Below are 55,724 nucleotides of genomic sequence, written 5' to 3'. Positions count from 1 at the left end.
GCGCGAAGGAGGGGACATTACCCTGCCCAAGCGCCTCCATGATCTGGATTTGCGTGGCGGTGTTGGTCACATGGTCCGAGCCGCGCACCACATGGGTCACGCCCATCTCGGTGTCGTCCACAACGCTCGCCAATGTATAAAGGATCTGCCCGTCGCCGCGGATGAGCACCGGGTCACTGACCGAGGCCGCGTCGATGGAGATATCGCCAAGAATGCCGTCATCCCATTCGATCCGCGCGTGATCCAGCTTGAAGCGCCAGACCCCATCGCCGCGTTCGGCCCGAAGGGCGGCTTTCTCTTCGTCCGACAGGCTCAGCGCGGCGCGGTCATAGACCGGCGGCTTGCCCATGTTGAGCTGTTTCTTGCGCTTGAGGTCCAACTCCGTCGGCGTCTCGAAAGCCTCGTAGAAACGGCCCTTCTCGCGCAGGTCATCGGCGGCGGCGTGGTAGCGGTCCAGCCGCTCGGACTGACGCTCGACCCGGTCCCACTCCAGACCCAGCCATTCGAGGTCTTGCTTGATGCCATCGACATATTCTTCCTTGCTGCGCTCGGGATCAGTGTCATCGATGCGCAGGATGAAAGTACCGCCCGCCTTGCGCGCGATGAGGTAGTTCATCAGCGCGGTGCGCAGGTTGCCCACATGGATATAGCCAGTGGGGGACGGGGCGAAACGGGTGATTGTGGGGTTGGACATCTGGCGTACTCCTGTTGCGCGCGGGCTTGCCACAGGGCGCGGGCGTTGTCCAGCAAAGGCGGGGGTCAGCCCCCGTCTGCTGCGGTGCCGGTCTGCGCGGGCGTGGCCTCTGACGTATCCGCGCCGGTGCTGTCCTCGGGCGCGGGTGTTTCGGTGGCCGCGTCCTCACCGCCAGCCTCTTCCGAAGCCGCCTCCGCCGCTTCCGAGGCTTCGGCCTCGCTAGCCCCATCACTCAGCGCGCCGTTCTCCCATTGGCCTGAGGCTTCCTCGCCGCTGGCATAGCGCATGGTGCCGCTGCCCTGCCGCTTGCCCGCTTTGAATGTGCCCTCATAGACATCGCCATTGGCATAGGTCGCAACACCCTGCCCTTCGATCTCACCCTCGGTCCACTCGCCCTCATAGACGAAACCGCTGGCCATGGTGATCTTGCCCTGACCGTGGCGCTGGCCGTCCCTAAAGGCCCCCTCGTAAACGGTGCCATCGGGATAGGTCGCCTTGCCCTGCCCATGCCGCTGGCCGTCTTGCCAGCCGCCCTCATAGCGGTAGCCATCGGCATAGGTCATCACGCCTTGGCCGTGGTTACGGGCGTCCTTGAACGCGCCTTCATAGACCACGCCGTTGGTATAGGTGGCGATGCCCTCGCCCTCGATCACCCCGGCGACCCATTCGCCCTCATAGGTGGAGCCATCGGGATAGGTGATCTTGCCCGTACCATCGGCCAGATCATTGCGGAAGGTGCCGACATAGACCGACCCGTCAGGATAGGTCACCTGACCCTCGCCTTCGATCTGCCCCGCCACCCAAGAGCCGGTATAGACATAGCCATCGGTGCCGGTGAAGGTACCCTGCCCATCGCGGCGGTCATCCTTGAAGTCGCCCTCATAGGTGTCACCGTTTTCATAGGTGACCTTGCCCTTGCCCTCACGCCGCCCCGCGACCAGCGTGCCTTCGTAGACGTCGCCATTGGGTTGGGTCAGTGTGCCGGTGCCGTCGATCTGGCCGTCTTTCCATTTGCCCACATAGACCAGCCCGTCGGGCATGGTCAGCGTGCCTTCGCCGCTGCGTTTGCCGGCTTCGATCTCACCTTCATAGACCGCGCCATCGGGATAGGTGATCGTGCCGACGCCCTGTTTGACGCCATCGACCCAATCGCCCTTGTATTCATAGCCACCGGGGCTTTGCATCACGCCTTTGCCGTGGTGTTTGGCGTTGCGGAACGCGCCCTCATAGCGCACGCCATTGGCGTAGATCGCCACGCCCTGCCCCATGATCGCGCCCGCTTCCCATTCGCCCTCATAGGTGCCGCCATCGGCAAAGGTGATCTTGCCCAGACCGTCAGGCTTGCCCTTGGCGAAATTGCCTTCATAGACCGACCCATTGGGGAAACGCGCGACGCCTTCGCCCTTGATCTCCCCCTCGACCCATTCGCCGGAGTATTCATAGCCATTGGGCAGCTTATAGGTGCCGGTGCCATGCTGAAGACCGCCTTGAAAGGTGCCCTCATAGATGCCGCCGTCGTCATATTCCTTGGTCAGCACCTGCCCGTCCTGCGCCGCAAGCGGCGTGGCCAGAAGGGCGATCAGACAGAGGGGCAGGCTGCGGTGCAACATGGGCGGAAATTCCCGATCTCGTTAAGTGGCATTCGGCCCGAGGTTACGGGTGATAGAGGGCAGAGGCAACGTGTTTGCAAGAGGGGCACGCCGGTTTGGGCGGATCCCGCGCACCCGGTGCTGCGGGTCAGCTCTGCGCACGGGGGTTTCGCCCCCGGTCCGATCTGCTAGACCCACCCGGTGCCAGCCAGCCCGGAGCCTTGCCATGTCAGACCGTTTCCGCCTCACCCTCGGGCAGTTGAACCCCACCGCCGGTGATCTGACCGGCAACGCGGCATTGGCCCGCAACGCATGGCAGGCCGGGCGCGACGCAGGCGCGCAGATGGTCGCCCTGCCCGAACTCTTCCTGACCGGGCATGACGCGCAAGGGCTGTCGCAAAACCCTGCCTTTCAGCACGATGTCTTGGCGCAGCTTGAAGCGTTGGCCGCGCATTGTGCTGATGGCCCCGCCTTGGCACTTGGCGCGCCGTGGGTCGCGGCGGGCAAGCTCCACAACGCTTACCTTATTCTGCAAGGCGGAAAGATCGCGCACAGGGTGCTGCAACACGCGCCCCGACCGCGCGCGCCCTTCGATCCCGTGCCGATCAGCGGCCCCTATGCGGTGGCGGGGCTGCGCATCGGCTCTCCCATCGGCGCGGATGGTGAGACGGGCGACGTGGCCGAAACGCAGGCCGAGACGGGGGCCGAACTGCTGCTGATCCCCCATGCCGCGCCCCATTTGCGCGGCGCGATGGAGCGGCGCCTCAACCACATGGTCGCGCGGGTGATCGAAACGGAATTGCCGGTGATCCACCTCAACATGACCGGCGGCGAGGGTGAGACGGTTTTCGACGGCGCCACATTCGCGCTGAACCCCGGCGGCAAGCTGGCATTGCAGATGCCCGCCTTCGACACAGCGTTTGCCCATGTCGATCTAGAGCGCGGTCCCGAGGGCTGGAGCATCGCCGAAAGCGCCTTCGCGCCGCAGCCAGATGCGCTGGAACGGGACTATCTGGCCTTGGTCGTGGGGCTGCGGGACTATGTTGCCAAAACCGGCGCTTCCAAAGTGCTGATCGAACAGGCCGAGGGGAACGATACCGCACTCGCGGCGGCAATCGCGCGGGATGCCTTGGGGGCCGAGAATGTCCGCCAGATTGCCCTGCCGCTGTCGGACAATCTGCACGCCGCGCTGCGGGATGAACTGGCCGCGCTCGGGGCAGAAGTCAGCACCGAGACGCTCACCCCTCCCCTGCGCGGCCTGATGCTGCACGCCTTGGCCGATGACGCGGGGGAGATGCTGCTGACGGCACAGAACAAATCCGCCGCCGCCATGGGGACTGTGGCCCTGCCGGGGGATTTCAACCCGGTCAAAGACCTGTACCAAACCGAGGTGCGGGCACTTTGCGACTGGCGCAGCAAGACGGCGCGGGCATGGATGCAGGGGCCGGCGCCCAGCCCGGCCTCCTCCCCCGACACGGAAAAGGCCCGTGCAGAGGACGCCATCCTGCGCATCCTGCTGGAGGACGGCGGCAACGTTGATGACTGCGTGGCGGCGGGCCACGCGCCGCAGAGCGCGCAGAGGCTTGCAGGGCGGATCGCAGCGGCGAAGGCGCGCAACGGGCCAACCGTTCCCGGCCCGCGTTTGAAAGCAGCGACGGCCTAGACCGTCTCGCCCGCGTCCAACCGCTGCAACCATTTATCCGCATCGCGCAGGACCGCTTCGCGCCGGTCGTCGTCCATACGGTCCCAAGTGGCATAGATGTTTTTCATCCGCATGTTGCCCTGAAACCGCTCGCGGTGGCGGTAAAGGAAATGCCAGTAGAGCAGGTTGAAGGGGCAGGCCTTCGGGCCCGCCTTGGTGCTGACGCTATAGCTGCACCCTTTGCAGTAATCCGACATGCGGTTGATATAGGCTCCGGACGACACATAGGGTTTCGAGGCGATCACCCCGCCATCGGCGAATTGGCTCATGCCCACCGTGTTGGGCGCTTCGACCCATTCATAGGCGTCGGCGTAGACCTCCAGATACCACTCATGCACCTGATGCGGGTCGATCCCGGCCAGCAGGGCGAAATTGCCCGTCACCATCAGCCGTTGGATATGGTGGGCATAGGCGTGTTTCTGGGTCTGGCCAATCGCCTGACGCAGGCAATTCATCTGGGTATCGGCGCCCCAGTAAAAGGCAGGCAAGTCCCGGTCGTGGCGCAGCACGTTGCGCTCAACATAGTCCGGCCCTTCGAGGAAATAGATGCCGCGCACATATTCCCGCCAACCGAGGATCTGGCGGATAAACCCTTCGGCGGCGTTGATCGGCACGTCTCCCGCCTGCCAGGCTTCCTCAGCAGCGCGGCAGACCTCTAACGGGTCCAGCAGCCCGAGGTTGAGATAGGGCGAGATCAGCGCGTGAAAGAGATAGGGCTGCCCCTCTAGCATCGCGTCCTGATAGTCGCCGAAACGCGGCAGGGCGTGGGCGATGAAATGCGCCAACACTTGCAAGGCTTCCGCGCGCGTCGTGGCAAAGTCAAAGGGGTGCAGATCGCCGAAGTTGTCGCCATAGCGCGCCGTCACCAGTTCCAGCACCGCCTCCACCTCCGCATCGGGGGCGAAGGTCAGCGGGTCGGGGATATCCAGCCCTTCTTTCGGAGGTTTGCGGTTGTCGTGGTCGAAATTCCACTTGCCGCCTGCGGGGTCATCGCCCTCCATCAACAACCCCGTCTCGCGGCGCATCTCGCGGTAGAAGTATTCCATCCTGAGCGCCTTGCGCCCCTCGGCCCAATCCTCGAACCGTTTGCGGCTGGCGATGAAGCGGTCATCCGGCACAAGCCGTGTGGGGATCGGCGCGTGGGTCAGCGCGTTGATCAGCCGCCACTCCCCCGGCTCGGTCACGATCACCTCACCCGCGCCCGCCTCTTCCGCACGGCGGAGCAATTCGCCCACGATTGAGCCCGCATTCTCGGGATCGTCCAAGGGGGTATAGCGCAGCGTCCAGCCGTCTTTCTCCAACGCACGCGCGAACTTGCGCATCGCGGCAAAGACCAGCGCGATCTTCTTAGGGTGGTGGCGGACATATTCCGCCTCTTGCGCCACTTCGGCCATGACCACCACATCGCGCGCCTTATCCGCTTCGCGCAGGGACGACAGGTTTAGCGAGAGTTGATCGCCCAAGACCAAGATCAAACGGCTCACCACGGCACCGCCTCTCCGGCCCAGTCGAAGAACCCGCCGCTATCGTCCGGGGTCAGCCCATCGATCACCCGCAGTAGATTGCCCGCCGCTTGGGGAGCCGGAACAGCCGGATGGCGGCCAAGGTATTTCTCGGTGAATGGTGTCTCCACAGTGCCGGGATGCAGCGCCACGCAGATGCTTTGCGGATGGCTGCGGCTCAGCTCGATCGCGGCGGTATGCACGATCTGGTTCACCGCCGCCTTGGCGCTGCGATAGCTGATCCACCCGCCCAGACGGTTGTCCCCGATGGAGCCGACCCGCGCCGAGAGCACGGCGAACACCGCACGCCTGTCGCGGGGCAAAAGCCTTGCTGCGTGGCGCAGCACCAGCGCCGGGCCGACCGCGTTCAGCGCGAACTGATCCAGCATCGCCTTTTGCGTGACGGCACGCAGCGATTTCTCTGGTGTGGCCCCGTCGATCTCCAACGCGCCGGTGGCGACGATCACCGCGTCGAAAGGGCCACTCAGCCCCTCCAGCGCGGCATTGACCGATGCCTCATCCGTCAGGTCCAGCCCATCGCCCGTGCGGGACAGGGCCGTCACCGTATCGCCGCGCGCACGCAGAGCCGCACTTAGCGCCGCGCCGATCCCGCCGCTGGCCCCAATTACCAGCACCCGCGCGCTCATGCCGCCACCCATGGTATCACTTGTCGCTGCATCCTGATCTCCCTTGCTTATTGGCAGATAGGCGGCGCTGACGCAGGGGCAAACAAAAGCCGCAACACCCCCTTTTCATTTGAAAAGACGGGCGTATAACTACTCCCATGACACAGGCCGTCCATATCCCGACCCTGCCGCGCAACTGCGCGGGCCTGCTGCGCGCCAACTTGCTGCACCTAATCCGCCTCTGAGCGTGCCCTTCGGCGCGCCCGCTCAGAGGGATGTGTTGCGCGCCAAGGATACCAGCAAAGAAAGAACCCAGGATGACAGATATGACGAAACAGGACCGTGTGCTGATTTTTGACACCACCTTGCGGGATGGCGAACAATCCCCCGGGGCGACGATGACCCATGCCGAGAAGCTTGAGATCGCCTCGCTCTTGGACGAGATGGGCGTCGACATTATCGAGGCCGGCTTTCCCATCGCCTCAGAGGGCGACTTCAAAGCGGTGTCCGAGATCGCGCGGCAGAGCCAGAATTCCGTGATCTGCGGCCTTGCCCGGGCGCAACTGGGCGATATCGACCGTTGCTGGGAAGCGGTGAAACACGCAGCCCAGCCGCGCATTCACACGTTCATCGGCACCTCGCCCCTGCACCGCGCCATTCCGAACCTCACCAAGGACGAGATGGCCGACCGCATCCATGAGACGGTGAGCCACGCGCGCAACCTCTGCGACAACGTGCAATGGTCGCCGATGGATGCCACGCGGACCGAGCTTGACTACCTCTACCGGGTGGTGGAGATCGCCATCAAGGCGGGTGCCACCACGATCAACATCCCCGACACCGTGGGCTACACCGCCCCTCGCGAGAGCGCCGATCTGATCGCGAAGCTTCTGGAAAACGTGCCCGGTGCGGATGAGATCGTCTTTGCCACCCATTGTCACAACGACCTCGGCATGGCGACGGCCAACAGCCTCGCTGCCGTCGAGGCTGGCGCGCGGCAGATCGAATGCACCATCAATGGCTTGGGCGAACGCGCGGGCAATACCGCGCTGGAAGAGGTCGTCATGGCGCTCAAGGTGCGCAATGACATCATGCCCTATGAGACCCGCATCGACAGCCGCAAGATCATGAACATCTCGCGCCGTGTCGCCGCCGTGTCGGGCTTTGCCGTGCAATTCAACAAGGCCATTGTCGGCAAGAACGCCTTCGCGCACGAAAGCGGCATCCACCAAGACGGCATGCTGAAGAACGCCGAGACTTTCGAGATCATGCGCCCCGAGGACGTGGGCCTGACCGAGACCAATATCGTCATGGGCAAGCATTCGGGCCGCGCCGCGTTGCGGTCCAAGCTCGAAGAGCTCGGGTTTGAACTGGGCGACAACCAGCTCAAGGATGTCTTTGTGCGGTTCAAGGAATTGGCCGACCGCAAGAAGGAAATCTACGAAGACGACCTCATCGCGCTGATGCGGACCGCGACGGACCCCGAGGAAGACCGCATTCGCCTGAAATCGCTCAAGGTCGTTTGCGGCACCGATGGCCCGCAGACCGCCGACATGATGCTTGAGATCGACGGCGCAGAGCAGACCACCAACCAAACCGGCGACGGCCCCGTCGATGCGGCGTTCAACTGCATCAAGGCGCTGGTGCCGCATTCCGCGCGGTTGCAGCTTTATCAGGTGCATGCGGTGACCGAGGGCACCGACGCGCAGGCGACGGTTTCCGTGCGGATGGAGGAAGAGGGCCGCATCGTGACCGGCCAGTCGGCGGATACCGATACCGTGGTGGCGAGCGTGCGAGCCTATATCCACGCGCTGAACCGCCTGTTGGTGCGGCGCGAGAAGGGTGGCACGGACAAGCGCGAGATTAATTATAAAGATGTGAGTTGAATTATGGGGCGGGGGTGACCCCGCCTTTTTACGTATACAGTATGGAAGTAGGGCATCGCCTGCCCGCGGGGTGGCGAACCAAACCTTAGTTCATACCACTTTATTGATCTGCCATGGCGCACCCTCAAAATGGCATACCCAGCCTCACTAAATCGCCCCCCCGTCCGGGCGGGCAGGCGATGCCCGGCGCCTGCGGCTTGATTCCGGGCCCGGTGGCATTCGTCAACCGAGGGGCACCGCCTGCCCGCGGGTTGGCGATCCAGCGGGTGCCCCGTGTCACTTTATGGCTCAACCATGATGTGCGCTGGCAAGGTCGCACCCAGCCTCACCAAATCGCCTACCCGGTCGCACCAAAGGTGCGCCAGTGTATATCGGCACGCCTTTGGCGTGACGGGCGGGCAGGCGATGGCCCGGCGCCTGCGGCTTGATTCCGGGCCCGGTGGCAACTTCAATACGGATTCTTCGCCCCACGATCGTCACTCAGCGACGCCTGCCCCCGCTCTACGATCTTCACCACTGCATCCGCGAGATGCTGGCGCTGGATATGATCATCCCCCGCCGCCACGCGCAGCTTGTGGGCCTCCAGCATCACCTCGGCATGGCTCGACCCGCGCGGTGGGATGAAAGTGTAGCAAGCCAGTTCGATCAACAGCCCCAGCGGATCCTTGAAATAGATCGAATGCATGAAGCCGCGGTCCTTCACGCCGGAATGCCCGATGCCCCGCGCCTCCAACCGCGCGGGCACCTGATCAAACATCGCGCGGTCCACCTCGAAGGCCAGATGATGCACGCAGCCCGGGTCCATCGGCGTGCGGTTGTGCACCCGCTTGCGGTTCTCATTGGTGAAGATCGTGATCAGCCGACCATCGCCGGGATCGAAATACAAATGCCCCTCGTCCGGGTCATCCAGATTGGGCTGGTCAAAGATGAAAGGCATCCCCAACACCCCCTCCCAAAAGTCGATGGAGCTTTGCCGGTCCGCCCCGGTGAGGGTAATGTGATGCACCCCAAGTGTCTGTAACTTCTGCATGGTATCGCCGTCCTCTGCCTGTGCTGCGCCCTAAATATTCCGCTCTATGATAGCGCGGCGGCAATATCGCGCCACCTTTGCGGTCTTGCCCCTTTCACCCTGACCCCGTGCGCCCTATAAGAGCCAATAGCCCGCGCGTGGACCCATGCAGGCGGGCCTGTCCGAATAGTTGCAAGGCTCCGCTACTCTATGTCCATCCTCGATCAATTCCGCGGCCTGTTCTCCTCTGATATGGCGATCGACCTCGGCACCGCGAACACGCTGGTTTACGTCAAGGGCAAGGGCATCGTGTTGAGCGAACCTTCGGTTGTGGCCTATCACGTCAAGGACGGTGTCAAGAAAGTGCTCGCCGTGGGTGAGGATGCGAAACTCATGCTGGGCCGCACCCCGGGCAGCATCGAGGCGATCCGCCCGATGCGCGAAGGGGTCATCGCGGATTTCGACACCGCCGAGGAGATGATCAAGCACTTCATCCGCAAGGTGCACAAGCGCTCGACCTTCTCGAAACCCAAGATCATCGTCTGCGTGCCGCATGGCGCCACCCCGGTTGAGAAACGCGCGATCCGCCAGTCGGTGCTGTCGGCAGGCGCGCGCCGCGCCGGCCTGATTGCAGAGCCTATCGCTGCGGCCATCGGCGCGGGGATGCCGATCACCGACCCCACCGGCAATATGGTCGTCGACATCGGCGGCGGCACGACCGAAGTCGCGGTGCTGTCGCTGGGTGACATCGTCTATGCCCGCTCGGTCCGTGTCGGCGGTGACCGGATGGACGAGGGCATCATCAGCTACCTGCGCCGCCAGCAGAACTTGTTGATCGGGGAGACGACGGCCGAGCGGGTGAAGACCTCCATCGGCACGGCGCGGATGCCCGACGACGGGCGCGGCACCTCGATGCAGATCCGCGGCCGCGACCTGTTGAACGGCGTGCCGAAAGAGATCGAAGTCACCCAAGCCCAGATCGCCGAGGCGCTGGCCGAACCGGTGCAGCAGATCTGTGAGGCAGTGATGACCGCGCTGGAGACCACCCCGCCCGACCTGGCCGCCGACATCGTTGACCGCGGCGTGATGCTCACGGGCGGCGGCGCGCTTTTGGGCGACCTCGATCTGGCGCTGCGCGAACAGACCGGGCTTGCGATCTCAGTCGCGGATGAGCCGCTCAACTGCGTGGCCCTCGGCACCGGCAAGGCGCTGGAATACGAGAAGCAGCTGCGCCACGCGATCGACTACGACAGTTAACACTGGCAAGTTAGCCAGACCCGGCACGTGGCGAAGACGCCCCGCCTGACCGGGTGGGAGTTTCGGCACAGATGGCCAAGGACCGTTCCAGTTCCAGCGATTTCACCGGCCCGCTGCGGCGGCTGCTGCTGGTCGTGTTGGTATTGGCGCTGACCGGCATCTTCCTACTTTGGCGCATTGACAGCCCCCGCGTTGAACGCTTTCGCGCGCAGGTGACGGATCGTTTCGTGCCCAATCTCGACTGGGCCATGGCCCCGGTCACCGGCACCATCAACCTCTTGCGCGACTTCCAAAGCTACCAGCGCCTGAGCGAGCAGAACCGCGAGCTGCGCTCGGAACTGCGGCAGATGCAGGCGTGGAAAGAGGCCGCGCTGCAACTTGAGCAAGAGAACGCCCGGCTGCTGGACCTCAACAACGTGCGGCTCGACCCACGGCTGACCTTCATCACCGGCACGGTGCTGGCCGACAGCGGCTCGCCCTATCGCCAATCGGTGCTTCTGAACGTCGGCGCGCGCGACGGGCTGGTCGAAGGCTGGGCCACGATGGACGGCATCGGCCTTGTGGGCCGCATCGCGGGCGTGGGCAAGAACACCGCGCGGGTGATCCTGCTGACCGATGCCTCAAGCCGCATCCCGGCGACGATCCAGCCTTCGGGACAACGGGCCATCGTGGCGGGCGACAACAGCGCCGCGCCGCCCTTGGATTTCATCGAGAACCGCGAGCTGGTCCGCCCCGGCGACCGGGTGATCAGCTCGGGCGATGGCGGCGTGTTCCCCGCGGGCATCCTGATTGGACAGGTCGCCGCCGATCCGGGCGGGCGGCTGCGCGTGCGGCTGGCGGCGGATTACGAACGGTTGGAATTCCTGCGCGTGCTGCGCCACCACGGCAATGAAACCGTGCCGGACACCGCCCATGTCATCACCTCCGACGGCCCCTTGGCCGATCCGGCAGCGCCGGTCGGGGTGCAGCCATGACCGATCTGTCGCGCAGCCGCCTTTGGGTCATGCGCCTGAGCTTTGTCGCGCTGGCGCTGGTGATCCTGTTCTTCCACCTCCTCCCGCTTGAGACGACCCCGCGGGCTTGGGCCGGGCCGGACCTGCTGCTGGGCTTTGCCTGTGCTTGGGGGCTCCGACGGCCTGAATACGTGCCCTCGCTTTTTCTGGCGCTGGTCTTTCTGCTGGCGGACCTGTTGCTGCAACGCCCGCCCGGCCTTTGGGCGGTTCTGGCCTTGATCGGGGTCGAGAACCTCAAATCGCGGGGGCGGCACCTGCGGGACGCGAGCTTTGCCGCCGAATGGCTGACCGTGGCGGTGATCCTGACCATGGTGATCTTTGCCAACCGGATTCTCCTGAGCCTTGCGCTGGTGCCGACGCCTTCGCTGACGCTGAACCTCACGGAATTGGCACTGACGACGCTCGCTTATCCGCTGATCGTGGCGGTGACCCATGGTATCATGGGCGTGCGCAAGACCGCGCCGGGCGATCTGGATGCGCTTGGCAAACGGGTGTGATCGGGGAGCGATGAGATGAGACGAAGCCGCGCCGACAATGATGCAACCCACACGCGCCTGACGCGCCGCGCCGCCCTTTTGGGCGGGGCGCAACTGCTGTTCATGGGCGGGCTGGCCGCGCGCATGCGCTATCTACAGGTCGATCAGGCCGACCAGTTCCGCCTGCTGGCCGAAGAGAACCGCATCAACATCCGCCTGATCCCCCCCGCCCGGGGTGAGATTTTCGACCGCAACGGCATACAGCTTGCCGATAACGTGCCCTCCTACCGGATCGTCATGGTCCGCGAGGATGCGGGCGACGTGGAAGCCGTGATGGAGCGGCTCGCCCAAGTCATCGAGATCGACGAGGAGACCCGCGAACGCGCCATGACCGAAATGTCGCGCTCTGCCCCATTCCTGCCCGTCACCATCGTTGATGACGTGAGTTGGGAAGTCGTGAGCAAAGTCAGCGTCAACGCCCCCGCCCTGCCCGGCGTCACGCCCGAAGTGGGCCTGACCCGCGTCTACCCGCGCGGCGCGGATTTCGCCCATGTGGTGGGCCGCGTGGGCCGGGTGAGCCAAGCCGACCTCGACGCGCTGGAAAACCCCGATCAGGTGCTGCGCATCCCGCGTTTCCAGATCGGCAAAATCAACGTCGAAGCCCGCGCCGAAAACCTGCTGCGCGGTGCGGCGGGCACCAAACATGTAGAGGTGAACGCCACGGGCCGCGTGATGCGCGAGTTGGAGCGGCGCGAGGGGCAGGCCGGGGCCGATCTACAACTGACCGTGGACGCCAATCTGCAACGCTATGTGCAGGCCCGTCTGGGCGAGGAAAGCGCCGCCGTGGTCATCATCGACTGCGAGAATGGCGATCTGGCCGCGCTTGCATCCTCGCCCAGCTATGACCCGAACCTCTTTATCGGCGGCATCTCTTCGGCGGATTACAATCCGCTGCTCAATTCCAAATACCGCCCCTTGGTGAACAAACCCATACAGGGCACCTACCCGCCCGGCTCGACCTTCAAAATGATCGTGGCGCTTGCCGCCATCGAAGAGGGCATCGTCACCCCCGATGAGACGGTCTATTGCCCCGGTCATCTGGAGGTCGCGGGGCGGCGGTTCCACTGCTGGAAACGCGCGGGCCACGGCTGGGTCGACCTGCAACATTCGCTGAAACAATCCTGCGATGTCTATTACTACGATCTGGCGGTAAAAGTCGGGATCGAAAAGATCACCGCCATGGCGAACCGCTTTGGCCTTGGGATCAAACATGATCTTGCGCTGTCCTCGGTCGCGGGCGGGCTGGCGCCCACGAAACAGTGGAAACGCTCGGCCCGGGGTGAGGATTGGGTCGTCGGCGACACGGTCAACGCCTCTATCGGGCAGGGTTTCACCCTCTCCTCCCCGCTGCAATTGGCGGTGATGAGCGCGCGGATCGCCACGGGCCGCGCGGTGACGCCGCGGCTGATCAAATCCATCGATGGGGTAGAGCAACCCAGCGGCGCGGGCGAACCGATGGGGCTGAACGAAAACAACCTGCGCCAATTGCGCAAGGCGATGTACGACGTGGTGAACGACCGCCGCGGCACCGGCTACCGCAGCCGCATCATCGACGACACGATGCGCATGGCGGGCAAGACCGGCACCAGTCAGGTGCGCAACATCACCGCCGCCGAACGCGCCCGCGGCGTGACCAGCAACGCCGACCTGCCGTGGGAACGCCGCGACCACGCGCTTTTTGTCTGCTTTGCGCCCTATGACAAACCGAAATACGCAGCCTGCGTGCTGGTGGAACACGGCGGCGGCGGCTCGACAGCCGCGGCCCCGATTGCGCGCGACGTGATGTTGCAGGCCATGGCGGGCGGCGAGCCGCCGCTCGAAGCCTACCCCAAGTCCGACCGGGGCCGCATCGCCACCCAGCAAGAGGAACTGCGCAACACCACGCCCGAGACCACCGCCAATCTACAGGGGGAGGATCAGGCATGAGCTATCTTGAGCATACGGTCAAATCCGTCCCCACAGGGCTGCGCAAGATCCTCTTTATGAACTGGCCGCTGGCGATCCTGCTGACCAGTGTCGCGGGCGTCGGTTTTCTGATGCTCTATTCGGTTGCGGGCGGGTCATTCTCCCCTTGGGCCGAACCGCAGATGAAACGTTTCGCCATGGGCATGGCGATCATGTTCACCGTGGCGATGGTGCCGATCTGGCTTTGGCGCAACCTGTCGGGCGTGGCCTATGGGGCGACCTTGGTGCTGCTGGTCGCGGTCGAACTTTTCGGCTCGGTCGGCATGGGCGCGCAGCGTTGGATCGACATCGGCTTCATGCGGTTGCAACCGTCGGAACTGATGAAGATCACGCTGGTCCTGTTTTTGGCGGCCTATTACGACTGGCTGCCGGTCAAAAAGGTCTCGCGCCCTTTTTGGGTGCTGGTGCCGATCCTGATCATCGTGATCCCCACCGCGCTGGTGCTAAAACAGCCCGATTTGGGCACCTCGATCCTCCTGTTGACCGCGGGCGGCGGGCTGATGTTCCTTGCAGGCGTGCATTGGGCCTATTTCGCCGCCGTTATCACCGCCGCCATCGGGCTGGTCACCGCTGTCTTTCAATCGCGCGGAACGCCGTGGCAATTGCTGAAAGACTACCAATACCGCCGCATCGATACATTCCTTGACCCCAGCCAAGACCCGCTTGGCGCGGGCTATCACATCACCCAATCCAAGATTGCGCTCGGCTCGGGCGGCTGGTCGGGGCGCGGCTATATGCAAGGCACCCAGTCGCGGCTGAACTTCCTGCCCGAGAAACACACCGACTTCATCTTCACCACGCTGGCCGAAGAGTTCGGTTTCGTCGGCGGCGTCTCCCTTCTGGGTCTTTACGCGCTGATCATCCTGTTCTGCGTGGCTTCGGCGGTGAAGAACAAGGACCGCTTCTCAAGCCTGCTGACCCTTGGCATCGCGCTTAACTTCTTTCTCTTTTTCGCCGTTAACATGTCGATGGTCATGGGGCTGGCCCCCGTGGTCGGCGTGCCGCTGCCGATGGTGAGCTATGGCGGCTCGGCCATGCTGGTGCTGCTGCTGGCCTTCGGCTTGGTGCAATCGGCGCATGTTCATAGACCGAGGTAATTCATGACGATCAACATTCTCTTCGCCGCTAAAGCCGAACGCTGGGACGGCTACGAACAGCCTTTGAACGAAGCGCTGCGCAAAGCACTGCCGGGGCAGGATTTCACGCTGGCCACCGATCTGCCGCCTGAAGAGGTCGACTATATCGTCTACGCCCCCAACAGCGATTTGCAGGATTTCACCCCCTATACCCGCGCCAAGGCGGTGCTGAACCTCTGGGCCGGGGTGGAGGCGATCACCGGCAATGAGACCCTCAAGATCCCCCTGGCGCGGATGGTCGATTTCGGCCTGACCCACGGCATGGTGGAATGGTGTACCGGCCACGTGATGCGCCATCATCTGGGGATGGATACCGACATTCTGCGCAAGGATGCCAAATGGGAGCCGCGCACCCCGCCGCTGGCGCGCGAGCGCAGCGTCGCAGTGCTGGGCATCGGCGCGCTTGGGCAGGCTGTGGCCGAGGCGCTGGTGGGAGTGGGCTTTGACGTGACCGGCTGGTCGCGCAGCGAAAAGCAAATCGAGGGCGTGCGCTGCCTGCATGGCGACGAGGGTCTGAAGGAGGCGCTCAAACGCGCCGAGATCGCCGTGCTCCTGATGCCCGACACGCCCGCCACGCAGAACGTTCTGAATGCCGAGACGCTGGCGCAAATGCCCGAGGGCGCCTTCATCATCAACCCCGGTCGCGGGCCGCTGATCGACGACGATGCGCTCTTGGCAGCGCTCGATAGCGGGCAGATCGCCCATGCAACGCTCGATGTCTTCCGGGTAGAGCCGCTGCCCGAGGATCATCCCTATTGGGCGCATCCGAAGGTGACCGTGACCCCGCATATCGCGGCGGCCACGCGCAACGACACGGCCTCGGAAGTCATCGCGGAAAACATCCGCCGCAGCGAGGCCGGCGAGCCCCTGCTGCATCTGGTCGACCGCGACCGGGGATATTGACCCCCGGCCCCGGCAAGGCTCAGGCGGCCAGCCCGCGCCCCTTGAGCAGCGCCTCAACCCCCGGCAGTCGCCCCCGGAAGGCGGTGTAAAGCTCTGCCGGATCGCGGCTGCCGCCGGTCGAGAGGATGTGTTCCTCCAACGCCTCGGCGCGTTCGGCGTCGAAAGCCCCGCCAGCCTCCTCGAAGGCGGCGAAGGCGTCGGCGTCCATTACCTCGGACCACATGTAGCTGTAATAGGCGCTGGAATAGCCATCGCCTGAGAACACATGCGCGAACTGCGGGGCGGCGTGGCGCATGCGGATCGCCTGCGGCATGCCGATGCTGCTGAGCACCTCGGCCTGTTTCGCCATCGGATCGGCAGGTGGTTCGCCGTCGTGGAACTCCAGATCGACAAGGGCGGAGGCGATATATTCCACCGTCTGAAAGCCCATGTCGAAGGTCGCGGCGGCCAGCACCTTGTCGAGCATCTCCCGCGGCATGGCCTCGCCCGTCCGCGCATGGGTCGCGAATTTCTGCAGCACCTCTGGCTGGTCCAGCCAGTGCTCAAAAAGCTGGCTCGGCAACTCCACGAAGTCGCGCGCCACCGAGGTGCCGCTGACGCTTTCATAGGTCACATCCGAGAGCATCTGGTGCAGCGCATGGCCGAACTCGTGAAACAACGTGCGGGCGTCGTCGTAGGACAACAGCGCTGGATCGCCCTTGGCGAAATTGCAGACGTTGATCACCACGGGGGCCTGTTCGCGCGGGAACTTCGCCTGCGCGCGCATCGCCGAGCACCACGCGCCCGACCGTTTCGAGCCGCGCGCGAAATAATCACCGATGAAGACCGCCACATGCTGGCCGTCCCGCGTCACTTCCCACGCCCGGCAATCGGGGTGGTAGAGCGGCACGTCAAGGGCTGCGAACTCCAGCCCGAACAACCGGTTGGCGCAGTCGAAGGCCGCGTCGATCATCCGGTCGAGCTGGAAATAGGGTTTCAGCGCCGCCTCATCGAGATCATGCTCCGCCGCGCGCCGCTTCTCGGCGTAGTAGCGCCAGTCCCAAGGCTCCAGCGCCCCGTTCACGCCGTCCTCGCGCATCAGCGCGGTCAGCACCTCGGCATCGGCGTCGGCCTGCGCCTTGGCCGGTCTCCAGACCGACATCAGCAGGTCGCGCACGGCTTGCGGGGTCTTCGCCATCTCGGTTTCCAACTTGTAGGCGGCGAAATTGTCGTAGCCCAATAGCGCCGCGCGCTCCTTGCGCAGGGCGAGTGTTTCGGCCGCGATCTCGCGGTTGTCGGTCTCGCCGCCGTTCGCACCGCGGGCTTCCCACGCGCGGAACGCCTTCTCGCGCAGGTCGCGGCGGTCCGAAAATTGCAGGAAGGGCGTGATGAGCGAGCGCGACAGCGTGACCACCGGGCCTCGCGCGCCCTTTTCTTCGCCCGCGGCCCGGGCGGCATCGATCACGAAATCCGGCAGGCCGGTCAGATCGTCCTCGGACAGCGGCATGAACCAGTCGCGCTCATCCGCCAGCAGGTTCTGGGTAAACTGCGTGCCCAGCACAGCCAGCCGCGCCTTGATCTCTTTCATGCGCTCGGCCTCCGACCCCGTCAGCGCGGCGCCTGAGCGGACGAAGCCACGGTGCGTCAGCATCAGCACGCGGGCCTGTTCCTCGCTGAGGTCGAGCCTGTCGCGCGCCTCCCAGACGGCGTTGATGCGGGCAAAGAGTTTCGCGTTGCCCGAGATCGCCGATTGATGCGCGGCGAGCTTGGGCGAGAAGTCGCGCTGCAGTGCCTCGCGCGCCGGGTTGCTGTCTGCGCCTGCGACGGTGAAGAAGACGCTCAGAACCTTGTCGAGCGCCGCGCCGGAGGCTTCCAGCGCCTCGATGGTATTGGCGAAGCTGGGGGCTTCGGGGTTCTCGGCGATGGCGTCGATCTCGGCCCGGTGGGCGGTGAGCGCCTCCTCCAAAGCGGGGGCGAAATCATCGTCGGAAATGCGGTCAAAGGGGGCGATGCCGAAGGGAGTCTCCCAATCGGTCAGAAGCGGGTTAGTCATGCAGGTCTCCTTTGCGCCCAAGATGGGGCGCGCCGGGGTGACTTGCAATCACCCGCCGCAGGTTTCGCAGCCCGCGCGGCGTTTGAGCCCGATCTTGCGGGTCTCGCCGTAAAGCCCGTCGTAGATCATCATCTCGCCGCGCAAGACGCTGCCTGCCCCGGTGATGAGCTTCACGGCCTCCAGCGCCATCATCGTGCCGATCACGCCGGGCAACGGGCCGATCACCCCGGCCTCGGCGCAGGAGGGCGCAAGCCCCGCCGCCGGCGCCTCGGGGAAGATGCAACGATAACAGGGCGCGCCGCGGGCGGGATCGAAGACGCTGAGCTGCCCTTCCCACTGGCTGAGCGCGCCCGAGATGAGCGGCGTGGCCGTCGCGACGCAGGCCGCGTTCACCCGGTAGCGGGTGTCGAAATTGTCGGTCCCGTCGAGCACGAGGTCATAGTCGGCCACGAGCTCCTCGGCGATCTCGTCGGTCAGGCGGCGGTGGTAGGGGCGCACGGTGACATGGGGGTTCTGGGCCAGCATCTCGGCCTCCGCCGAGAAGACCTTTGGCATACCGATGGAAGCATCCTTATGGATCACCTGCCTTTGCAGGTTGGCGTTTTCGACTGCGTCATCGTCGATCACCCCAATGGTGCCGACCCCCGCCGCAGCGAGGTACTGTAGCACCGGCGCGCCGAGACCGCCCGCGCCGATCACCAGCACTTTCGCGTTCTTCAGCGCCTTCTGCCCGGGGCCGCCGACCTCACGCAGCACGATGTGCCGGGCGTAGCGGTTCAACTCACTCTCCGAAAAACGGCCCGAGGTGGGGGCTTCAGTCGGCGCGTCCGGCGTGGCGCGCGCGCGCAGGGTCGCCAGCCCCTGCCGGTAGAGCAGCACCAGCACGACGAAACCGCCCAAGAGCAGCCAAGGCGCGGCGCTGCCGCCGGTGGCGAGCCGCAGCGGATGGGTGGCCGGAAACAGCAGATGCAGCGCGACCAGCGCCAGATACATCAGCCCGACCAGCCCCGCGCGCAGCCCGCGCGGCAGGCCAAGGAAGCCGCCGCCAAACCAAAGCGCCGCCGCGATGATCAAAACAGCCAGCATCACTGCGCCCCCGTCGAGCCAAACCCGCCCGCGCCGCGCGGGGTCTCATCAAGGCGCTCGGCCAGATCGAAGCCCGTCTGCACCACCGGAGCCACGACCATCTGCGCGATGCGCATGCCATGTTCGACGGTGAAGGCCTCCGCCCCCATGTTACCCATGATCACCCCCACGACGCCGCGATAATCGCTGTCGATGGTGCCGGGGCTGTTGATCAGGGTGATCCCATGCTTCAGCGCGAGACCCGAGCGTGGGCGGATCTGCACCTCGAACCCCTGCGGGATCGCCATCTGCAACCCGGTGGAGATCAGCGCCCGCGCGCCGGGGGCCAGATCGACGGCGCCGCCGGGCAGATTGGCCCGCAGGTCCGCCCCCGCGGCCCCGGCGCTTTCATAGGCGGGCAATGGCAGGCTGCGGTCCGCGCCCTCGGCCCAGCAGAGTTTGATCGTAGTCATAGCGCCCCCTCAGGCAAGTGCTGCGGCGATACGTTCGGCCAGACGGGCGGCCACGGCATCTTTGCCCATGCGCGGCCAATCCTCGGCCCCGGCCTCGGTGATCAGCGTCACGGCATTCTCGCGCCCGCCCATGATGCCGGTGGCGGGGGAGACGTCATTGGCGACGATCCAGTCACAGCCCTTGCGCACGCGTTTCGCGGTGGCATGGGCCAGCACGTCGTCGGTCTCGGCGGCAAAGCCCACGACAAGCGGCGGGCGGCCTTCGCCACGCTGGCTGACGGTTTTCAGGATGTCGGGGTTTTCCGCGAAAGACAGGCTGGGCAGCCCGTCTTTAGATTTCTTCAGCTTACGGTCCCCTGCCCCCTGCACATGCCAATCGGCCACCGCGGCGGCAAAGACGGCGGCATCGGCGGGCAGTGCGACCTCTACCGCCTGCATCATCTCTTGCGCCGTTTGCACCGGCACCACCTCGACGCCCTCGGGCGGGACGACCTCGGCGGGGCCGGTGACAAAGACGACCTCAGCCCCCAGATCCGCCAGCGCCCGCGCGATGGCTGTGCCCTGCGCCCCGGAAGAGCGGTTGGCGATATAGCGCACCGGGTCGATCGGCTCATGGGTGGGGCCGGAGGTGACGAGGATGCGCTTGCCCGCAAGCGGCCCCTGCCCAAGCCGCGCCTCGACTGCCGCGACAATCTCAAGCGGTTCGGCCATCCGTCCCGGCCCGTATTCACCGCAGGCCATATCTCCGTCGTTCGGTCCGACCATGGCGATGCCATCGCCGCGCAGGGTGGCGATGTTGCGCTGCGTCGCGGCGTGCTGCCACATCCGCACGTTCATCGCAGGTGCCAGCAGCACCGGCGTATCGGTGGCCAAAAGCAGCGTCGAGGCCAGATCATTCGCAGCCCCCTGCGCCATCTTGGCCATCAGGTCTGCCGTGGCGGGGGCGACCACCAAAAGGTCCGCCGCGCGGCTCAGTTGGATATGCCCCATCTCGGCCTCATCACCGAGGTCGAAGAGATCGCTAAAGACCTTCACCCCGGTCAGGGCGGATACGGAAAGTGGGGTGACGAACTCTTCGCCCGCACGGGTCAGCACCGGCGTTACCTTGGCCCCACGCTCGCGCAGACGCCGGATCAGATCGAGGGATTTATAGGCGGCAATGCCGCCGCCGATGATCAGCAGAATATGTTTGCCCGACAGCATAAAGGCCCCCCGTTTGCGTTGGGGAGACCTTAATCCGGGGCGGCGAAATCTGCCAGCCCCGGAAGGGATCGCGATGCGGGGTTAGGCCAGAAAGGCAAAGACCTCACGCGATTGCATCTCGAGGGACTTGCGCATCTTGCCAAAGGCCGCGGCCTCAAGCTGGCGGACCCGCTCTTTGCTGAGGCTGAGTTCGTCACCAAGGCTTTCCAAGGTACGCGCCGGATCCCGCAGTTTACGTTCGCGCACGATGAATTGCTCGCGCTCGGACAGGCCCTGCATTGCCGCCAGCAACCAGTTCCGCAACTGCGCCGTGTCATGCTCTTCCTCGACACGCTCCGCCGCCTGCGCGCTTTCGTCAGCCAGTGCTTCGATCCACTCGCGGCCCTCATCCTCAGCGCTCTGCGTGGCGTTCAGCGAATAGTCCGAGCCCGACAGACGGCCTTCCATCATCTCGACATCATGCAGCGGCACGCCGATCTCGGTCGAGATCATCTGGCGCAGCTGGTGCTTATCCAGCGTCTCGCCCATGGCCGTGGCCTCACGCTCCAACCGAGCCTGCACGCGGCGCATGTTGAAGAACAACGATTTCTGAGAGGAGGTCGACCCTGTCCGCACCATCGACCAATTGCGCATCACATGGTCTTGAATGCTCGCCTTGATCCACCAGACCGCATAGGTCGAGAAACGCACGCCGCGGTCGGGGTCGAATTTGTCGGCGGCTTTCATCAGGCCCAGACCGGCCTCTTGGATCAGATCGTTCATCGGCGCGCCGTAACGCTTGAACTTGCCGGCCATCGAAATCGCCAGACGCATGTAGGCGGTGATCAAACGGTGCAACGCGGCCTCATCCCGGTGATCGCGCCACGCATAGGCCAATTCCAACTCCGTTTCGGCATCGAGCAATTCGGCCTTCATTGCGGTGCGGGTGAGTGAAAATTCGCGAGCGGTTTGCAATGACATTTGGTATCCCCCTTGAGAAATGCGCGGCGCACCTTGTGATGGGCCTTTGGTGGAGATACGCAGAGACATGCCATTTGGTTCAAATATTTGGTGAGAAGATGTTGCCTAGAACTACCTTTGCCCTAGGTGGGGCGGCCTCGGGCAAGTCGGAATGGGCAGAGGCCCTCGTAAATTCCAGCGGCATGTCAAAGACTTACCTCGCCACCGGTCGCATATGGGATGACGAAGTTCAAGAACGCGTGAACAAGCATCAAGCAAGGCGCGATGCGGGGTGGCGCACCGTCGAATGCCCGCTCGATCTGACCGAACCGCTGGCGAAACTGCCCGCCGGCGAAATCGTGCTGATCGACTGCGCAACCATGTGGCTGAGCAATCACCTGATGGAAGGCAGCGATCTGGAGGCCGCGCAGGCGCAGCTTTTGCAGGCCCTGCGGGGCTGCGCCGCGTATTGGATCGTGGTCTCGAACGAGGTCGGCCAAGGGATCGTGCCCGAGAACGCCATGGCGCGCCAATTCCGCGAGGCGCAGGGGCGGCTCAACATCGCCTTGGCCGCCGAGGCAGAAACGGTGGTGCAGGTCGTCGTCGGCCTGCCGCAACTGTTGAAAGGGGAGATGCCATGACCATTTGGCACTGGGTGCGCCACGGCCCGACCCATGAGAAGAACTTCGTCGGCTGGCGCGATGTCCCGGCGGACCTTTCCGATGCGCCCCGACTGGCGCGGTTGAACCTGCATCTGCCGGACGAGGCGCTGCTCGTCTCCTCGGACCTGATCCGCGCTGTGCATACGGCGGATGCGCTGGCCCAGCCCGCCCGCCGCCGCCTGCCCCATGAGCATGAGCTGCGCGAGCTGCATTTCGGCGCTTGGGACGGGCTGCATTTTTCCGAAGTCGCCGCGCGTGACCCGGACCTCAGCCGCGCCTATTGGGAGACCCCCGGCGATGTCATGGCCCCCGAGGGCGAAAGCTGGAACCAGACCAAGGCGCGCGTCGACCGAGTTGTGGCACGGATCAACGCGGCCCACCCCAATGCCCATGTGATCGCCGTGGCCCATTTCGGCGTGATCCTCACGCAGGTGCAGCAGGCCCAAGGTGGCGGCCCGCTGGAGGCGATGGCCCATAAGATCGACAACCTCTCGGTGACGCATCTGTCCCACGACAACGGCCAATGGCGGGTTGAAGGGATCAATCATACGCCCTGACCCACAGTGCCGTTAACCATTCCTAAACCCCTCTTGCCTACCGATTAACCATAGCAAGACGGAGCAGGGGTAATGGTATCGCGGGCCTATACGGTCGCATTTCAAGGGGTCGACGCGCGCATCGTCGAGGTGCAATGCGCGGTCACCGCCGGGCTGCCGGGCTTTTCGATCGTCGGACTGGCGGACAAGGCCGTGTCGGAAGCCCGCGACCGGGTGCGCACGGCGCTCAGCGCCTTGGCCATCGCGCTGCCGTCCAAACGCATCACCGTCAACCTCTCCCCCGCCGACCTGCCCAAGGAAGGCAGCCATTTCGACCTGCCCATCGCGCTGGCGCTGCTCTCGGCCCTCGATATCCTGCCCGATGACATCACCCAGAATGTAGTGGCCTTGGGGGAGCTTTCGCTCGATGGGACACTGATGCCCGTGGTCGGCGCCCTGCCCGCCGCCATGGCCGCCGCCGCCGAGGACCGCAGCCTGCTCTGCCCCGCGGGGTCGGGGGCGGAGGCCGCATGGGTGGGCAAGACACAGGTCATCGCCGCCGCCAATCTGGGCGATGTGGTGCGCCACTACACTGGGCAAGTACCGATCGCCCCCGCCGAGCCGGGCGAGGTGCCCCTCACATTGGCGGGCCGCGACCTGCGCGAGGTTAAGGGCCAAGAACGCGCCAAACGCGCGTTGGAGATCGCCGCCGCCGGGCGGCATCACCTGATGCTGGTCGGCACGCCGGGGTCGGGCAAATCCATGCTGGCCGCGCGGCTGCCCGGCATCCTGCCGCCGCTGACGGCATCCGAGGCGCTGGAGACCTCAATGATCCACTCCCTCGCCGGGCTGCTGGATGAGGGCGGCATTTCCCGCAGCCGCCCTTTCCGCGAGCCGCATCACACGGCCTCCATGGCTGCGATCATCGGCGGCGGTCGGCAGGCGCGTCCGGGGGAGGCATCTCTGGCCCATAACGGCGTGCTGTTCATGGATGAGTTCCCCGAGTTCAACCGCACCGTCCTCGAAACCCTGCGCCAACCGATCGAGACCGGCGAGGTCATGATCGCGCGCGCCAATGCCCATGTGAAATACCCCTGCCGCTTTATGCTCGTCGCGGCGGCAAACCCCTGCAAATGCGGCTACCTGCCCGACCCGGCCCGCGCCTGCGCCCGTGTCCCGGCTTGCGGGGAAGACTATCTCGGGCGTATCTCCGGCCCGCTGATGGACCGGTTCGATCTGCGCGTCGACGTGCCGCCCGTCAGCTACAGCGACCTCAACCTGCCCGCCAACGGCGAGACCTCGGCCGAGGTCGCGGCAAGGGTCGCCGCCGCGCGGGCGCTTCAATCCACGCGCTACGCGCCGCATGACGGGATTTCGGCCAATGCTGATGCGGCGACTGACTTGCTTGAAACCGTCGTCAGCCCGGATGCCGAAGCACGCACGCTGCTTCTGCGCGCAGCAGAACGGTTTTCCCTGTCGGCGCGCGGGTATCACCGGGTCATGCGTGTCGCGCGCACCATCGCCGACCTCGCGGGGGAACCCGAGGTCCGCCGCCCCCATATGGCCGAGGCGATCAGTTTTCGCCTGCCCGATCCGACGGCAGGGCATTGATCCAATCGGCGAGGGCCGCAAGGCTCTGCCGCGCCTCGGGCAGGTGGTTCTGAAACAGCGGCCAGACATGCGGCAGGTCATGGAGCTCCTGCAAAGTGGTCGACACGCCCGCTTCGCGCAGACGGGCCGCCAATCGGCGGCTATCATCACGCAGGATTTCGCTGTCACTTACGGTGAGCCAGACGGGCGGTGCGCCTTTGAAATCCGCGAGAATGGGACTCGCCCGGGGGCTCTCCGCATCCTGCCCCTGAAGATAGAGCCGCGCCATTTCCGTCGCGCGGGCGGCGGGCAACAACACGTCGCTTTCGGCATTCTGAGTGAAACTCGGGCCTGAAAACGTCAGGTCCAACAAGGGGGAAAGCCCAAAGGCGCCAGCAGGCAGCGCCACCCCCTCGCGGCAAAGCTGCGCCAAAAGATCGAAAACCAGCGCGCCGCCCGCGCTGTCGCCGCCAATCACGATGTCCCCCGCGGCGATGCCCATTTGACACAGCGCATCCCACGCCGCGCGAATGTCTTGCGCAGGTTTGGGAAAGGCCGCTTCCGGCACGCGCGCATAGCGCGGCAGCACCGCCCGCGCGCCAGTCAGCAGAGATAGGCGCGCGACCATCGCCCGGTGCGTCGCCGGGCTGCCAAACACGAACCCGCCGCCATGAACGTAGAGGATCACACGCCCTTGCGAGGCCTGAGGCGGCGTAAGCCAAAGCGCCGATCCCGCCCCCGGCAGATCACGCCATTCCGCATGCACCTCGCGCGGCCCGTTGAAAAAGAGCCGCGCTTGCATCTCCATCGTGGCCCGCAGGAATTGCGGGTTTGCATGCGCCAGCAAAGGTTTCTCTGTCAGACGCAGGTAGCGGTTCAGAAGATGCTGGCGCAGGCTCACCCGCGCTTGGCCTCGATCGCCTCCCAGATTTTTCCGGCGATATTCTCGCCATCGAACCGTTCCATCTCTTGAATGCCGGTGGGAGAGGTCACGTTGATCTCGGTCAGATAATCACCGATCACATCGATCCCGACAAAGATTTGGCCCTTTTCTTTAAGCAATGGCCCGATGGCGGCGCAGATCTCCAGATCGCGCTCGGTCAACCCGACCTTCTCAGGCCGCCCGCCGACATGCATGTTCGACCGCGTCTCGCCCTCCGCCGGGACGCGGTTGATCGCGCCCACCGGCTCCCCGTCCACGAGGATGACGCGCTTGTCACCCTTGGACACGGCAGGCAGGAATTTCTGAACGATCAGCGGCTCACGCGAGAAACCGGTGAACAATTCATGCAGGGAGGTGAGGTTGCGGTCGTTGGCATCCAGCCGGAACACACCGGCCCCGCCATTGCCGTAAAGCGGTTTCAGAATCACATCGCCATGCTTCGCCTTAAAGGCTTTGATGGTCGAAAGATCACGCGCAATCGTGGTGGGCGGCGTCAGATCGGGAAAGTCGAGCACCAGAAGTTTTTCGGGGTAATTGCGGACCCAAAAGGGATCGTTGACCACTAAGGTGGTTTCTTTCAGCCGGTCCAGCAGGTGGGTCGAGGTGATGTAATGCATGTCGAAAGGCGGGTCTTGGCGCAGCCAGACCACGTCGAAATCCGCCAAATCGACCTCGCGCTCTTCTCCGAACCGGGCGTGATCGCCCTGCACGCGCTGCACGGTAAAGTCATAACCCCGCGCGGTGATCCGCCCCTCTTGGTACGCCAGATGATCGGGCGTGTAGAAGAACAGCTCATGCCCCCGCGCCTGCGCCTCTTCGGCCAGCCGAAAGCTGCTGTCGGCATTGATGTTCACGTCCCCGATCGGGTCCATTTGAAAGGCGATTTTCATCGGCGTCCCCCGCTGCTTACCTTTGTCGTGATCCGACCCGGACCGACGGTGCAGGCTTCTGGGATCGCTTCTTAGATGGCGCAGCAGGGGCCTATGCGCAATGGGTTAGCCGTGGCCAAAGGCGTTTTCGATGATTTCGGTGGCCCCCTGCCCATCGACAAGCGCCACGTCAAAGCGCACCTCGGTCAGGCTTCCTGCAGGTTCGCCAGCAAGAAATTCCTCGGCGGAGCGGTAGATGCGCTGCATCTGTCGGGCAGAAAGGCTTTCGGCGGCCCGTGCGAAACTACGGCTTTGTTTCACCTCGACAAAGATCAAGGCAGCCCCATCGCGCAGGATCAAATCAATTTCACCAGCGCGGCCCCGCCAACGGCGGCGCGCGATGGCAAAACCGCGCCTTTCATAGTCTTGCGCGATGCGGTTCTCGGCAGCGATCCCGGCGTGATAGGCCATGCGCCCCCGTTGGCGCTTGGTCGCAGTTCGTATCCCCGTATCACCCTGCACCATTTTCATTGCTCCGACCCATGTTCTAACCTTTGCCGAGCGCCAATGCCGCTTGATAGACCTGCCGCCGCGGCAGGCCATGGGCCTGCGCCACCAAATCGACAGCGTCACGCATCGACATATCTGTAAGCGCCCGTTGCAAATCTGTTTCTAGGTCAAGGTGATTAACAGAGTCTGAACGGCTGCGATCAATCAGCACCACCACTTCGCCTTTCGGAGCCTTCGCTTGATAAAGCTCGGCGAGGTTTTCTAGGGTATCGCGCTGAATCTCTTCGAATTTCTTGGTCAACTCCCGGCACATTGCCGCTTTGCGCCCCGCGCCCAGTGCGGTTGCCGCATCGCGCAGCATGGCGCCGAGCCGTTTGGGCGATTCGTAGAAAACTAGTGTCCCCGGCACGTCGCGCAGCTTTTCCAGCGCCGCGATGCGTGCCGATTTACTATTGGGCAGGAAGCCCGCAAAGAAAAATGCATCCGTCGGCAGGGCGCCCAAGGCCAGCGCGGTCAGCACGGCCGATGGTCCCGGCGCGCAGGTCTGCATCACGCCCGCTTCGGCTGCGGCGCGGCTTAATTCAAACCCCGGATCGGCGATCAGCGGCATGCCCGCCTCTGACGCATAGGCGACTGATTTGCCCTCGCAGATGGCCGCGATCAGCCGCTCTTGCACCGATGTACCGCTGTGATCGTGCAGCGCCAGCACCTTGCGCCCATCAAGCGGCACCCCATGAATTTCCATCAGCCGCCGCAGGCTGCGCGTGTCCTCTGCCGCCAGCAGATCCGCCGAGGCCAGCGTGTCGAGCGCGCGCAGCGTGATATCGCGTGCGGTGCCGATGGGGACGCCCACGAAATAAAGTCCCGGGGCTAGCTCTGTCTTGTCAAATTTCAACGCTGGACCCGCCTTTCGCAGTCACTATGATCGCGGCCATGTTCCGGCGACCATCGTCGTCTTGCCACCACCGGGGAGTGAATACAAATGATTGCCTGTTTCCGCGCCATCCGCAAGAAGATGCACCTGCTCTTGCTGCCGCTCTTCGCGGTCCTGCTGGCGGCCTGTCAGCCTGTCGCCACGGGCGGCGCCAATTCCGGCGGCCCGCGCATTGACCCTGCGGCCCCCGTCCCCGTGGCGCTCTTGGTTCCGCGGGGCGGCACGGCCGGTGATGAGTTGCTGGCCAAGAACCTCGAAAACGCCGCGCGTCTTGCGATGCGCGATCTGGATGGCGTCCAGATCGACCTGCGCGTTTATGGCACCGCAGGCAATGCCAGCACAGCCGCATCCGTCGCTGCGCAGGCGGTGAATGAAGGGGCCAAGATCATCCTTGGCCCCGTTTACGGCGAAGCGGCCAATGCGGCTGGGGTGGCCGTGGCCTCCTCCGGGGTCAACGTGATCTCCTTCTCGAACAACCCAACCATCGCGGGCGGCAATGTTTTCGTGCTTGGGCCGACTTTTGCCAATACCGCCAACCGGTTGGTGAGCTTTGCCAAGCGCAACGGCAAAGACAAAATGGTCGTGCTGCATGGTCAGGACCTTGCCGGACAGTTGGGCCGTGACGCGATCGTTCAGGCGATCAGCGCCAATGGCGCGACGCTGGCAGGCACCGTCGATTACGCGCTGAGCCAAGAGTCGGTCGTGGCCGCCGTGCCGCGCGTCAAAGCGACCATCGAAGGCAGCGGCGCCAATGCGCTCTTCCTCACCACCTCCTCGGCCAGTGCTCTGCCGCTCTTCGCGCAGCTTCTGCCCGAGGCTGGTATCCAATCGGCCACCACGCAATATGTCGGCCTGACCCGTTGGGACATCCCCGCCCAAACGCTGGAACTGCCCGGCGTTCAGGGCGGCTGGTTCGCCCTGCCCGACAGGGCGGCGAGCGGTGCCTTCTCCAACCGTTACACCGCGGCCTATGGCAGTGATCCGCACCCTCTGGCCGGGCTGGCATTTGACGGGATCGCGGCGATCGGCTCCTTGGTGAAGGGCGGCAAATCCAACGCGCTTTCCGGGGCCGCGCTGACCCAAGGGGCGGGCTTCCAAGGCGCCAGCGGCATCTTCCGCCTGCGCCGCGATGGCACCAACGAACGCGCCTTGGCCGTGGCCACGATCCGCGACAACCGCGTCGTCGTGCTAGACCCGGCACCGCGCGGCTTTGGCGGAGCTGGTTTCTGAATTGGACCTCGCGAAACCGACAACAACATCAGGCGCGCGTCGACACCCGCGCCTGATTTGCGCGCCCGAGCAAATCTTTGACGACACGGCCATCTGGCAGGCCCTCGCCCAGCGCGACAGCACGCTGGAGGGCGCGGCCCTCAGGGCCGAGATCGTTCCCCTGATCCAAGAAGCCCAGCAGGCGGGCCGCAAGGCCATCGCGGCGGGCTTTGCTGAATCGCCCTTCGACGCGCGGGCGATGACCTCTTCCTACACCTATCTCACCGACCAACTGCTGCGCTGCGTCTTGCAGATTGCCACGCAGGTGCTGCACCCCAACCCGAACCCGACCGAGGGTGAACGGCTCGCCATGATTGGCGTCGGCGGCTATGGCCGGGGAGAGATGGCGCCCTTTTCCGATGTCGATCTGCTGTTCCTCATTCCCTACAAGGCCACCGCATGGTCGGAGAGCGTGATCGAATCGATGCTCTACATCCTGTGGGATTTGAAGCTGAAGGTCGGCCACGCCACGCGCACCTTCGAAGACTGCCTGCGGCTGGGAGCGGATGATTTCACCATTCAGACCGCCCTGCTGGAAAACCGTTTCATCGACGGCGATGTGATCCTTGCGCAAGAGCTTTCCGAACGGCTCAAGAACGAACTTTTCTCAGGCGCGGGAAAGGATTTCATCGAAGCGAAACTTGAAGAGCGCGACAACCGCCACCTGAAACAGGGTGAGCGCTATATGGTCGAGCCCAACGTCAAAGAAGGCAAAGGCGGGCTGCGCGATCTGCATTCGCTGTTCTGGATCGCCAAGTTCATCCATGACGTCGACCGGGTCGCGGATCTGGTCGATCTCGGCGTCTTCCGCGCCGATGAATACGACACTTTCCGCGAGGCCGAGGCCTTTCTCTGGGCCGTGCGCGGGCACCTTCACCTGATCGCGGGACGTGCGACGGAACAGTTGACCTTCGACATGCAGGTGCAGGTCGCTCAAGCCATGGGCTATCAGGATATCGGGGGCCGGCGGGGCGTCGAGATCTTCATGCAGGCCTATTTCCGCCATGCCACCGCGGTGGGGGATCTGACCCGTATCTTCGTCAGCGGGCTAGAGGCGTCGCATATGAAGGCCGAGCCGCTGCTGGAACGCATCTTCCGCCGCCGCCCGAAAATCCGCGAAGGGTTTCAGGTGGTCCACAACCGCATCGCGGTGAAGGACGACGAAGAGTTTCTGCAAGACAAGCTGAACCTGTTGCGCATCTTTGAAGAGGCGCTGCGCACGGGGATGTTGATCCACCCCGATGCGATGCGTCTGATCAAGGCAAACCTCGCGCTGATCGACGATGACATGCGTCGCACGCCCGAGGCGCGCCGCATCTTCCTTGATCTGCTGCTGAAACACGGCAATCCCGAACGCTCCCTGCGGCGGATGAACGAATTGGGCGTCTTGGGCGCCTTCATCCCTGAGTTCGAGCCGATCGTCGCGATGATGCAGTTCAACATGTATCATTCCTACACCGTCGACGAACACACCATCCAATGTATCGCCAACCTCGCCCGGATTGAGAAGGGCGAGCTGGAAGAGGAATTGCCCGTTGCCTCTTCGATCCTGAAACGTGGGGTGAACCGCAAGGTGCTCTATGTGGCCCTGCTGCTGCATGACATCGGAAAGGGGCGGCCCGAGGACCATTCCATCATCGGCGCGAAACTGGCACGGCGCATTGGCCCGCGGCTGGGGCTGAAACGCGATGAGGTCGACACGGTGGAATGGCTGGTGCGCTATCACTTGCTGATGTCCGACATGGCCCAGAAACGCGACATCGCCGATCCGCGCACGGTGCGTGACTTTGCCAAGGCAGTGCAGACGGTCAAACGGCTCGACCTGCTCTGCGTGCTGACGGTCTGCGACATTCGCGGCGTCGGGCCGAACACGTGGAACAATTGGAAAGCGGTGCTGATCCGCGCGCTCTATCGCCAGACCGAGCGGGCGCTGGAAACCGGGCTCGAAGACCTCAACCGCGAAAACCGAGGCGCGGAGGCCAAGAAAGCCCTGCGCGCCGCGCTCTCCGATTGGCCGCGCAAACACCTGCAACGCGAGACGGCCCGCCATTATCCGCCCTATTGGCAGGGTCTGCATGTCACCGCGCATGTCGCCTTTGCGGAACTGCTGCGCGACATCGGCAATGACGATATCCGCATTGATCTGCACCCCGACGAAGACCGCGGTGCGACGCGGGCCTGTTTCGTCATGGCCGATCACCCCGGCATCTTTGCCCGGCTTGCAGGCGCGCTGGCGCTGGTCGGCGCCAATGTGGTGGATGCGCGCAGCTACACGACGAAGGACGGTTTCGTAACTGACGCTTTCTGGATTCAGGACAGCGAAGATCAGCCCTATGAGGCCAGCCGCCTGCCGCGGCTGCGCGAGATGATCCTCAAGACCCTGCGCGGTGAGATCGTTGCCCGCGACGCGCTGAAATCCCGCGACAAGGTCAAGAAGCGCGAGCGCGCTTTCAAAGTGCCCACACATATCACCTTCGACAACGAAGGTTCGGAAATCTACACGATCATCGAGGTCGACACCCGCGACCGGCCCGGTCTGCTCTATGATCTGACGCGCACCTTGGCGGCCTCCAACGTCTATATCGCCAATGCGGTGATCGCGACCTATGGCGAACAGGTGGTCGATACTTTCTACGTCAAGGATATGTTCGGCCTGAAATACTATACCGAGGCCAAGCAGCGCACCTTGGAGAAACGCCTGCGCGAAGCGATTGCCGCAGGGGTGGAGCGGGCGGAGGGCTAGCCCCCGCCTCCGCCTCATCGGCGGGTTTCCGCCAGCCGCTCTTTGGTCGCTTTGCTTTGCGCATCAGATCCTCAAAATCCCTGCAACCCGCCGCTGAGACGGGATTCCATGAATGAGGGACATATGAGCGTGACACGCGCCGCACCGCCGAACCGGGGCCTGATGGCCCTTTGCGCCACACTTCTTCTCACGGCAGCCTGCGCCAATGCGCCTGACCTCCCGCAGACCTATGATTTCGGCGGCATCGATCCCCAGCGGCATTTCATGGCCGTGCAGACCGCCAAAGACATGCGCGCCAAGGGCCAGCGCGTTTGGTGCGTGCCCTTCGCCCGCAATGTCAGCGGCATCCAGATTCGCGGCAATGCGGAGACATGGTGGGGCAAGGCCAAGGGGCTTTACCCGCGCGGCGATGATCCCGTCGTCGGTGCTGTGATGGCCTTCAGCGCCACCCGCTCCATGCCGATGGGCCATATCGCTGTGGTTTCCGATATCGTCTCACCCCGCGAAATCCGGGTGGATCACGCCAATTGGAAGCGCAACGAAGTGTCGCTGAAAATGGCCGTGATTGACGTGTCCGACGACAACGACTGGTCCGCCGTCCGCTTGGAAAGCCAGCCCGGCGCCTTTGGCAGCACCTATCCGATCAACGGGTTCATCTACCCCACGGGGGGATAAGCGCCGGCTTGCCAAAGCGGCGGGCGGGGCCATTCAGCACCGCTCACCGCGATTGCACCGGATGAGCGCCCGCGCTAGGGATCACCGCAGCGCAATTTAAGGCTCCTCCGATGAAACCTATCCGTCTTATGTCCGGCTTTTTCACTGTCGGGGTCTGGACCCTGCTGAGCCGTGTGCTTGGCTTCCTGCGCGAAGTGCTGCTGCTGTCGCTCATCGGGCCCGGCCCTGTCATGGACGCTTTCGTCGCCGCCTTTCGCCTGCCCAATATGTTCCGCCGCTTCTTTGCCGAGGGCGCGTTCAACGCGGCCTTCGTGCCGATGTTCGCCAAAAAGCTGGAGGGGGAGGAAGGCGCCGGGACATTCGCCCGCGATGCGTTTAACGGCCTATCGTTGGCGGTGCTGGCGCTGACCGCTTTGGGCATGATTTTCATGCCCGGTCTGGTCTGGCTGACTGCCGAAGGTTTCGTCGGAGACCCGCGCTTTGACATGACGGTCGCCTTTGGCCGCATCGCCTTTCCCTATATCCTCTGCATGTCGCTCTCGGCGCTGTTCTCAGGCATCCTCAACGCCACCGGGCGCTTTGCCGTGGCCGCCGCAGCACCGGTGCTCTTGAACATCTTCGTCATCGCCGCCATGACCTTTGCCGCGCTTACCGGGGGCGAAGTGGCGCTTTGGCTGATCTGGTCGATCCCCGTCGCCGGTGTGGCACAGCTGGCGCTGACATGGCGCGCCGCGGCCCAAGCGGGTTTCCCGCTGCGCCCCTCCCGCCCGCGCTGGACCCCCGACATGCGCGCGATGATCGTCATTGCCCTGCCCGCTGCGCTGGCCTCGGGCGTGATGCAGATCAACCTCGTGGTCGGGCAATTGGTGGCCAGCCAATATGACAAGGCCGTCTCATGGCTCTTCGCCGCCGACCGCCTTTATCAACTGCCCTTAGGCGTGGTGGGCATCGCCGTGGGCATCGTGCTGCTGCCCGACCTGTCGCGCCGCCTGCGGGCCGGAGACGACGCAGGCGCGCAAACCGCGCTCAGCCGCGCCGCCGAGATTTCGCTGGCGCTGACGATCCCCTCGTCGGTCGCGCTGATCGTGATCCCCTTCGCGCTGGTCACCGTGCTGTTCGAGCGCGGCGCCTCGGGCGTCGATGACACCGCCGCGATTGCCACGGCGGTAATGGTTTACGGCCTCGGCCTGCCCTCCTTCGTGCTGCAAAAAATCCTGCAACCGGTCTATTTCGCGCGCGAAGACACCCGCCGCCCCTTCCATTTCGCTGTGATCGCCATGGTGGTGAACGCAGCGCTCGCCATCGGCCTTGCCCCCTTCATCGGCTGGATCGCCCCGGCGGTCGCCACGACGCTGGCGGGCTGGGCGATGTTTGCCTGCCTCGCCATCGGCGCACGGCGCTTTGGCGACGCCGTTAAATTCGACGCGCGGTTTCACAAACGCATCTGGCGCATCCTCATCGCCTCTGTCGCCATGGGCGGCGCGCTCTGGCTGGGCAATGCTGCGCTGCAACCGATGCTTGGCCTGCCGTGGTGGCGCGGGCTGGCGCTGGTGCTGCTGCTTATCATCGCGGCACTCAGCTACTTCGGTGTCGGCCAGCTGATCGGCGCATTCCGCCTGTCGGAGTTCAAATCGGCAATGCGGCGCGGTTAACGCTGCTGCAACCGCGCCCGCAGTCGCGCCCATTCCCCGGGCGCGACCAGAAAGCTCAGCCCGAAACCACAGATGAACCCGGCCAGTTCCGCCACCCAGAGAAAGCCAGTCTCGAAAAACATACCCCAGAACAGCTGCAACCCCATCAGCAGCCCGATCAGCGTAAAGGCCTGATACTGCGGCCCGCCCGAGCCCAGCAACCGCCGCCACATCACGAAACTATAGCCGCCGATCAGCCCGTAAACATTGGGATAGGCCCCGGCGAGCCAAACCGGATCGTTCAATAGCGCGCCGTAAACCAACGCCCCGCCAATGCCCGACAGCACGAAGATCACCAGAAAGGCCAGTTGCCCCATCGCCTCGGCCACCATCTTGCCCAGAGCCAATAGCAGCACCACGGCAAAGATCGCATGGGTAAAGCCCAGATGGATGAAGGGGTAAGTCACCACCCGCCAGATATGTTCGATCGGGTACTGGCCTGCCCCGATCATCGCGTCAAAGATCAGCCCCGAAAAGCCAAAGTCGCGCACCAGCGCTAGTCGCCAGCCTACGGCAGCGGGGCCACCCACCAGCCCGGCCTCGGCCAAAGAGAGCACCACCTCGACCCCGGCGATGGCCAGAAACAGAATGACAACCGCGGGCGGCAGCGGGTTCACGGGGGGCTGGAGGTCTGGGTCTTGCATGGGCGCTCCTTGACGGGGTTCGCGGCCAGAAGTAAGCCTGCCGCGCAAGACTTTCCAGCCCAGAGGTGCCTCCAGATGTCCGAGACCCAATTCACCCCGCGCGTGTTTTCCGGCATTCAGCCCTCGGGCGACCTGCATCTGGGCAACTACCTCGGCGCGCTGAAACGGTTCGCCGATGCGCAGGAAAAGGGCGTGCAATCGATCTACTGCATGGTGGACCTGCATGCGATCACGGTCTGGCAAGACCCGGCGGACCTGAAGAAAAGCACCCGCGAGCTCTGCGCCGGTTTCATCGCCTCGGGCATCGACCCTGAAAAATCCATCCTAATCAACCAAAGCCAAGTGCCTGAGCACGCGCAGCTGGCTTGGGTCTTCAACTGCGTCGCGCGCATGGGCTGGATGGGGCGCATGACCCAGTGGAAGGACAAGGCCGGCAAAAACGCCGAAGCCGCTTCGCTGGGCCTTTTCGCCTACCCCGCGCTGATGGCCGCCGACATCCTGATCTACCACGCCACCCATGTGCCGGTGGGCGAGGACCAGAAACAGCACCTTGAGCTGACCCGCGACATCGCCGCGAAGTTCAACCACGACTACGGCGTCGACTTCTTCCCGCTCACCGAACCGGTGATCGAAGGCGCGGCCACCCGCGTCATGTCCCTGCGCGACGGGTCCAAGAAAATGTCGAAGTCCGACCCCTCGCCCGCGAGCCGCATTAACCTGACCGACGATGCCGACACGATCGCCAAGAAGTTCCGCAAGGCCAAGACCGACCCCGACGCCCTCCCGTCCGAGGCTGAGGGCCTGAAGGACCGCCCCGAGGCGCGCAACCTCGTGAACATCTACGCCGCCCTCAGCGACCAATCCGTCGATCAGGTGCTGGCGGAAGTCGGCGGCCAGCAATTCGGCACCTTCAAGCCTGCGCTGGCGGAACTGGCCGTCTCCAGAATGGGCCCGATCACCGCCGAAATGCAGCGCCTGATGGCCGACCCGGCCGAGATCGACCGCATCCTCGCCCGCGGTGCGGAACAAGCGCGCGAGATCACCGCCCCGATCCTCAAACGCACCTATGAGATCGTCGGCATGGTCGGCTAACCACCAAAACCCCTAGCGCCCCCCAAAGGCGCTAGGGCCACCCCAAGCCCTACGATTTCCACCCAAAGCGCCCCCCCTCCCCCCCTTCATCCTTTCTCAAATACCAAATCCCGCACCCACCTCACGCGCCACCGCCCGCGTGAGCCCCCCGCGCCATGGACAATCCCGCCGCCCTGCGCCACCTTCCCCGCAAGGATGAAGGGGAGCACAAGATGACCACAGGTTTTTTCTGGGACGAACGCTGCTTTTGGCACGCAGGGGGCAACTACGTCTTTACCATGCCGGTGGGCGGGCTGGTGCAGCCCCTCGCCGCCGGGGGCCTGCCGGAAAACCCCGAGACCAAGCGCCGGATGAAGAACCTGATGGAGGTGACCGGGCTCTTCGCCGAACTCGACACCCGCAACGCTGCCCCCGCCAGCCGTGAGGCCTTGGCGCGGGTGCATCCCGAAACCTATCTTGATGACTTCAAACGCCTCTCGGATGCGGGAGGTGGTGAGTTGGGCCATGCGGTGCCCTTCGCCCGTGGCGGCTATGAACTGGCGGCGCTCTCTGCCGGGCTGTCCATCGCCGCCGTCGATGCCGTGGCGCGGGGCGAGCTTCAGAACGCCTATGCCCTCAGCCGCCCGCCGGGGCACCACTGCCTGCCGGACCTGCCCAACGGTTTCTGCCTTCTCGCCAATATCGCCATCGCCATTGAGGCCGCGCAGGCCAAGGGGCTGGCAAAGCGCGTCGTTGTGCTGGATTGGGACGTGCATCACGGCAATGGGACCGAGGCGATCTATTATGACCGCGATGACGTGCTGACCATCTCGCTCCACCAAGAGGGGAATTACCCCATCGACACCGGCGGCCTGACGGAGCGCGGACGCGGGGCGGGCGAAGGCTATAACATCAACCTGCCGATGCACGCAGGCTCGGGCCATACCGCCTATCTTCATGCGATGGACCGCGTTGTGATCCCGGCGATCGAGGCTTTCGCCCCCGACATGATCATCGTCGCCTGCGGCTATGACGCGGCGATCATCGACCCGCTGGCGCGAATGCAGGCCACCGCCGAAACCTTTGCCGAGATGACCAAACGCATCCGCAGCACCGCCGAGCGGCTTTGCGATGGCAAGCTGGTGCTGGTGCATGAGGGCGGCTATTCCGAGGCCTATGTCCCCTTCTGCGGCCATGCCACCATCGCCGCGCTGAGCGGCAGCGCGATTGACGCGCCGGACCCGATGGCGCGGTCGCTGAATGCGCGCCAACCCTCGCCCGCCTTTGATGCCTTCCTCCGCCAGTCGATTGACGATATGGCGCAGCAACTGGACCTGTGAGAGACCCCGATGCCCGTAGCTGATCCTTCCGCCCTCGCCTTTTTGCAAAACCGCCGCTCGCGCCCGGCCAAGACGCTGGGCCTGCCGGTGCCCGATGCCGAGGCCCTGCGCCCGCTTCTGACCGCCGCTGCGCGCACGCCGGATCATGGCAAGTTGGAGCCCTGGCGTTTCGTGGTCATCGACCGTGCCGCGATGGCGCGTTTGGCAGGTGTGGTAGAGACACGCGGCGCGGCGCTTGGCCTTGGGGCCGAGGATATCGCCAAGGGGCGTGGCCAGTTCGATCAGGGCAACCTTGCCGTGGCGGTGATCGAGGTGCAAAAGCCCTCTCCCAAAATTCCGCCGCTGGAGCAGACCTATTCCGCCGGGGCGGTTTGCCTCGCGCTTCTGAATGCCGCCCTCGCCGCAGGCTGGGGCGCCAATTGGCTGAGCGGTTGGCCCGCCCATGACCGGGGCTTTATGGAAGAGGGCTTGGCCCTCGCCCCGCATGAGCGCATCGCGGGCATCATTCACATCGGCACCGAAACCACCGCCCCGCCGGAGCGTCCGCGCCCGGACATCGACGGGATCACCACATGGCTGTAAACGCGATCCTCAGGTCATTCACCCGCGCGCTTGGCCAATTGGGCGATGCGCGCTTTCGCAAGGTGGTGCTCTTGGGCGTGGGCCTGTCGCTGGCGCTGCTGATCGCGGCCACAGCGGGCTTTGCCTATCTGGTGGATTGGGTCACCCCCGAAGACGCTTGGCTGCCCGTGCTGGGCGAGGTCAACTGGCTCGACGATCTGCTGAGCTGGAGCGCGCTGATCCTGCTCATGGTGCTTTCGGTCTTCCTGATGGTGCCCGTGGCCTCGGCGATCACCTCGATGTTTCTCGATGAGGTGGCAGATGCGGTGGAAGAGGTGCACTACCCGCACTTGCCCCCCGCGAACCAAGTCGGCATGGGCGACGCCATCCGCGACACGGTCAATTTCATGGGCGTGTTGGTAGGGGCGAACCTGCTGGCGCTGGTGCTCTACCTGCTCTTCGCCCCGGCGGCGCTGTTCATCTTCTGGGGGCTGAACGGGTTTCTGCTGGGGCGGGAGTATTTCACCCTCGCCGCGCTGCGCCGCCACGGGCGGGACGAGACCAAGCGCCTGCGTCGCCGCCATGCGGGCACGATCTGGATGGCCGGGGTGCTGATGGCGGTGCCGCTTTCGGTGCCGCTGCTGAACCTGCTGATCCCGATCCTAGGGGCGGCGACCTTTACCCACCTGTACCATGCGTTGGTGCCGCATTCGGATGCAGCCAGCCTTCGATATCCGCCACGCTGATCCAGCCCGACAGAATGATCGTCGCGCTGATCGCCCAGATGATCGCGGCGACCAGCGTGGTCCACAGCGCCTTGCGGCCCAGATGATGCTGCTCGGGCGCGCCCGCATGGGTGCCCGGCACCACCTCGCCCGCGTCGCCTTGGGTTTGCACCCGGATCGGCAGGGCGATCAGAAATGTCATCGACCAGATGACGGCAAAGAGGACGAGCCCCGAAACGATACCCATGATCAGACCTCCTCAAGCTCGACGAGCGCGCCGTTGAAATCCTTGGGATGCAGGAACAACACCGGCTTGCCATGGGCCCCGATCTTCGGCTCGCCTGAGCCCAAGACACGCGCGCCGGTGGATTTCAGATGGTCCCGCGCGGCGAGGATGTCTTCGACCTCATAGCAGATGTGGTGGATGCCGCCTGCGGGGTTCTTTTCCAGAAAGCCGTTGATCGGGCTGTCTTCGCCCAAGGGATGCAGCAATTCGATCTTGGTGTTCGGCAGTTCGATGAAGATCACGGTCACCCCGTGGTCCGGTTCGGCCTGCGGCGCGCCGACCTTGGCACCAAGCGCGTGGCGATACTGATCCGCCGCCGCTTCGAGATCCGGCACCGCGATGGCCACATGGTTAAGACGTCCGATCATCCTGAATGCTCCTCGTGATTTGCCAGCTTTATGCCCGCCGCCCCGGTAAACAACAATGCGTCACGTTAACGCGTCATTAGCCAACGCGGCGTAACGATGGCGCTGCAGTTGTTGTTGGAGGCGATGATGGACGATACCGACCCCTTTGAAAGACCGACCCTCACCCCCACGGCGGAGCGGCCATTGCTGGGCCTTACCGTTCTGGTGGTCGAAGACAGCCGTTTCGCCTGTGAGGCGATGCGCCTGCTCTGCTTGCGCTCGGGCGCGCGGATCAGACGGGCGGACTGCCTGCGCTCGGCCCGGCGGCATTTGCAGGTCTACCGCCCCAGCGTGGCGTTGGTCGACCTTGGCCTGCCCGATGGCAGCGGGTTGGACCTGATTGCCGAACTGATGCAAAGCACACCGCGGGTCGAGGCGATCATCGCCATCTCCGGCGACAGCCATATGGAGCCTGACGCCCGCGCGGCGGGGGTGGATGGGTTCCTGTCCAAGCCGATCACCTCGCTGTCCTCCTTTCAGCAAGCCATCCTCCCCGCGCTGTCCGACGACCGCCGCCCCCGGGGGCCGCGCATCCTGCCGGATGAGGATGTCACCCCCGACCGGATCGGTTTCCAAGATGACATTGCCCATATCGCTGACGTGCTGGGGGACGCGCCCGACAATCAAACGCTGGATTACGTCGCGCAATTCCTGTGCGGGGTGGCCCGTTCGGCCAATGACCAACGTTTGGAAGAAGCTGCCCGCGCCTTGGCCCATAAACGCGCCCTGGGCCAACCTGCGGGGCCAGAGACCGCAGCCATCACCGGGATGATCCAGCACCGCCTTGCTGAAAAGCTGGCGATCTAGCCTGACGGGTTAAAGCGTCGGATCCCCCGCCACCCGGACAAGGCGGGTCAGATCGCCAAGCCGCTCTTTCTGCTGCCCCTGCCCGTCGAAATTGCCGGGGGCAAGCCAGACCTCGAACGCCTCTTTCAGCGCGGGCCATTCCGTGTCGATCGCGGCGAACCAAGCCGTGTCGCGATTGCGCCCTTTGACGATGGTCGCCTGCCGAAAGACGCCCTCATAACTCAGCCCCAGACGCTGCGCCGCGCGGCGCGACGGACGGTTCAGCGCATCGCACTTCCACTCGAACCTGCGATAGCCCGCCTCAAAGGCCCATTGCATCATCAGGAATATCGCCTCGGTCGCCGCCGGGGTCCGCTGAAGCGCGGGGCTAAAGTTGATATGGCCCACTTCGATACTGCCCGCCTCGGGCTTGATCCGCAGGAAACTCGCCACGCCGAGCCATTGATCCCGCGCGCGGTCCTTTACGGCCATGAAATAGGGATCGGCCTTTTCCGCATTGTCGCGCACCCAGCGGTGGTACTGCGCCGCCGAAGAGAATGGCCCGTAGGGCAGATAATCCCAAACGTGATCCTCCCCCACATAGGCGGGGTAAAGCAGCGCCGCGTGTTTCTCGGCCGAAAGCGGTTCCAACACTACATGACGGCCGGTGAGCACCTCACCCCCCGGGCGCGGCGGCTCGGACCAATTCTCGACAAGGGGCCCAACGGGGCGCGGATCAGATTTACTGTTCATGGAAAAGTTATGCACCGGCGTTTTCGAGCCGCCAAGCTGAATAAACTTGAAATAATCGCATCAGACCCCAGTCTTGGCCCCCAAGCTACACATTGATGCCACAATCAGCCTTCAGCATCGTCGCAACCGCAAAGGCCCGGGAGGGTGAGATGAGCCAGCAGCACGCCAAAGACAGCGCGACACCCGCAAAGCCGGTCGACTGGATCGTTGTGGGCGCGAATGCGCTTGGGCTGGTCGTCGTCGCATTGGCAGCATTTCACGCGCAAACCGGCGGGCTGTTTCAAGAGGTTGCCAGCCAAGCGGCGCAGGGCACGGTCTTCTAAGGCGGGAACCTGCCGGTGGCTGCGGCGTTAGCCACAGGTAACACCAAAGGATTTCCCATGCCCTCTATCTATGACGCGATCAAAGAAGATCATGATGAACACCGCGCCCTGTTGAACACCATCGCTGACACCGAAGGCGATAGCGCCGAGCGCCGCAAAGCTTGGGACCGCTTTTACCATGACGTGAAATCCCACGCCGCCGCCGAGGAAGAGACCTTTTATTCCACGCTGATGTCCGAAACATGGGGCCAAGATCACGCCCGCCATTCGGTGCATGAGCACCAACAGCTTGACGACATCATGGAGGAATTGCGCGAAACCGATATGTCCTCGTCGGCTTGGCTGACTCGTTTCAAGCAGCTCAAGCATGATTACGAACATCACATGGACGAGGAAGAAGACGAGCTTTTCACCCGCGCCAAGAAGGTCATCGGTGAGGAACAGAACGACGCCTTCGGCGACAAGTTCCTGAAGCGTAAGGAAAAGGAAGCCAAACTCATCGAGGAAAAGCGCGAAGACAGCCTTGAGGATTGACCCAAGCCGCTTTTCCCTGCTAAATGTGTTCCCTTAACGTTCTTGTGGATATCCAGCCCCGCCGGGCAGGTTGCGGTTGCAAGAAAGCCCGAGGGAACGCAATATATTGGATATGAGCGATAATCCATCACAAGACCTACGCGACTTTCTGGGCAAAGACCGGTTTGGATGCGTCATGGCGGACCCGCCGTGGCGCTTTACCAACCGCACCGGAAAGGTCGCGCCCGAGCATAAGCGCTTGGCCCGTTATCCCACGATGACGGTTGAGGATATCTGCGCGCTGCCTGTGGCCGATCACCTCGAAGACCGCGCGCATTGCTACATGTGGGTGCCAAATGCCCTCCTGCCCGAAGGGTTGCAGGTGCTCAAGGCTTGGGGGTTTGAGTATAAATCCAACATCATCTGGCACAAAATCCGCAAGGATGGCGGCAGTGATGGGCGCGGCGTGGGGTTTTACTTCCGCAATGTGACCGAGATTTTGCTTTTCGGCGTGCGTGGTAAGAACGTGCGCACGCTCGACGCCGGGCGGCGGCAGGTGAACATGCTGCAAACCCGCAAGCGCGAGCATTCGCGCAAGCCGGATGAGCAATATGACCTGATCGAAAGCTGCTCTTGGGGCCCCTACCTCGAACTCTTCGGGCGTGGCGTGCGCGAGGGTTGGACCGTTTGGGGCAATCAGGCCGAGGCGGATTACAAGCCCGATTGGAAGACCTACAGCTACAATTCCAGTGTCGCGGCTGAGTAATCTGGCGCGGCGCATCGACGACGCGGTTTTCGACGACGAAAGGCTTGTCGAAGACCTGCTGCCCGTCGATCTGCGCGACCGCTATTCCGTCACCAGCTACCGCAGCGCCGCCGCCGTGCTGCAACAACGCGCGCCCGAGGAATTGGCCGCGATCATCCGGGTGCTGCGCCAATTCACCATCAGCCGCGATGAAATCCGCGCGCCGGGGGGCAACCGCATGTCGGCCACCACCCGTTTCGCGCAATATGCGGCAGCCGAGAATTTCCACGAAGAGGTGCGCATCAAGGCCGACCTGCTGGTGCAGCTCACCGCGGGCAAGGGCGACAGCGCGCCGGAGGTTGACCGCATCATCCGCGAAGACTTCATCCACAATCATATGGTCGATTTCTGGCGCGGCCGGGTGGCGTTCGACTATGAGTGGAACAGCAAGGACCAGACCTACGACCGCGACCTATACGCCTTTCGCAGCTTCTTTGAAGCGGGGGTGATCGACGTGGGAGTCATCGTGACGCGCGAACTGTCGAACGACTTTTTCAAATCGCTCGGCAATTGCTTGGACAAATTCGGCAATGAGACCGACAAGACCGTCAGCGCGAAATTCGGGGCCAGCACCACCGGCACCCACAAGCTGATCAGCCGCATCGCCGCCGGGCGCAGCGGCGGCTGCCCGGTTCTGGTGCTGGGCATCCTACCGGGCAATATCACCCCCGACTGAGCCGGGGGCGAGGTTTCATTCAGACAGGATCACTCCTGCGGGATGACCCGCAGCCCCAGTTCCATCAGCTGATCGCTGCTGGGCTCGGAGGGGGCGTTCATCATCAGGTCTTCGGCGCGCTGGTTCATCGGGAAGAGGATGACTTCGCGGATGTTCTGCTCTTCGGCCAGCAGCATGACGATCCGGTCGATGCCCGCGGCACAGCCACCGTGGGGCGGCGCGCCGTATTGGAAGGCGTTGACCATGCCGCCAAAGCGCTTGCGCACCTCGTCTTCGCCGTAGCCCGCGATCTCAAACGCTTTGAACATGATCTCGGGCTTGTGGTTCCGGATCGCGCCCGAAACCAGCTCGTAGCCGTTGCAGGCGAGGTCATATTGATAGCCCAGCACCTTGAGCGGATCGCCCTCCAGCGCTTCCATCCCGCCTTGGGGCATGGAGAAGGGGTTGTGTTCGAAGTCGATCTTGCCGGTCTCTTCGTCGCGCTCATAAATCGGGAAATCCACGATCCATGCAAAGGCGAAACGCTCTTTGTCGGTGAGGTTCAACTCCTCGCCGATGACGTTACGCGCGCGGCCTGCGACGGCCTCAAAGCTCTTCGGCTTGCCGCCGAGGAAGAAGGCCGCGTCGCCGACGCCCAGACCCAACTGCTGGCGGATCGCCTCAGTGCGCTCAGGCCCGATGTTCTTGGCCAGCGGGCCTGCCGCCTCCATTCCGTTGCCCTGATCGCGCCAGAAGATATAGCCCATCCCGGGCAGCCCTTCCTTCTGCGCGAAGGCGTTCATGCGGTCGCAGAACTTGCGGCTGCCGCCTGTGGGCGCGGGAATGGCGCGGATTTCCGTACCCTCTTGCTCAAGCAGTTTGGCAAAGATCGCGAAGCCGGAATCTCGGAAATGCTCGCTCACCACCTGCATCTTGATTGGGTTGCGCAGGTCAGGCTTGTCGGAGCCATACCACAGCGCGGCGTCCTTGTAGGAAATCTGCTCCCAAGTCTCGTCGACCTTCTTGCCGCCGCCGAACTCTTCGAAGATGCCTGCGATCACCGGCTGGATCGTGTCGAAGACGTCCTGCTGCGTGACAAAGGACATCTCCATGTCGAGCTGGTAGAAATCGGTGGGCGAGCGGTCGGCGCGCGGGTCTTCGTCGCGGAAGCAGGGTGCGATCTGGAAGTATTTGTCAAAGCCCGAAACCATGAGCAGCTGTTTGAACTGCTGCGGCGCCTGTGGCAGGGCGTAGAACTTGCCCGGATGCAGACGCGACGGCACGAGGAAGTCGCGCGCGCCCTCGGGGGAGGAGGCGGTGATGATCGGCGTCTGGAACTCGCGGAAGTTCTGATCCCACATGCGCTTGCGGATCGAGGCCACCACGTCAGAGCGCAGCGCCATGTTCTTTTGCATCTTCTCACGGCGCAGGTCGAGGTAGCGATAGCGCAGACGTGTCTCCTCGGGGTATTCCTGATCGCCGAAGACCTGAAGCGGCAGTTCCGCGGCAGAGCCCAAGATTTCGATGTCGCGCGCGTAGACTTCGATCTCGCCCGTGGGCAACTTGGGGTTCACAAGGCTCTCGTCGCGCGCCTTGACGGTGCCGTCGATGCGCACACACCACTCCGCGCGGACCTTTTCCATCTCGGCGAAGGCCGGGCTGTCGGGGTCGCAGATCACCTGCGTGATGCCGTAATGGTCGCGCAGGTCCAGAAACAGCACACCGCCGTGGTCCCGCACCCGGTGCACCCAGCCGGACAGGCGCACATTGTCACCCTTGTTCTCAAGGCTCAGATCGGCACAGGTATGGCTGCGATAGGCGTGCATGATGGTCCCTTCCTAGGGCTATTTCAGGTTTCGCGCAGGTACACCGTTTGACGGTCGGGAAGTCAAGACTTTGCTGCCACGCGCCCCCACAATAATAGGAGGTTTCCGCGCCTGGACCCTCAGCCTGGGTCCTGCGCGATCCCGCTTTGAAGGGTCAGCTAGAGCGCAAGCGCATCCAAAAGCTGCTCTCTTTTCGCTTCTGCCTTTGGGATCGATTGGGTGATCTGGCCGCGCTGCATGACGTGGAAATGATCCGCGTTGTTATAGGCAAAATCAAAGTTCTGCTCGACCAGCACGATGGCCAACTCCCCCCGATCGCGCAGAAGCCGGATGGTGCGGCCAATCATCTGGATGATATTGGGCTGAATCCCCTCGGTGGGTTCGTCCAACAGCAGCACGCTGGGCCGCGCGATAAGTGCGCGGGCAATGGAAAGCTGCTGTTGTTGCCCGCCAGACAGGTCCCCCCCGCGCCGGGTCTTCATCTCAGCGAGCACGGGGAACAGATCAAAGATATCATCCGGGATCCTGCGCTCGGACTTGGGCAAGCAAGCAAAGCCCGTCTCAAGGTTCTCTTGCACGGTCATCAGCGGAAAAATCTCACGCCCCTGCGGCACATATCCGACGCCCGCCTTGGCCGAGAGTGCCGCACGCCCCGGTTGCAATTCCACGCCATTAAGCCTGATCGCCCCGTCTGAGAAAGGATGCCGCCCGGCGATGGCTTTGAGCAGGCTTGTCTTGCCGACCCCATTCGTGCCGGTCACACAGGTCACCTGCCCCACGGGGGCGTTCAAGGTGATGTCATGAAGGATCTGGGATTGCCCGTATTTCAGGCTCAGGTTCTCAATCTCCAGCATCGGTGCGCCCCAAATAAACGTCAATTACAGTCTGATTGTTGGTCACATGATCCAGTGACCCTTCGGCCAGCACCGATCCTTCGTGCAATACGGTCACCTTGCAGTTCAGCCGCCGCACGAACTCCATATCATGCTCCACCACGATAACGGCGCGGGTCTCGGCCGCCTTTTTCAGGATGTCGGTGGTGTGCTCGCGCTCATGCGCGGTCATGCCCGCGGCGGGCTCATCCACCAGCAGCAGGCACGGTGATTGCGCAAGCAGCATCCCAATCTCCAGCCATTGTTTTTGCCCGTGGCTCAACTCTCCGGCAGGGCGGGAGAGATGTGCGGTCAGGTTAATCTCATCGGCGATCTGTTCAAGTCGCGCCGCCCCCTCGGCACTTTTGCGATAAAACAGGACCGAGAAGGTGCCCCGCGGGTTCTTGAGCGCCATGGCAAGGTTTTCGCGCACGCTTTGCGCCTCGAAAACCGTGGGCTTTTGAAACTTGCGTCCGATCCCCAGCATGGCGATCTGGCTTTCCGACAGGCCGATGAGCGAGCGGCTGTCTTCGCCGAAACGAATATAGCCCTCATCCGGCTTCGTCTTGCCGGTGATGATGTCCATAAAGGTAGTTTTGCCCGCCCCGTTGGGGCCGATAACGGCCCGCAATTCGGGCTCGCCAATCTGAAGGCTGAGGTTCTTGATCGCCTGAAACCCGTCAAAGGATTTCGAGATTCCGGACATTTCCAAAAGAGAAGTCATGACTTGCGCACCAGTTTATCAAAGAGGCCGCCGATGCCCTTGGGCGCAAACAGCGTGATAAGTACAAAGCTGAGACCAAGCAGCACCAGCCACCAGTCGACCCAATGGATCGTATAGACCCCCAGATCGATGCTGGGCGCGCCGCCCCCCGTGAACCAACTGGACAGGAGCGAGACCACCGCCGCCCCGATGACCGCCCCGTAAAGCCGCCCTCGCCCGCCAATGGCGACCCAGACCGCGAGATAGATTGAGGCAATGGGCGCGATCTCAGCCGGGTTGATGATGCCCGCCTGCGGGTAATAGAGCGCGCCCGCGATGCCTGCGACAATGGCGGTGATGGTAAAGACGAACAGCTTATAGCTCTCAACATGATAGCCGAGGAAACGGACGCGCGATTCATCGTCGCGGATGGCTTGGATGATATTGCCCAGCTTGCTGTCGGTGATCCAAGCGAAGAACAGATAGCCCAATGCGAGCGCCAAGGCAGAGGCGAGAAAGAAGACGATTGAGACCACGTCTTGCCCACTATCGGCGAAACCGGGGATGTTTTGTAGGCCCGACAGGCCGTTGTTGCCCCGCAGCCCGCTGTCGTTCTGGAAGAGGTAAAGCGCCAGCGCGAGTGTCATGGCTTGGGTTAGGATCGACAGGTAGACCCCATTGACGCGGCTGCGGAAGGCAAGCCAGCCAAAGACCAGTGCCAGCGCGCCGGGGATCAGCACGACGAAGGCCAATTGAATCCACAGACTGTCCGCAAAGGCCCAGATCAGCGGAAAGTCGGATGAGCCGACAACCCCGAAAATCTGGTTTCCGATGGCGTCCGATATCTCCTGCGGCGTGGGCGGGATGGTCTGACCGGCGAGGCTGTCGGCCACGATAATCTCGGTGCGCGCATACATGAGCCACATCCCGATAGCGTAGCCCCCGATCCCGAAAAAGGCGAAATGCCCAAGGCTGAGGATGCCACAATACCCCCAGACCACATCCATTGCGATGGCCACAAGGCACAGGCAAAGGGTTTTGCCCAAGGTCTTGACGAAAGAGGTCGAGACAAGCCCGGTGCCCACCGCTTCGGACATCACCGTGACAAGGGCCGTGAACAGGCCCAGCGCGGCGAGGAAGTAGAGAACCGAAGGATTTCGCTCGATGAAGGAACTACGTTGGCTCTGCGTCTGGGTCATGGCTCAATCCGCCGCTGCCCGGCCTTTGGGGGCGACAATGCCCTTGGGCCGGAATTGAATGAACAGGATGATGAAAAGGATCATGTAGGTCTGGGCCGCCAGCGTGTTGGAGGGGTTCAACCACTCGATCCCCTTTTGCAGGAAGCCGATCAGCCCCGCGCCCGCCAGCGTGCCGAAGACCGATCCGACACCGCCCACCACGACGGTCATGAAGCTTTGCACGATGTAATTCGTGCCCATCTCAGAGGTGACCTGCGCATAAAGCCCGATGCCGACGCCCGCGACCCCGGCGATGCCGGAGCCCAGCCCGAAGGTCATCATGTTGATGCGATCCGGGTTGATCCCCATCGAGGCCGCCATGCCGGGGTTCTGCGTCACCGCGCGCACCTCCAAGCCAAGACGCGTGCGCTTGAGGATATACAGCAGCAAGAACAGAAAGATCAGCGCCAGCACAAATATGGCGATGCGGATGAAACTGATCTGAACCACATCCGAGATTACCAGCGCCCCGCGCAGCCATTCGGGCGATGTCAGCGGGCGGGCCTGCGTGCCAAAGATGTTCTTGGCGATCTGCTGCAGGGCGATCGAGATGCCGAAGGTCGCCAAGAGGGTTTCAAGCGGGCGATGGTAGAGATGGCGGATCACCAGCCGCTCCATCGCGACGCCCGCGCCAAAGGTGACAGCAAAGGCCAGCGGCAGCGCGATCAGAAGCGACACCGTGTAATCGGGAACGATGAGCTGCACCACATAGCCCGTATAGGCCCCCATCATGATAAACTCGCCATGGGCCATGTTGATGACCCCCATCTGCCCAAAGGTGATCGCGAGCCCAATCGCGGCGAGGAAATAGATCGAGGCCAGCGAAAGACCGTCGAGTGTCAAATCCAACGTCTGCGCCCAGCCAACCCGCGTTTCGACCGCGTCGAGCGTGGCGCGGGCCGCGCCGGTGATCGCGGCGTCCTCCTCTTCGTAGCGCTCATAAAAGACCGCGTTCTGCAAAGCGGTGTCGATATCATCCTGCGTTACCAGAGGCGGCACGCGGCCTGCCTCGGCAAGCGCGCGATAGGCATCCACACGCCGCGCCGGGTCATCCAATTGCGCCAGAGGGACGCCGCCCACCCGGCCATCGACGATATTGGCCTCCAGCGCCGCGCGTATCTCGCCTTGTGGCACGATTGCGGGGGCGAGGCCCGCCTCCACCAGCGTCTCATAACTTGCCGAGGGTGCTGCCGTGGGATCAAGAATGCGGGCGATGTTCCCCTCGGGCTGCTGTTCGGCCACGCCGGTCTTGGCCGAGAGGATCTGGCTCAGCACCGCCCGCGCTTCGAGGGAGGTGTCAGAGGAAAGGCTTTCAATCGCGCGGATGCGCTCATCAGCCGCCTGCCCAAAACGCGCGGTCAGGAAATTGGCCAATTGCGCCTTGCGCGCGCGCAGGGCGGGGTCATCCTCCCCGTCGAGGGAGGCCAGGAGCGGGCCAAGCTGGCTGGCATCGCTGCGACGCGCGATGCTTTCAAGCGCGGCGCGGCGGCGCGCAGGATCGGGATCGGACAGTTGAAACTGCACCAAGGCCGTGCCAATGACCCGCCGCACGCCACCATTGGGGCGCAATTGGCTGAACCCATCCGAGGGCGCAGTGGCCTCTTCGCCCGTATCGATATCCCGCAGCGCGAGTGTATCAGCCGCCTCGGCCCCAAAGTAGAACAGGCCCGAAGCATCGTCTTGCCAAACGTTCCGCTCGGCCCATTGCTCCAGAAAGACTGGCACCTGCGGCAAGTCCGAGGCCACCAGATCGTCCAATAGGACACCGACCGATTTACGCGAGGGTTTGACCACCTCCGCTTCGTGGGTCTGCAAAAGGGACTGGAGGTCCTGAGCGGATGCAAAACCGACAGAGGCCAGCAAGCACATCAGGCTGAGCAGCATTCGAACCATGAGGTATGGGGCTTTCGAAGAGGGAGTGGTCAAAACGGATGCCGGGCACGGCTGAGGACGCGCCCGGCTCTTGGGGTCAGTAGTTTGAAGTCAACTGAACGCAGGTCTCGGTCTCTTTGTTGTACATGCCGCATTCGAGGTCTTTCCAGTCGGAGACCAGAACCGCCGATTCAGGCAGGAAATCCGTCCATGCATCGCCCGGCACTTCTTCGGTCTGGCTGATGATGTCGAATTGGCCGTCTTCGGTGATTTCACCGATCAACACAGGCTTGGCGAGGTGGTGATTGGGCAGCATGACAGCCGTCCCGCCGGTGAGGTTCGGGAATTCCTGCCCATACATCGCCGCACGCACCGCATCCACATCCGTGGTGCCTGCTTCAGTGACCGCGTTCACCCACATGTTGAAACCGATGTAATGCGCCTCCATCGGGTCATTGGTCACCCGGTCTTCGCCCATCGCCTCTTTCCACGCAGCGACCCATTCGTCATTCTGCTCGGATTCAGCCGATTGGAAGTAGTTCCACGCCGCGAGGTGCCCCACGAGGTCAGCGGTATCGAGGCCCGAAAGCTCTTCCTCCCCGACCGAGAAGGCGACGACCGGAATGTCATCGGCAGAGATACCGGCAGCCGCCAGTTCTTTGTAAAAGCCGATATTCGCATCGCCATTGATGGTTGAGATCACGCCCACCTGCGTGCCATCCGCGCCCAGTTCGACCACATCCGACACGATCGTGGACCAGTCAGAATGGCCGAAAGGCGTGTAGTTGACGAAGATGTTCTCTTCGGGGATGCCCTTATCCAGCAGATATTGCTCAAGAATGTTGTTGGTGGTTCTGGGATAGACATAGTCAGTGCCCAGCAGCGCGAATTTCTCGACGCCCAGTTCCTCAAGGAAATAGTCGGTGGCCGGAATCGCCTGCTGGTTCGGGGCCGCACCAGTGTAGAACACGTTGCGCGAGCTTTCCTCGCCCTCATATTGGACGGGGTAGAACATCAGGCCGTTCAGCTCTTCCAGAACGGGCAGCGCGGATTTGCGCGAGACCGAGGTCCAAGAGCCAAAGATGACATCCACTTCGGAGACGGTGAGAAGCTCACGCGCCTTTTCCGCGAACAGGGGCCAGTCGGAAGCCGGGTCAACGACGACCGCTTCGATCTCACATCCCAGCAAGCCGCCCGCGGCGTTCTGCTGCGCGATCAGAAGCTCCATCGTGTCTTTCAACGTCGTCTCGGAAATGGCCATCGTCCCCGAGAGGGAGTGCAGCACGCCAACCTTGATCGGATCGTCGCAGGCCGCAGCGGCGGCTGATCCTGCGAGCAGAAGGGCAGCGGTCGCCGTGACTGTGCGTTTGGTGGAAAATTTCATGACGGTATCCCCGTTTGGTGTGCGGAGGAGCAAAGACGCGATGATGCCTCTTCCACACAGCGTTTATTGTTATCGCGCGCGGATGCCCCCCTTGCCGGACAACTCCCTTGGCGCCGCCCCATAGCGAGGCCCCTGCAGCCTCAATTTCAGGGCGCGTTGCAACAAGCCCTAACCCGAGGTCGCTTTCTGCGGCGCAGCAATAACGCCCTTCGATTGGGCGGTTTGAGGTGGACCTGCCAAAATTTGGGCGCTGAGCGCATGGATTTGGCACGCGCGGGGCATCGGCCTACGGGTTGCACCACATATTGTGATGTTATAACGTTACCAATATTATCCATAGCAGAGCCCGCAAACCATGCCCGCCACCGACAAACGTATCCCCGTCACCCTGCTGACCGGCTTCCTCGGCGCGGGGAAAACCACGCTGCTCAATCACATCGTCGCAAGCGAAGAGGCCCCCAAAATCGCAGTCGTCGTGAATGAGTTCGGTGAGGCCGGGCTTGACCACGACCTGATCGAAACCGCCGACGAAGAGGTCATTCTCATGCAATCGGGCTGTCTGTGCTGCTCGATCAGGGGGAATCTGTCGCGGACGCTGCAAGACCTCAAGCGCCGCAGGCAGACATGGCGCGTGCAATTCGACCGCGTCGTGATCGAGACGACGGGGCTGGCCGATCCCGGCCCCATTCTCCAGACCTTTTTAGCCGATCCCTATCTGGCCCGCAAATTCCGCGTGGACGGGGTGGTGACGATCGTCGATGCCGCGAATGGGCCGGACACGCTGGATCAGCAGTTCGAAGCCGTCTCGCAGGTGGCGATGGCCGACCTGCTGGTGCTCAGCAAATCCGACTTGGTGACCCAGCAAGCGCTCGCCGCCTTTGAAGGCAGGCTGCGCGACCTCAATCAAACGGCGCATCATCAAGGCCGAACGCGGGCTTATCCCGGTTGCATCGCTCTGGGGGCTCAGCGGTATGCGGCGGGCGGTTGATGCGAGCAACGTTATGGAATGGCTCACGCCCGTCGAGAAGTCCGATCCGCTTGACAACCTCTCGGGCTTCGCCGCGCCCTCGGCATCCGCGCCTATGATGCAAACCCACCAACATGATGCGCGGATCGGGTCGGCCTCTATCGTGCTAGACGCACCGATCCCGGCCGAGGCTTTCGACCTTTGGCTCGACACGCTGGTCAGGCTGCGCGGGTCCGATCTTTTGCGGGTCAAAGGCATCGTGCATCTGGAAGACGTCCCCACCCCCTTTGTCTTTCACGGGGTGCAGCATCTTTTCGATCCGCCCGTCCCCCTGCGCGACTGGCCAAAGGACGACCAGCAGTCCCGCATCGTCGTCATCGCCCGCGACATGACCAACCCCGAACTGAACCGCAGCCTCGATATGCTGCGCGCCCGGCGCGATGGGCCTGAGCGACAGGCGGGATAGCAGCTTGACCCGGCATGGCTCTTGGGCCACAGATCATGGCGATGGTTTCCAGCCGCCGCAGCGGCGTCTGGGATGAAAAGGGAATACGGTAAGGCAAGCAGCGCGCGCCGAAACCGTAACTGCCCCCGCAACTGTGAGCGGTGAGCGACCCCGGCAAAACCACTGAGCTTTAGGCTTGGGAAGGTTCGGGCGAGCGTCGATCCGCGAGTCAGGAGACCTGCCATCACCGGCACCGAGAGGGTCGTAATTGCAACTCAACCCAGACGGGGTGTCTGGTTAGGAGAACATGATGGCGACAGGGAAACTCCCCTGCTGTAGAACATGGCTGCTCGATCCCCCGCGCGTTCGCGGAGGTCGACATGGATACGCATCAAAACCACAGGATTACGGTTTGCACGTCATGCAAACACAAAGGCACGGATTGCCGCCCGGGCTTTGACCTAATCCAGAGGCTGAGCGCCGCAATCGCGGCAGCCGGCGCGGCGATCCCTGAGGATTTCGAGGTCGCGGGCGTGGCCTGTATGGCGGGCTGCGAACGCCCCTGCACGGTGGCCTATCATGCCAGCGCAAAGGCGACCTACCTCTTTGGTGATATCGACCCTGACGAAGACATCGACGACCTTGTGGCCTTCGCCCAGCACTATGCCACACTGAATGACGGCTGGTGCTCTTCGCTGGACCGCCCCGGCAAACTGCGCAAATCCACCCTTGCGCGGGTGCCCGCGGCGATGATCGAGCTGAAACCCAGCCACCTGCGCGTCTCATGAGGGCCGCCGATCTTGCGGTAAAGGATGTAAGCTGGGCGCCGGGAAAATCGGGCCAGCCGGTTCTACACCCGACGTCCTTTAACGTCGCAGCGGGTGGCGTTCTGGGTGTGTTGGGGCCGAATGGCGCGGGCAAATCCACCCTCTTGCGCCTGCTCTACCGTTTTCAACCGCCCCAAACGGGGTCAATCCATGTGGGCGGGCATAATATCTGGTCCCTCTCCGCCCGTGCCGCCGCGCGGCGCATCGCCGCCGTCTTGCAAGAACAGACGTCGTCCTTTGGGCTGACGGTCTTGGAGATCGTCCGCCTTGGCCGCACGCCTCATCGCGCGGCGTTTTCGACATCAAGCCGGAAAGACGAGGAGATCATCGACCGCGTCTTGGACCGGCTCAGCCTGCGCCCCCTCGCCCACCGCGATGTCGGCACCCTTTCGGGCGGGGAAAGGCAGCGCGTCATGGTCGCCCGCGCTTTGGCACAGGAGCCGCAGGTCTTGGTTCTGGACGAGCCGACCAACCACCTCGATATACGCCACCAACTTGAAATCGTGTCACTGATCCGCGGATTGAACATGACCATCGTCGTCTCGCTTCATGATCTCAATATGGCCGATGGCATCTGTGACGAGGTGCTGGTGCTGAAAGAAGGCTATCCGCAGGGCTTCGGCCCGCCAAATACGGTTCTGACCGATGATCTCGTCTCAAAAACATTTCGCGTCGACGCGCAGCGCGAGCGGCTCACCCCCAGCGGCGCGGCGCATTTCTCTTTTGCCCTTCCAGATTGAAACGGAAAACTCTTATGAAACTTACTCTCACCACCCTCGCCGCCCTGATGATCGCCGGATCGGCTATTGCCCAGACCACCGTTCAAAGCTGCGACCGCGAAGTCACCTTCGATCACCCGCCCCAAGCCGCGGTCGCCAATGACGTGAACCTGCTTGAGATGATGCTGGTGCTCGGCCTCGCAGACCGCATGGTGGGCTATACCGGCATCTCGGGCTGGAACAAACTGGACCAAGAGATGACCGCAGGTGTCGCGGCGCTGCCGGAACTGTCGGCGAGGTGACGCCGGAAACGCTCGCCCCCTTCGGCATTCAAGTCTATGAACTCACCGAAAGCTGCATCCATATCGGTCAAAAAGCCCCATCCTCGATGGAGGATATGTATAACGATCTGCGCAATCTCGGCACGATCTTCGACGTCTCGGATCGCGCGGAAAGCTTGATCGAAGGCTACCAAGCCGAACTCGACGCATTCCTAGCGGCGCTGCCCCCGATTGAGACCGCCCCCCGGGTCTTTGTCTATGACAGCGGCGAAGTTGTGCCCTTCACCGCCGGGGCCTATGCCATGCCGAACGCCTTGATCGAGGCCGCAGGCGGCACGAACATCATGAACGACCTTGAGAAAAGCTGGGCCACCGTCGGTTGGGAGGCCGTGGTCGCGCGCGATCCAGAAGTCATCGTGATCGTCAATTACGGCGAAGTCACCGCCGATCAAAAGCGCGCCTTCATGATGGAGAACCCCGCCTTCGCCGACATCGATGCCGTGCGCAACGACCGTTTCGTCGTGCTGGAATATGTCGAGGCCACGCCCGGCCCGCGCAACATCGAAGCGGTCAAAACCCTCGCCACCGCGTTTCGGGGGCAGTGAGCATTCATGACGTTTAAACCGCGATCGATAGCGCCTCGGAAACCCACGCGGGGGGTGTGGATCACTTGCCTGTTCGGCATGGCGATCCTGCTGGCATCGCTGTCGATTGCGGTGAGCGTGGGGGCCGTCGTGGTCCCCGTCGAAACCGTCTGGGGCATCTTGGCCAACAAGGCCGCCCCCGGCGCCGTGGCCGTGGACTGGTCCGCCGGGCGGGAGGCAATCGTCTGGAGCATCCGCCTGCCGAGAGCCATCCTTGCCTGTTTGGTCGGGGCGGGATTGGCGATCGTCGGCGCGAGCCTTCAGGCCGTCACCCGCAATCCGCTAGCAGACCCGCATCTGCTGGGCATCTCGGCAGGCGGCGCATTTGGCGCCATTCTGGCCCTGCTGCACACGGGGCTGTTCCTCGGAGGGCTGACCGTCCCCCTGCTCGCCTTCCTCGGCTCGCTCGGGGCGATATTGATCGTTCTTGCCGTCACGCAATTCGCGGCCGCCACCAGCGCCGACCGGCTGGTCTTGGCTGGCGTCGCCGTGTCCTTCATCGTCATGTCCGCTGCCAATGTGCTGATTTTTCTCGGCGATCCACGGGCCACACATACGGTCGTGTTCTGGATGCTCGGCGGCCTCGGCTTGGCAGGATGGGACAAACTCATCTACCCCGCCGTGATCCTGCTGGGCTGCGGCGCCTACCTCTGGCTCAGGTCCGGCCACCTGAACGCCATGACCGTCGGCGATGAAACCGCCACCACCCTCGGCATCCCCGTGGCGCGTTTCCGGCTCACAATCTTCGTCATCGGCGCCCTGATCACGGGGGTCATGGTCGCTTTCTCAGGGGTGATCGGCTTCGTCGGCCTGATGATCCCCCACATCGTGCGCCTAATGGTCGGCGGCGACTACCGCCGCCTGCTCCCTATCTCAGCCCTATGCGGCGCCGTGTTCCTTTTATGGGCGGACATCGTGGCCAGAACCATCATGGCCCCCGACGATATGCCCATCGGCATCGTTACGGGACTTATCGGCGGCGTGTTTTTCGTCTGGTTGCTGCGGCGCCAGATACGGTGAGGCGCATAACAATGAGAGACGCTGCAACGGTAATCCCCCCCGATCTTAAGGGGATGCGGAAGTAGAATTTTCTCGGCAGGATGAACGAGGAGATTCCGATGAAGA

At 63.5% G+C, this 55,724-nt stretch carries 53 protein-coding genes, 1 pseudogene and 1 riboswitch (1 of these 55 running past the window's edge); of the genes and pseudogenes, 30 read left to right on the top strand and 24 right to left on the bottom strand.

Annotation, left to right across the window (positions count from 1 at the left end):
* Both gltX and ACGYLD_RS10015 read right to left on the bottom strand, forming a co-directional pair.
* Positions 1-694, bottom strand: partial view of a glutamate--tRNA ligase gene (gene gltX / locus ACGYLD_RS10020; RefSeq protein ID WP_271692341.1) — the 5' portion only. Its footprint begins 644 nt before the window's first position; only the first 694 of its 1,338 coding nucleotides appear in the window; the start codon lies at positions 692-694; the stop codon falls past the left edge of the window.
* Positions 695-759: 65 nt separating this feature from the next.
* Positions 760-2,304 carry an MORN repeat-containing protein gene (locus ACGYLD_RS10015; protein ID WP_271692342.1) on the bottom strand — a complete coding sequence of 515 codons (1,545 nt, stop codon included), beginning with the start codon at positions 2,302-2,304 and terminating at the stop codon, positions 760-762.
* Between the two features lie 205 nt (positions 2,305-2,509).
* On the opposite strand from ACGYLD_RS10015, the gene ACGYLD_RS10010 reads away from it, so the two are divergent.
* Complete coding sequence (locus ACGYLD_RS10010; protein ID WP_271692343.1) at positions 2,510-3,946, top strand: nitrilase-related carbon-nitrogen hydrolase; 1,437 nt, start codon at positions 2,510-2,512, stop codon at positions 3,944-3,946.
* Here ACGYLD_RS10010 and ACGYLD_RS10005 read toward each other — a convergent pair.
* Complete coding sequence (locus ACGYLD_RS10005; protein WP_271692344.1) at positions 3,943-5,469, bottom strand: cryptochrome/photolyase family protein; 1,527 nt, start codon at positions 5,467-5,469, stop codon at positions 3,943-3,945. The two genes, ACGYLD_RS10010 and ACGYLD_RS10005, sit on opposite strands and share 4 nt — an antisense overlap.
* Complete coding sequence (locus ACGYLD_RS10000) at positions 5,466-6,134, bottom strand: SDR family NAD(P)-dependent oxidoreductase (protein ID WP_271692345.1); 669 nt, start codon at positions 6,132-6,134, stop codon at positions 5,466-5,468. Before ACGYLD_RS10000 ends, ACGYLD_RS10005 begins: the two co-directional genes overlap by 4 nt.
* A 296-nt stretch (positions 6,135-6,430) precedes the next feature.
* On the opposite strand from ACGYLD_RS10000, the gene ACGYLD_RS09995 reads away from it, so the two are divergent.
* Positions 6,431-7,999: a 2-isopropylmalate synthase gene (locus tag ACGYLD_RS09995; protein ID WP_394402401.1), complete on the top strand. Its 1,569-nt coding sequence runs from the start codon at positions 6,431-6,433 to the stop codon at positions 7,997-7,999.
* Positions 8,000-8,447: 448 nt separating this feature from the next.
* On the opposite strand, the gene ACGYLD_RS09990 is transcribed toward ACGYLD_RS09995, so the two are convergent.
* Positions 8,448-9,029, bottom strand: coding sequence for a VOC family protein (locus ACGYLD_RS09990; RefSeq protein ID WP_394402398.1), 582 nt, complete (start codon positions 9,027-9,029; stop codon positions 8,448-8,450).
* 189 nt (positions 9,030-9,218) lie between these two features.
* On the opposite strand from ACGYLD_RS09990, the gene ACGYLD_RS09985 reads away from it, so the two are divergent.
* The 6 genes from ACGYLD_RS09985 (at position 9,219) to ACGYLD_RS09960 (ending at position 15,818) form a co-directional block, all read left to right on the top strand.
* Complete coding sequence (locus ACGYLD_RS09985; protein WP_040700660.1) at positions 9,219-10,265, top strand: rod shape-determining protein; 1,047 nt, start codon at positions 9,219-9,221, stop codon at positions 10,263-10,265.
* A gap of 71 nt (positions 10,266-10,336) precedes the next feature.
* The gene (mreC, locus tag ACGYLD_RS09980; RefSeq protein ID WP_067265288.1) at positions 10,337-11,239 is read left to right on the top strand and encodes a rod shape-determining protein MreC; all 903 of its coding nucleotides are present in this window, start codon (positions 10,337-10,339) and stop codon (positions 11,237-11,239) included.
* Positions 11,236-11,775 (top strand): rod shape-determining protein MreD, encoded by a 540-nt coding sequence (locus tag ACGYLD_RS09975; protein WP_067265291.1) that lies wholly within the window; start codon positions 11,236-11,238, stop codon positions 11,773-11,775. Before mreC ends, ACGYLD_RS09975 begins: the two co-directional genes overlap by 4 nt.
* A 15-nt stretch (positions 11,776-11,790) precedes the next feature.
* Complete coding sequence (mrdA, locus tag ACGYLD_RS09970; RefSeq protein WP_271692348.1) at positions 11,791-13,740, top strand: penicillin-binding protein 2; 1,950 nt, start codon at positions 11,791-11,793, stop codon at positions 13,738-13,740.
* Positions 13,737-14,876, top strand: coding sequence for a rod shape-determining protein RodA (rodA, locus tag ACGYLD_RS09965; protein ID WP_067265296.1), 1,140 nt, complete (start codon positions 13,737-13,739; stop codon positions 14,874-14,876). The genes mrdA and rodA overlap by 4 nt, the downstream gene beginning before the upstream one ends.
* Before the next feature lie 3 nt (positions 14,877-14,879).
* Positions 14,880-15,818 (top strand): glyoxylate/hydroxypyruvate reductase A, encoded by a 939-nt coding sequence (locus ACGYLD_RS09960; RefSeq protein ID WP_271692349.1) that lies wholly within the window; start codon positions 14,880-14,882, stop codon positions 15,816-15,818.
* A 19-nt stretch (positions 15,819-15,837) separates the two neighbouring features.
* Here the strand turns inward: ACGYLD_RS09960 and ACGYLD_RS09955 are convergent, their stop codons facing one another.
* The 5 genes from ACGYLD_RS09955 to ACGYLD_RS09935 form a co-directional block, all read right to left on the bottom strand.
* Positions 15,838-17,850, bottom strand: coding sequence for a M3 family metallopeptidase (locus ACGYLD_RS09955; protein WP_394402394.1), 2,013 nt, complete (start codon positions 17,848-17,850; stop codon positions 15,838-15,840).
* 48 nt (positions 17,851-17,898) lie between these two features.
* Positions 17,899-18,936, bottom strand: a complete 1,038-nt coding sequence (locus tag ACGYLD_RS09950; protein ID WP_394402391.1) for a HesA/MoeB/ThiF family protein — start codon at positions 18,934-18,936, stop codon at positions 17,899-17,901.
* The gene (gene dut / locus ACGYLD_RS09945) at positions 18,936-19,388 is read right to left on the bottom strand and encodes a dUTP diphosphatase (RefSeq protein ID WP_394402388.1); all 453 of its coding nucleotides are present in this window, start codon (positions 19,386-19,388) and stop codon (positions 18,936-18,938) included. Before dut ends, ACGYLD_RS09950 begins: the two co-directional genes overlap by 1 nt.
* A 9-nt stretch (positions 19,389-19,397) precedes the next feature.
* A complete protein-coding gene (coaBC, locus tag ACGYLD_RS09940) occupies positions 19,398-20,591 on the bottom strand; it encodes a bifunctional phosphopantothenoylcysteine decarboxylase/phosphopantothenate--cysteine ligase CoaBC (RefSeq protein WP_394402385.1) in 1,194 nt (397 codons plus the stop codon).
* An 81-nt stretch (positions 20,592-20,672) separates the two neighbouring features.
* On the bottom strand, positions 20,673-21,551 hold the full coding sequence (locus tag ACGYLD_RS09935; RefSeq protein WP_067265311.1) for an RNA polymerase factor sigma-32: 879 nt from the start codon (positions 21,549-21,551) through the stop codon (positions 20,673-20,675).
* Here ACGYLD_RS09935 and cobU point away from each other — a divergent pair.
* From cobU to ACGYLD_RS09920, 3 genes are all read left to right on the top strand, one after another.
* Positions 21,545-22,171 (top strand): bifunctional adenosylcobinamide kinase/adenosylcobinamide-phosphate guanylyltransferase, encoded by a 627-nt coding sequence (gene cobU, locus ACGYLD_RS09930; protein WP_394402382.1) that lies wholly within the window; start codon positions 21,545-21,547, stop codon positions 22,169-22,171. The two genes, ACGYLD_RS09935 and cobU, sit on opposite strands and share 7 nt — an antisense overlap.
* Positions 22,168-22,749: a histidine phosphatase family protein gene (locus ACGYLD_RS09925; RefSeq protein ID WP_271692355.1), complete on the top strand. Its 582-nt coding sequence runs from the start codon at positions 22,168-22,170 to the stop codon at positions 22,747-22,749. The genes cobU and ACGYLD_RS09925 overlap by 4 nt, the downstream gene beginning before the upstream one ends.
* A gap of 72 nt (positions 22,750-22,821) precedes the next feature.
* Positions 22,822-24,339: a YifB family Mg chelatase-like AAA ATPase gene (locus ACGYLD_RS09920; RefSeq protein WP_271692356.1), complete on the top strand. Its 1,518-nt coding sequence runs from the start codon at positions 22,822-22,824 to the stop codon at positions 24,337-24,339.
* Here ACGYLD_RS09920 and ACGYLD_RS09915 read toward each other — a convergent pair.
* From ACGYLD_RS09915 to rsmI, 4 genes are all read right to left on the bottom strand, one after another.
* Complete coding sequence (locus tag ACGYLD_RS09915; RefSeq protein ID WP_271692357.1) at positions 24,302-25,219, bottom strand: alpha/beta hydrolase; 918 nt, start codon at positions 25,217-25,219, stop codon at positions 24,302-24,304. The genes ACGYLD_RS09920 and ACGYLD_RS09915 overlap by 38 nt on opposite strands.
* On the bottom strand, positions 25,216-26,151 hold the full coding sequence (gene gshB, locus ACGYLD_RS09910) for a glutathione synthase (protein ID WP_271692358.1): 936 nt from the start codon (positions 26,149-26,151) through the stop codon (positions 25,216-25,218). The genes ACGYLD_RS09915 and gshB overlap by 4 nt, the downstream gene beginning before the upstream one ends.
* Positions 26,152-26,256: 105 nt before the next feature.
* Positions 26,257-26,655: a YraN family protein gene (locus ACGYLD_RS09905; RefSeq protein ID WP_271693856.1), complete on the bottom strand. Its 399-nt coding sequence runs from the start codon at positions 26,653-26,655 to the stop codon at positions 26,257-26,259.
* 22 nt (positions 26,656-26,677) lie between these two features.
* Positions 26,678-27,535 (bottom strand): 16S rRNA (cytidine(1402)-2'-O)-methyltransferase, encoded by an 858-nt coding sequence (gene rsmI / locus ACGYLD_RS09900; protein WP_271692359.1) that lies wholly within the window; start codon positions 27,533-27,535, stop codon positions 26,678-26,680.
* Between the two features lie 87 nt (positions 27,536-27,622).
* Between rsmI and ACGYLD_RS09895 the strand changes: the two genes are divergently transcribed.
* The 4 genes from ACGYLD_RS09895 (at position 27,623) to murJ (ending at position 33,913) form a co-directional block, all read left to right on the top strand.
* Entirely contained in the window at positions 27,623-28,804 is a 1,182-nt protein-coding gene (locus ACGYLD_RS09895; protein WP_271688939.1) for a penicillin-binding protein activator, read from the top strand.
* 1 nt (position 28,805) lies between these two features.
* Entirely contained in the window at positions 28,806-31,586 is a 2,781-nt protein-coding gene (locus ACGYLD_RS09890) for a [protein-PII] uridylyltransferase (RefSeq protein WP_271693857.1), read from the top strand.
* 123 nt (positions 31,587-31,709) lie between these two features.
* The gene (locus ACGYLD_RS09885; protein WP_271692360.1) at positions 31,710-32,261 is read left to right on the top strand and encodes a CHAP domain-containing protein; all 552 of its coding nucleotides are present in this window, start codon (positions 31,710-31,712) and stop codon (positions 32,259-32,261) included.
* Between the two features lie 110 nt (positions 32,262-32,371).
* Positions 32,372-33,913, top strand: coding sequence for a murein biosynthesis integral membrane protein MurJ (gene murJ, locus ACGYLD_RS09880; RefSeq protein WP_271692361.1), 1,542 nt, complete (start codon positions 32,372-32,374; stop codon positions 33,911-33,913).
* Here murJ and ACGYLD_RS09875 read toward each other — a convergent pair.
* Complete coding sequence (locus tag ACGYLD_RS09875; protein ID WP_271692362.1) at positions 33,910-34,596, bottom strand: rhomboid family intramembrane serine protease; 687 nt, start codon at positions 34,594-34,596, stop codon at positions 33,910-33,912. The two genes, murJ and ACGYLD_RS09875, sit on opposite strands and share 4 nt — an antisense overlap.
* Before the next feature lie 75 nt (positions 34,597-34,671).
* Here ACGYLD_RS09875 and trpS point away from each other — a divergent pair, with 75 nt between their 5' ends.
* The 4 genes from trpS (at position 34,672) to ACGYLD_RS09855 (ending at position 38,314) form a co-directional block, all read left to right on the top strand.
* Positions 34,672-35,688, top strand: coding sequence for a tryptophan--tRNA ligase (trpS, locus tag ACGYLD_RS09870; protein ID WP_209217007.1), 1,017 nt, complete (start codon positions 34,672-34,674; stop codon positions 35,686-35,688).
* Positions 35,689-35,900: 212 nt separating this feature from the next.
* Positions 35,901-37,007, top strand: a complete 1,107-nt coding sequence (locus tag ACGYLD_RS09865; protein WP_271692363.1) for a class II histone deacetylase — start codon at positions 35,901-35,903, stop codon at positions 37,005-37,007.
* A gap of 9 nt (positions 37,008-37,016) precedes the next feature.
* Positions 37,017-37,589 carry a nitroreductase family protein gene (locus ACGYLD_RS09860; RefSeq protein WP_394402374.1) on the top strand — a complete coding sequence of 191 codons (573 nt, stop codon included), beginning with the start codon at positions 37,017-37,019 and terminating at the stop codon, positions 37,587-37,589.
* Positions 37,580-38,314 (top strand): EI24 domain-containing protein, encoded by a 735-nt coding sequence (locus ACGYLD_RS09855; protein WP_271692365.1) that lies wholly within the window; start codon positions 37,580-37,582, stop codon positions 38,312-38,314. The genes ACGYLD_RS09860 and ACGYLD_RS09855 overlap by 10 nt, the downstream gene beginning before the upstream one ends.
* Here the strand turns inward: ACGYLD_RS09855 and ACGYLD_RS09850 are convergent.
* Both ACGYLD_RS09850 and mce read right to left on the bottom strand, forming a co-directional pair.
* The gene (locus ACGYLD_RS09850) at positions 38,247-38,540 is read right to left on the bottom strand and encodes a DUF1467 family protein (protein ID WP_067261517.1); all 294 of its coding nucleotides are present in this window, start codon (positions 38,538-38,540) and stop codon (positions 38,247-38,249) included. The two genes, ACGYLD_RS09855 and ACGYLD_RS09850, sit on opposite strands and share 68 nt — an antisense overlap.
* 2 nt (positions 38,541-38,542) lie before the next feature.
* Positions 38,543-38,947, bottom strand: a complete 405-nt coding sequence (gene mce / locus ACGYLD_RS09845; RefSeq protein WP_067261515.1) for a methylmalonyl-CoA epimerase — start codon at positions 38,945-38,947, stop codon at positions 38,543-38,545.
* A 126-nt stretch (positions 38,948-39,073) separates the two neighbouring features.
* Here mce and ACGYLD_RS09840 point away from each other — a divergent pair, with 126 nt between their 5' ends.
* Positions 39,074-39,793, top strand: coding sequence for a response regulator (locus tag ACGYLD_RS09840; protein ID WP_394402541.1), 720 nt, complete (start codon positions 39,074-39,076; stop codon positions 39,791-39,793).
* Positions 39,794-39,802: 9 nt separating this feature from the next.
* Here the strand turns inward: ACGYLD_RS09840 and ACGYLD_RS09835 are convergent, their stop codons facing one another.
* Positions 39,803-40,525 carry a GNAT family N-acetyltransferase gene (locus ACGYLD_RS09835; protein WP_271692368.1) on the bottom strand — a complete coding sequence of 241 codons (723 nt, stop codon included), beginning with the start codon at positions 40,523-40,525 and terminating at the stop codon, positions 39,803-39,805.
* A 149-nt stretch (positions 40,526-40,674) separates the two neighbouring features.
* Here ACGYLD_RS09835 and ACGYLD_RS09830 point away from each other — a divergent pair, with 149 nt between their 5' ends.
* The 4 genes from ACGYLD_RS09830 (at position 40,675) to ACGYLD_RS09815 (ending at position 42,842) form a co-directional block, all read left to right on the top strand.
* Positions 40,675-40,848 (top strand): hypothetical protein, encoded by a 174-nt coding sequence (locus tag ACGYLD_RS09830; protein ID WP_271692370.1) that lies wholly within the window; start codon positions 40,675-40,677, stop codon positions 40,846-40,848.
* 57 nt (positions 40,849-40,905) lie between these two features.
* A complete protein-coding gene (locus tag ACGYLD_RS09825) occupies positions 40,906-41,382 on the top strand; it encodes a hemerythrin domain-containing protein (RefSeq protein WP_067261510.1) in 477 nt (158 codons plus the stop codon).
* Between the two features lie 112 nt (positions 41,383-41,494).
* On the top strand, positions 41,495-42,127 hold the full coding sequence (locus tag ACGYLD_RS09820) for an MT-A70 family methyltransferase (protein ID WP_067261508.1): 633 nt from the start codon (positions 41,495-41,497) through the stop codon (positions 42,125-42,127).
* A complete protein-coding gene (locus tag ACGYLD_RS09815) occupies positions 42,111-42,842 on the top strand; it encodes a BglII/BstYI family type II restriction endonuclease (protein WP_271688922.1) in 732 nt (243 codons plus the stop codon). The genes ACGYLD_RS09820 and ACGYLD_RS09815 overlap by 17 nt, the downstream gene beginning before the upstream one ends.
* 29 nt (positions 42,843-42,871) lie before the next feature.
* Here the strand turns inward: ACGYLD_RS09815 and aspS are convergent, their stop codons facing one another.
* The 6 genes from aspS to urtA form a co-directional block, all read right to left on the bottom strand.
* Positions 42,872-44,647: an aspartate--tRNA ligase gene (gene aspS / locus ACGYLD_RS09810; protein WP_271692371.1), complete on the bottom strand. Its 1,776-nt coding sequence runs from the start codon at positions 44,645-44,647 to the stop codon at positions 42,872-42,874.
* A 158-nt stretch (positions 44,648-44,805) separates the two neighbouring features.
* Positions 44,806-45,501: an urea ABC transporter ATP-binding subunit UrtE gene (gene urtE / locus ACGYLD_RS09805; RefSeq protein ID WP_271692372.1), complete on the bottom strand. Its 696-nt coding sequence runs from the start codon at positions 45,499-45,501 to the stop codon at positions 44,806-44,808.
* A complete protein-coding gene (urtD, locus tag ACGYLD_RS09800) occupies positions 45,488-46,243 on the bottom strand; it encodes an urea ABC transporter ATP-binding protein UrtD (protein WP_271692373.1) in 756 nt (251 codons plus the stop codon). The genes urtE and urtD overlap by 14 nt, the downstream gene beginning before the upstream one ends.
* Positions 46,240-47,421 (bottom strand): urea ABC transporter permease subunit UrtC, encoded by a 1,182-nt coding sequence (urtC, locus tag ACGYLD_RS09795; protein WP_271692374.1) that lies wholly within the window; start codon positions 47,419-47,421, stop codon positions 46,240-46,242. Before urtC ends, urtD begins: the two co-directional genes overlap by 4 nt.
* Positions 47,422-47,424: 3 nt before the next feature.
* Entirely contained in the window at positions 47,425-49,353 is a 1,929-nt protein-coding gene (gene urtB, locus ACGYLD_RS09790; RefSeq protein ID WP_394402368.1) for an urea ABC transporter permease subunit UrtB, read from the bottom strand.
* 76 nt (positions 49,354-49,429) lie between these two features.
* Entirely contained in the window at positions 49,430-50,716 is a 1,287-nt protein-coding gene (gene urtA, locus ACGYLD_RS09785; RefSeq protein ID WP_394402365.1) for an urea ABC transporter substrate-binding protein, read from the bottom strand.
* 355 nt (positions 50,717-51,071) lie between these two features.
* Between urtA and ACGYLD_RS09780 the strand changes: the two genes are divergently transcribed.
* The 6 genes and pseudogenes from ACGYLD_RS09780 to ACGYLD_RS09755 all read left to right on the top strand — a co-directional run bounded on the left by ACGYLD_RS09780 (position 51,072) and on the right by ACGYLD_RS09755 (position 55,619).
* On the top strand, positions 51,072-51,704 hold the full coding sequence (locus ACGYLD_RS09780; protein ID WP_394402362.1) for a CobW family GTP-binding protein: 633 nt from the start codon (positions 51,072-51,074) through the stop codon (positions 51,702-51,704).
* Positions 51,705-51,717: 13 nt separating this feature from the next.
* Entirely contained in the window at positions 51,718-52,149 is a 432-nt protein-coding gene (locus tag ACGYLD_RS09775; RefSeq protein ID WP_394402359.1) for a GTP-binding protein, read from the top strand.
* Positions 52,150-52,174: 25 nt separating this feature from the next.
* Positions 52,175-52,389: riboswitch (cobalamin riboswitch) on the top strand.
* Between the two features lie 119 nt (positions 52,390-52,508).
* Positions 52,509-52,916, top strand: coding sequence for a DUF1636 domain-containing protein (locus ACGYLD_RS09770; RefSeq protein ID WP_271692378.1), 408 nt, complete (start codon positions 52,509-52,511; stop codon positions 52,914-52,916).
* On the top strand, positions 52,913-53,695 hold the full coding sequence (locus tag ACGYLD_RS09765; protein ID WP_271692379.1) for an ABC transporter ATP-binding protein: 783 nt from the start codon (positions 52,913-52,915) through the stop codon (positions 53,693-53,695). The genes ACGYLD_RS09770 and ACGYLD_RS09765 overlap by 4 nt, the downstream gene beginning before the upstream one ends.
* 14 nt (positions 53,696-53,709) lie before the next feature.
* Positions 53,710-54,560 (top strand): annotated as a pseudogene (locus tag ACGYLD_RS09760) (ABC transporter substrate-binding protein).
* Positions 54,561-54,638: 78 nt separating this feature from the next.
* Positions 54,639-55,619, top strand: coding sequence for an iron ABC transporter permease (locus ACGYLD_RS09755; protein ID WP_271693858.1), 981 nt, complete (start codon positions 54,639-54,641; stop codon positions 55,617-55,619).
* Positions 55,620-55,724: the final 105 nt, after the last annotated feature.

It is taken from the genome of Sulfitobacter sp. 1A12056, assembly GCF_043558125.1.
Classification (GTDB): Bacteria; Pseudomonadota; Alphaproteobacteria; order Rhodobacterales; family Rhodobacteraceae; genus Sulfitobacter; species Sulfitobacter faviae.
This window is presented reverse-complemented; position numbering and strand designations above follow the sequence as displayed.

Bases quoted from the DNA above. Each gene is read 5' to 3' on its own strand.
- ACGYLD_RS10015 (WP_271692342.1), bottom strand. From the start codon at position 2,304: ATGTTGCACCGCAGCCTGCCCCTCTGTCTGATCGCCCTTCTGGCCACG.
- ACGYLD_RS10010 (WP_271692343.1), top strand. From the start codon at position 2,510: ATGTCAGACCGTTTCCGCCTCACCCTCGGGCAGTTGAACCCCACCGCC.
- ACGYLD_RS10000 (WP_271692345.1), bottom strand. From the start codon at position 6,134: ATGAGCGCGCGGGTGCTGGTAATTGGGGCCAGCGGCGGGATCGGCGCG.
- ACGYLD_RS09995 (WP_394402401.1), top strand. From the start codon at position 6,431: ATGACAGATATGACGAAACAGGACCGTGTGCTGATTTTTGACACCACC.
- ACGYLD_RS09990 (WP_394402398.1), bottom strand. From the start codon at position 9,029: ATGCAGAAGTTACAGACACTTGGGGTGCATCACATTACCCTCACCGGG.
- ACGYLD_RS09985 (WP_040700660.1), top strand. From the start codon at position 9,219: ATGTCCATCCTCGATCAATTCCGCGGCCTGTTCTCCTCTGATATGGCG.
- mreC (WP_067265288.1), top strand. From the start codon at position 10,337: ATGGCCAAGGACCGTTCCAGTTCCAGCGATTTCACCGGCCCGCTGCGG.
- ACGYLD_RS09975 (WP_067265291.1), top strand. From the start codon at position 11,236: ATGACCGATCTGTCGCGCAGCCGCCTTTGGGTCATGCGCCTGAGCTTT.
- mrdA (WP_271692348.1), top strand. From the start codon at position 11,791: ATGAGACGAAGCCGCGCCGACAATGATGCAACCCACACGCGCCTGACG.
- rodA (WP_067265296.1), top strand. From the start codon at position 13,737: ATGAGCTATCTTGAGCATACGGTCAAATCCGTCCCCACAGGGCTGCGC.
- ACGYLD_RS09960 (WP_271692349.1), top strand. From the start codon at position 14,880: ATGACGATCAACATTCTCTTCGCCGCTAAAGCCGAACGCTGGGACGGC.
- ACGYLD_RS09955 (WP_394402394.1), bottom strand. From the start codon at position 17,850: ATGACTAACCCGCTTCTGACCGATTGGGAGACTCCCTTCGGCATCGCC.
- ACGYLD_RS09950 (WP_394402391.1), bottom strand. From the start codon at position 18,936: ATGCTGGCTGTTTTGATCATCGCGGCGGCGCTTTGGTTTGGCGGCGGC.
- dut (WP_394402388.1), bottom strand. From the start codon at position 19,388: ATGACTACGATCAAACTCTGCTGGGCCGAGGGCGCGGACCGCAGCCTG.
- coaBC (WP_394402385.1), bottom strand. From the start codon at position 20,591: ATGCTGTCGGGCAAACATATTCTGCTGATCATCGGCGGCGGCATTGCC.
- cobU (WP_394402382.1), top strand. From the start codon at position 21,545: ATGACATTTGGTATCCCCCTTGAGAAATGCGCGGCGCACCTTGTGATG.
- ACGYLD_RS09935 (WP_067265311.1), bottom strand. From the start codon at position 21,551: ATGTCATTGCAAACCGCTCGCGAATTTTCACTCACCCGCACCGCAATG.
- ACGYLD_RS09925 (WP_271692355.1), top strand. From the start codon at position 22,168: ATGACCATTTGGCACTGGGTGCGCCACGGCCCGACCCATGAGAAGAAC.
- ACGYLD_RS09920 (WP_271692356.1), top strand. From the start codon at position 22,822: ATGGTATCGCGGGCCTATACGGTCGCATTTCAAGGGGTCGACGCGCGC.
- gshB (WP_271692358.1), bottom strand. From the start codon at position 26,151: ATGAAAATCGCCTTTCAAATGGACCCGATCGGGGACGTGAACATCAAT.
- ACGYLD_RS09905 (WP_271693856.1), bottom strand. From the start codon at position 26,655: ATGGTGCAGGGTGATACGGGGATACGAACTGCGACCAAGCGCCAACGG.
- ACGYLD_RS09895 (WP_271688939.1), top strand. From the start codon at position 27,623: ATGATTGCCTGTTTCCGCGCCATCCGCAAGAAGATGCACCTGCTCTTG.
- ACGYLD_RS09885 (WP_271692360.1), top strand. From the start codon at position 31,710: ATGAGCGTGACACGCGCCGCACCGCCGAACCGGGGCCTGATGGCCCTT.
- murJ (WP_271692361.1), top strand. From the start codon at position 32,372: ATGAAACCTATCCGTCTTATGTCCGGCTTTTTCACTGTCGGGGTCTGG.
- ACGYLD_RS09875 (WP_271692362.1), bottom strand. From the start codon at position 34,596: ATGCAAGACCCAGACCTCCAGCCCCCCGTGAACCCGCTGCCGCCCGCG.
- trpS (WP_209217007.1), top strand. From the start codon at position 34,672: ATGTCCGAGACCCAATTCACCCCGCGCGTGTTTTCCGGCATTCAGCCC.
- ACGYLD_RS09865 (WP_271692363.1), top strand. From the start codon at position 35,901: ATGACCACAGGTTTTTTCTGGGACGAACGCTGCTTTTGGCACGCAGGG.
- ACGYLD_RS09860 (WP_394402374.1), top strand. From the start codon at position 37,017: ATGCCCGTAGCTGATCCTTCCGCCCTCGCCTTTTTGCAAAACCGCCGC.
- ACGYLD_RS09855 (WP_271692365.1), top strand. From the start codon at position 37,580: ATGGCTGTAAACGCGATCCTCAGGTCATTCACCCGCGCGCTTGGCCAA.
- ACGYLD_RS09850 (WP_067261517.1), bottom strand. From the start codon at position 38,540: ATGGGTATCGTTTCGGGGCTCGTCCTCTTTGCCGTCATCTGGTCGATG.
- mce (WP_067261515.1), bottom strand. From the start codon at position 38,947: ATGATCGGACGTCTTAACCATGTGGCCATCGCGGTGCCGGATCTCGAA.
- ACGYLD_RS09840 (WP_394402541.1), top strand. From the start codon at position 39,074: ATGGACGATACCGACCCCTTTGAAAGACCGACCCTCACCCCCACGGCG.
- ACGYLD_RS09835 (WP_271692368.1), bottom strand. From the start codon at position 40,525: ATGAACAGTAAATCTGATCCGCGCCCCGTTGGGCCCCTTGTCGAGAAT.
- ACGYLD_RS09830 (WP_271692370.1), top strand. From the start codon at position 40,675: ATGAGCCAGCAGCACGCCAAAGACAGCGCGACACCCGCAAAGCCGGTC.
- ACGYLD_RS09825 (WP_067261510.1), top strand. From the start codon at position 40,906: ATGCCCTCTATCTATGACGCGATCAAAGAAGATCATGATGAACACCGC.
- ACGYLD_RS09820 (WP_067261508.1), top strand. From the start codon at position 41,495: ATGAGCGATAATCCATCACAAGACCTACGCGACTTTCTGGGCAAAGAC.
- aspS (WP_271692371.1), bottom strand. From the start codon at position 44,647: ATGCACGCCTATCGCAGCCATACCTGTGCCGATCTGAGCCTTGAGAAC.
- urtE (WP_271692372.1), bottom strand. From the start codon at position 45,501: ATGCTGGAGATTGAGAACCTGAGCCTGAAATACGGGCAATCCCAGATC.
- urtD (WP_271692373.1), bottom strand. From the start codon at position 46,243: ATGACTTCTCTTTTGGAAATGTCCGGAATCTCGAAATCCTTTGACGGG.
- urtC (WP_271692374.1), bottom strand. From the start codon at position 47,421: ATGACCCAGACGCAGAGCCAACGTAGTTCCTTCATCGAGCGAAATCCT.
- urtB (WP_394402368.1), bottom strand. From the start codon at position 49,353: ATGGTTCGAATGCTGCTCAGCCTGATGTGCTTGCTGGCCTCTGTCGGT.
- urtA (WP_394402365.1), bottom strand. From the start codon at position 50,716: ATGAAATTTTCCACCAAACGCACAGTCACGGCGACCGCTGCCCTTCTG.
- ACGYLD_RS09780 (WP_394402362.1), top strand. From the start codon at position 51,072: ATGCCCGCCACCGACAAACGTATCCCCGTCACCCTGCTGACCGGCTTC.
- ACGYLD_RS09775 (WP_394402359.1), top strand. From the start codon at position 51,718: ATGGAATGGCTCACGCCCGTCGAGAAGTCCGATCCGCTTGACAACCTC.
- ACGYLD_RS09770 (WP_271692378.1), top strand. From the start codon at position 52,509: ATGGATACGCATCAAAACCACAGGATTACGGTTTGCACGTCATGCAAA.
- ACGYLD_RS09765 (WP_271692379.1), top strand. From the start codon at position 52,913: ATGAGGGCCGCCGATCTTGCGGTAAAGGATGTAAGCTGGGCGCCGGGA.
- ACGYLD_RS09755 (WP_271693858.1), top strand. From the start codon at position 54,639: ATGGCGATCCTGCTGGCATCGCTGTCGATTGCGGTGAGCGTGGGGGCC.